The following is a 55,932-nucleotide window of genomic DNA, read 5'->3' on the forward strand; positions in this document are numbered from 1 at the left end:
TCGCGACATCCATGTCGCATGACCTCCTGAGCGCCGGTTTCGCTCGGCCTTCTGAAGGGGCGTTCCGGTGCGCTCGGATATTTCTCTGGAAGTCCAAAATCAAGAGCGGCACGGCTCTTCGTAGGAGCGAGCTTGCTCGCGAACCTGGCTTCCCACGTTCGCGATGGTTCGTAGGGCGCATAACGCCTACGGCGTTATCCGCCAAATCGCGGACAAGTCCGCTCCTACGGTGGGATATGTGCTGCACGGTAACCTGTAGGAGCGGGCCCTGCCCGCGATTTCGCGCGCAGGGCGCGCTCCTACAGGGGAATGGCATGACTCGGGCTGCGTAGGAGCGGACTCCGTCCGCGATCGAATTCACCGACCATGCCGGACGCCCCGGTGGCACGGATGGCGGCGGATAACCGCGAACGGTTATTCGCCCTACGATGGTCGCGAATCGCAAACGAAGGTGCCAGGGAAGCACTGTCGTAGGAGCGGACTCCATCCGCGAACCACCAAACAGGCATCACGCCGCCAGCGGGAACAGCCGCTTGAAATTGGCGGTGGTCTGCTCGGCCAGGGTCTCGAAGCTCACCCCGCGCAGCACCGCCAGGTACTCGGCGACCTCGCGCACGTACTCCGGCAGGTTCGGCTTGCCGCGGTGCGGCACCGGCGCGAGGTACGGCGAGTCGGTTTCCACCAGCAGGCGGTCGGCCGGCACCTGGCGGGCCACTTCGCGCAGTGCCTCGGCGTTGCGGAAGGTGACTATGCCCGACAGCGAGATGTAGAAGCCGATGTCCAGGGCCGCCCTGGCCATTTCCCAGTTTTCGGTGAAGCAGTGCAGCACGCCGGCCTGGGGCAGCGCCGCCTCGCGCAGCAGCGCCAGGGTGTCGGCGCGGGCCTCGCGGGTGTGGACGATGACCGGCTTGCCGGTGAGCTTCGCCGCCTCCAGGTGCAGGCGGAAGGCTTCCTGCTGCAGTTCGGCGGCCTCGGGTTCGTAGTGGTAGTCCAGGCCGGTCTCGCCGATGGCCACCACCCGCGGGTGGTTCAGTTCGGCCAGCAGCCAGTCCAGGGCCGGGGCGGCGCCGGGTTCCAGGTCCAGCGGGTGGACGCCCACCGAGCAGTGCACGTCGGCGTAGCGCTCGGCCAGGTCCTTGACCGCCCGGGCGTTGTCGGCGCTGACGCCGATGCACAGGAACTGCCCGACGCCCCGGGCGCGCGCGGCGTCCAGGGCGGCGTCGAGCGAGCCGCCGTGGGCGGCCAGGTCGAGGCGGTCGAGGTGGCAATGGGAATCGACGAGCATGGAAAGGCTACTCCGGAAATGACGAAGCGCCCCTTCGGGCGCCTCCTGCGTTCGACGGTACGTCTGCCGCGGATTACATGGTGTGGGTCGGCCTGTCGGACTTCAGCGCCCCGGCCAGGTAGGTCTCGATCTTGTTGCGCGCGGTGTTGTCGCCGTCGTTGAACTGCACGCCGATGCCCGCGGCGCGGTTGCCCTGGGCGCCCTTGGGAGTGATCCAGACCACCTTGCCGGCCACCGGGATCTTCTCCGGCTCGTCCATCAGGTTGAGCAGCATGAAGACCTCGTCGCCCAGCTTGTAGGTCTTGTTGGTCGGGATGAACAGCCCGCCGTTGCGAATGAACGGCATGTAGGCGGCATAGAGTACGGACTTGTCCTTGATGGTCAGGGACAGGATACCGTTACGCGGTCCCAGGTTCGGTGGCAAGCTCATGCGGCTGTCCTAACGATGATCCGATTGGCCCGATTCTAGCCCGCTCCCGGCAGGCTTGCCCACTGCGCCAGCAAGGCTTCGAGAAGCAGGGCACGGTTGAGGTTGGCCTTGTTCAGGACTTTCTGCCGGTGCTCCAGCAGCCAGTCCTGGATCGCCATGACCTTGGGCTGGGTGGATTTCTCCGCCAGGTACTGCAGCACCTTGCGCATGTCCGCCAGGCCCAGGCCCGCCTCGTCGCGGGTCAGCTGGTAGCGCAGGATGCCCAGCGCCCAGTCGCAGAACCAGTCGAACAGCAGCGGCAGCGGCACGGCGTTCCAGCTCTCGGCCAACTGGCCGGGGGCGATCTGCTGCTTGAGCAGCTTCTTCACCCCCTCCACCACCAGCGCGCGCTGCTCGCGCACGCCCTGGCCGTGCAGGCGCAGCGCGGTCAGCGGCGAACCGCCGGCCAGCACCAGCAGCTCGTCGATGGCCTCCGGCGTCTCGTCCGGCAGTGCGGCGGCGAGGAAGGCGCGGCTCTGCCCGGCGCTCGGCAGCGGGCAGGCCTGCTGCACGCAGCGGCTCTTGATGGTCGGCAGCAGGCGGCTGGGCTGGTGGCTGATGAGGATCAGCACGGTGTCGCCGGAGGGCTCCTCCAGGCTCTTGAGCAGGGCATTGGCGGAGTTGAGGTTCATCGCCTCGGCCGGCTCCAGCAGCACCACCTTGCGCCCGCCGAGTTGCGCGGTCTGCACCACGAAGGCCACCAGCTCGCGGACCTGGTCGACGCGGATCGGCTTCTCCGGCTCCTCGGGCTCGAGCAGGAAGAAGTCCGGATGGGTGCCGGCGGCGAGCAATTGGCAGCCCTTGCACTGGCCGCAGGCGCGGTCGTTGGCCGGGTGCTGGCAGAGCAGCAGGGCCACCAGGTTGTCGGCCAGGGCGCGCTTGCCGATGCCGGCCGGGCCGTGCAGCAGGTAGGCGTGGGCATGCCGCGGGCGGCCGCTGAGCTGCTGCCAGAGCGTGGCCTGCCAGGGGTAGATTTCAGCCATGCAGGCGCTCCAGCAGGTTCGGCAGCAGGCTCGCGATGTCGGCCTGCACGCGCTCCAGCGGCTGCGCGGCGTCGAGCACCTGGTAGCGCTGCGGCTCGGCGGCGGCGCGGCGCAGGTAGGTCTGGCGCACCGCCTCGAAGAACCCGCGGCCTTCCTGCTCGAAGCGGTCCAGGCGGCCGCGGGCGGCGGCGCGGGCCAGGCCGATTTCCACCGGCAGGTCGAAGACCAGGGTCAGGTCCGGGCGCAGGTCGCCCTGGACGAAGCGTTCCAGTTCGGCGATGCGCGCCTCCGGCAAGCCGCGGCCGCCGCCCTGGTAGGCGTAGGTCGCGTCGGTGAAGCGGTCGCAGAGCACCACCGCGCCGCGGGCCAGGGCCGGGCGGATGACCTGGGCGATGTGCTGGGCGCGGGCGGCGAACATCAGCAGCAGCTCGGTATCCACCGCCATCGGCTCGTCACTGGGGGCCAGCAGCAGGTCGCGGATGCGCTCGGCCAGCGGCGTGCCGCCGGGCTCGCGGGTCAGCTGCACTTCCACGCCGCGTTCGCGCAGGCGTTCGGCCAGGTACTCGCGGTTGGTGGTCTTGCCCGCGCCTTCGGGGCCTTCCAGGGTGACGAACAGGCCGCTCACTCGGCTCTCCTTCTGTCTGTGCTACTGCTGCGCCGGCGGCGCCTCGGGGCTCGCTTCCGGCGCCGGCGCGGGAGCCGGGGCGGGGCTGGACCGGTAGTCCGCGCGCCGCTTCAGCTGGTACTCCTGCACCGCCTTGTTGTGGTCGTCGAGGTTGTCGGAAAACACGTGGCTGCCATCGCCACGGGCGACGAAATACAGGCTCTGGCCATCGGCCGGGTTGAGCGCGGCGTGGATCGCCTCGCGCCCGGGCATGGCGATCGGCGTCGGCGGCAGGCCGGCGATCAGGTAGGTGTTGTAGGGGGTGGGCTCGCGCAGGTCGGCGCGGCTGATCTTGCCGTTGTAGCGCTCGCCCATGCCGTAGATCACGGTCGGGTCGGTCTGCAGCAGCATGTTCTTCTGCAGGCGGCGCACGAAGACCCCGGCGATCTGCTGGCGCTCCTGGGGCACGCCGGTTTCCTTCTCGATCAGCGAGGCCATGATCAGCGCCTGGTACGGGTCCTTGTAGGGCAGGTCGCCGCTGCGGGCCTGCCATTCCTGGTCGAGGATGCGCTCCATGCGCTGGTAGGCCAGCTTGAGCAGGTCGATGTCGCGCATGCCGCGGACGTAGCGGTAGGTGTCCGGGAAGAAGTGCCCCTCGGGCACGACGCCGGCCTTGCCCAGGCGCTTCATCACCTCTTCGTCGCCGAGGCCGGCCAGGGTGGCCTCCAGCTTGGGCTGGCGCGCCAGCAGTTCGCGGAACTGGTGGAAGGTCCAGCCCTCGACCAGGGTCAGGCTGTACTGCACCACGTCGCCTTCGCGCCACAGTTCCAGCAGGTCGTCGCCGCGCATCCCCGGCTTGAGCCGGTATTCGCCGCTGTGCAGGGCCTGCCCGGCCAGGTTGAAGCGCCAGTACAGGCGCAGCCAGAACGCGCCGTGCAGCACTTCCTCGTCCTGCAGGCGGCTCAGCAGCGCCCCCGGCGTGGCGCCGGACGGGACGTCCAGCAGGCGTTCTTCGGTGAGCTGCAGCGGCTGCTGCAGGGCCCGGCGCTGCTCCCAGCCGGCCAGGCCGAGCAACAGCCCGGCCAGCAGCAGGCCGCTTTCCAGCAGCACCAGCAATTTGCGCATCACAGGTCAGGAATCCAGGCGTTCGCGGAAGTGGGCTTGCAGTTTACGGGTGATCGCCCCGACCGGCCAGGCATGGGCTTCGAGTCGACGCACCGGCCAGATACCGTAGAGGCTGTTGCAAAGGAAGACCTCTTCGGCGTGCAACAGTTCGTCGTAGGCAACATCCCGAATCACGGTCGGAATGCCCTGCCCCGCCGCCCACTCCAGCAGCTCGGCGCGCATCACCCCGGCGACTCCGCAACGGCTCAGCGCCGGGGTGAGCAGTTCACCGCCGCGGACCAGGAACAGGTTGCTGAAGACGCCCTCGACCACCCTTCCGCCCTGGTCGCGCATCAGCCCCTCGGCAAAGGCCGGATCGCTCCATTCGCTGCGGGCCAGGACCTGCTCCAGGCGGTTGAGGTGCTTGAGGCCGGCCAGCAGCGGCTGCTCGGCCAGGCGAGTGGCGCAGGGGAAAAGGGCGATGCCCTCGTCGAAATTGGCCGCCGGATAGGCCGGCGCCGGCGAGCCGATCAGGATGCGCCGCACCTGGGCGTCGGCCGGCGCGGCATAACCGCGCAGGCCTTCGCCGCGGGTCAGCATCAGCTTGGCCACGCCTTCGCCCAGTTGCGCGGCGAAGGCCAGCAGCTCCTGCTCCACCTGGTCCAGCGGCGCCGGCAGGCGCAGGCGTCGCGTGCCCTCCTCCAGGCGCGCCAGGTGCCGCACCAGCAGGCGCGGCCGGCCGGCGCGCACGGCGATGGTCTCGAACAGGCCATCGCCGTAGGCCAGCCCGCGATCGCGCACGGACAGGGCCTCGGCGGGCCGGCCGTCGACCCAGGCGGGCATCAGCCGTTGAACCGGCGGAACACCAGGGAACCGTTGGTGCCGCCGAAGCCGAAGGAGTTGGACACCGCCACCTCGATGCTGCGCTCCTTGAGCTGGTTCGCCACCAGGTCGAGGTCGCAGCCTTCGTCCGGGTTCTCCAGGTTGATGGTCGGCGGCGCCACCTGGTCGCGCAGCGCCAGGACGCAGAAGATGGCTTCCACGGCGCCGGCGGCACCGAGCAGGTGGCCGGTCATGGACTTGGTCGAGCTCATCGACAGCTTGTAGGCGTGCTCGCCGAAGATCGACTTCACCGCGGCGATCTCGGCGATGTCGCCGGCCGGGGTGGAGGTGCCGTGGGCGTTGATGTAGTCGACCTGCTCCGGGTTCAGGCCGGCGTCGCGCAGGGCGTTCTTCATGCAACGGGCGGCGCCCGCGCCATCTTCCGGCGGCGCGGTCATGTGGAAGGCGTCGCCGCTCATGCCGAAGCCGACCAGCTCGGCGTAGATCCGCGCGCCACGGGCCTTGGCGTGCTCCAGCTCTTCCAGCACCACGGCGCCGGCGCCGTCGGAGAGCACGAAGCCGTCGCGGTCCCTGTCCCACGGGCGGCTGGCGCGGGCCGGCTCGTCGTTGCGGGTGGACAGCGCGCGGGCCGCGCCGAAGCCGCCGATACCCAGGCCGCAGGTGGCCATTTCGGAACCGCCGGCGACCATCACGTCAGCCTCGCCGTAGGCGATGTTGCGCGCGGCCATGCCGATGTTGTGGGTGCCGGTGGTGCAGGCGGTGGTGATGGAGTAGTTGGGGCCCTGCAGACCGAGGTTGATCGACAGGAACCCGGAAACCATGTTGATGACCGAGCCGGGCACGAAGAACGGCGAAATGCGCCGCGGCCCCTGCTCGAACATGGAGCGGCAGGTATTCTCGATGTTGGTCAGGCCGCCGATGCCGGAGCCGATGGCGACGCCGATGCGCTCGCGGTTGGCGTCGGTGACTTCCAGACCGGAATCGCGCACCGCCTGGTAACTGGCGGCCAGGCCGTACTGGATGAACAGGTCGAGTTTGCGGGCTTCCTTGGCGGACATGTACTGCTCGACGTCGAACCCCCTCACCGAACCGCCGAAGCGGGTGGAGAAGGCGGAAAGGTCCATGTGCTCGATCGGGGCGATACCGCTGCGGCCGGCCAGGATACCCTGCCAGGAACTCGGCACGTCCACGCCCAGGGGCGAGAGCATACCCATGCCAGTGATGACGACGCGTCTGCGCGACACTACGACTTCCTCATTTTGCGAATACACGGCATAGGCGCCGGACCGCGACCAGGGCTGTCCAGCGCTACGCTAAAGAAAAGCCGCACGCCTTTGCAGGCCGTGCGGCTTCTTCCGTCGGAAACGGCTACTTATTGCTGGTGGGCAACGATGTAGTCGATGGCTTCCTGGACGGTGGTGATCTTTTCGGCTTGCTCGTCGGGGATTTCGGTCTCGAATTCCTCTTCCAGAGCCATCACCAGCTCAACGGTGTCAAGGGAGTCCGCGCCCAGGTCTTCGACGAAGGAAGCGCTGTTGGTGACTTCTTCTTCCTTAACGCCGAGTTGCTCAGCAACGATCTTCTTGACGCGTTCTTCGATGGTGCTCATACCTTGTTTTCACTCCTATGGACAATCCGTACAGCTGGGCTGCGGGTAAGTGTATAGAAAGGGTTTTCTGCTTTTCAAGCTGAACGCCGACGCCCCTTCGCGACCACCACGATGTTCTGTCTATAACCCAGTTGCATCTATATAACGGATTTTAGACAGCGCATATGACACATCCGCGAAGAGTAAGGTCACATTCAGCTCATGTACATTCCGCCATTCACCGGTACCGTGGCGCCGGTCACATAGGCGGCACCATCGGAGGCGAGGAATCCTACCACCTTGGCGATCTCTTCGGCTTGGCCGAGACGCCCCAGCGGAATCTGGCCGAGCAGCGCTTCGCGCTGGGCTTCGGGCAGTTCACGGGTCATGTCGGTGTCGATGAAGCCCGGGGCCACCGCGTTGACGGTGATGGCACGGGAGCCCACTTCGCGCGCCAGGGCGCGGGTGAAGCCCTCTAGACCGGCCTTCGCCGCGGCGTAGTTGGTCTGCCCGGCATTGCCCATGGCGCCGACCACCGAACCGATGTTGATGATGCGACCCCAGCGCGCCTTGGTCATGCCGCGCAGCACGGCTTTCGACAGACGGTAGAGGCTGTTGAGGTTGGTGTTGACCACGTCGAACCACTCGTCGTCCTTCATCCGCATCAGCAGGTTGTCGCGGGTGATGCCGGCGTTGTTGACCACGACCAGCGGCTGGCCGAGGTGCTGCTGGATGTGCTCGAGGGTGGAGGCGACGGATTCGTCGCTGGAAACGTCCAGGACCAGGCCGGCGCCTTCGATGCCATTGGCCTTGAGGTACTCGGCGATCTTCTCGGCGCCAGAAGCGCTGGTGGCGGTGCCGATGACGATGGCGCCCAGGCGACCCAGCTCCAGGGCGATGGCCTGGCCGATGCCACGGCTCGCGCCGGTGACCAGGGCAACCTTACCTTGCAGACTCATGCTCTTATCTCCTGTTCAAGCCAGAGCCGCACGAGCCGCCGCGAAGGCGTCCGCCGAATCCAGATTGTGGGTGTTCACGCCCTTGGCGCAACGCTTGTTCAGGCCGGCCAGGACCTTGCCAGGGCCGCACTCTACCAGATCGGTGACGCCCTTGGCGGCGAGCAGTTGCACGGTCTCGACCCAGCGCACCGGGCTGTACAGCTGCGCCAGCAGGTCGCGCTTGAGGGTGGCGAGGTCCGCCGGCACCTGGGCGCTGACGTTCTGCACCAGGGCGATGCCCGGGGCCTGCCAGGCGATGGCTTCCACCGCCTCGGCGAAGCGCTCGGCGGCCGGGCGCATCAGCGCGCAGTGCGACGGCACGCTGACCGGCAGCGCCACGGCGCGCTTGGCGCCGCGGGCCTTGCAGGCCTCGATGGCGCGCTCGACCGCGGCGGCGGCACCGGCGACCACCACCTGGCCGGGGGCGTTGAAGTTCACCGCGCTGACCACGTCACCCTGGGCGGCTTCGGCGCAGGCGGCCAGCACGTCGGCATCTTCCAGGCCGAGGATCGCGGCCATGCCGCCGGTCCCGGCGGGCACCGCTTCCTGCATCAATTGGCCGCGGCGCTCGACCAGCTTCACCGCGTCGGCGAAGCCCAGGCTGCCGGCGGCGACCAGGGCCGAGTACTCACCGAGGCTGTGGCCGGCGACGTAGGCCGGCGCGGCGCCACCCTCGGCCTGCCACAGGCGCCACAGGGCGATGGAGGCGGCGAGGATGGCCGGCTGGGTCTTGTCGGTCTGGTTCAGGCGCTCTTCCGGGCCTTCCTGCACCAGCGCCCAGAGGTCGTAGCCCAGGGCCGAGGAGGCTTCGGCGAAGGTGTCACGCACCAGTGCGTGCTGCGCGCCCAGCTCGGCCAGCATGCCGAGGGATTGCGAGCCCTGGCCGGGGAAAACGAATGCGAGGGATGCGGACATTGCAACGGGTCCCTTGTGTCTGTTTCGTCGAAGGGTAACGCCAGCAGCAGCCTGGCGCATGGAACTGACAGTTGGATGACGGCCTCGACCGCGCGGTCACATCGCCAGGGCGGGGATTACATCTCGCCGGGCGACCTTGCGAGCGCGGTGCGCAAGCATACTTCCATTACCGCCAGAAATCTCTATTTCCTTTCTATTCAGCCACTTAGAGAAGGCTTTCAAGCCGTCCGTGGAGCCGCTGCGGCAGGTTCTCGCGGATTTCCGCCAGGGCCCGGCGCAGCGCGCTCTGGATGCCCTCCTCGGCCGCGCTGCCGTGGCTCTTCACCACGATGCCCTGCAGCCCCAGGAAACTCGCGCCATTGTGCCGGGCCGGCGTCAGGTCGCTGCGCAGGCGGCGCAGCAGCGGCATGGCCACAAGGCCAATGGCCTTCGCCGACAGGCTGGACGCGAACAGTTGCTCCAGGCGGCTGACCACCATGGCCGCCAGCCCCTCGCTGGCCTTGAGCAGGATGTTGCCGACGAAGCCGTCGCACACCACCACGTCGGCCAGGCCGCGGTACAGGCCGTCGCCCTCTATGTAGCCGATGTAGTTGATGCCGCGGGCCTGCTCCAGCAGGGTCGAGGCCAGCTTGACCTGCTGGTTGCCCTTGATTTCCTCGGTGCCGACGTTGAGCAGCGCCACCTTCGGGTTGGCCTTGCCCAGCGCCTCGGCCGCCACCGCGCCCATCACGGCGAACTGGTAGAGGTGCTCGGCGCTGCAATCGACGTTCGCCCCCAGGTCCAGCAGGTGGCAATGCCCGGCCTGGGTCGGCACGGCGGTGACCATGGCCGGCCGGTCGATGCCCGGCAAGGTCTTGAGCAGGTAGCGCGACAGGGCCATCAGCGCCCCGGTGTTGCCGGCGCTGACGCAGGCGTGGGCCGCACCGTCGCGGACCAGTTCCAGGGCGACGCGCATGGAGGAGTCGGGCTTGCTGCGCAGGGCCTGGGACGGGCGTTCGTCCATGCCGATGACTTCGCTGGCGTGCTGGATGTGCAGGCGCGGGCGGTCGACCGCGGAAACGCGGGCGCAGAGTTCTTCGAGGAGGGGGGCCTGGCCGACGAGGACCAGTTGCAGGGCGGGGTTTTCGGCCAGGAAGGAAATGCTGGCCGGAACAATGCAGTGGGGACCGAAGTCCCCACCCATTGCATCAATCGCGATGATTGGTGCGGACAAGGATTACTCGTCAGAGCCCTTGTCTACGACCTTGCGGCCGCGATAGAAGCCGTCCGGGGAGACGTGGTGACGCAGGTGAACTTCACCGGTGCTCTTTTCCACGGACAGAGCGTTCGCATCGAGCGCATCGTGGGAACGACGCATGTCACGAGCGGAACGGGATTTTTTGTTCTGCTGAACAGCCATGATTGATTAACTCCTAAACGTTTGGGTCACGCTTCAACTGCGCCAGTACGCTGAACGGGTTGGGACGCTCTTCCACGTTCTCGCTCGGCTCGGGCGCTGCTGCAAATCCCGCCGGATGCTGGCATTCCTCAGGGTCATGGGCCGGAACGATGGGCAAGGCGAGCAACAGCTCGTCCTCGACCAGAGGCGGCAGGTCGAGGGGTTCCTCCCCCACTTCCAGCGCATCGTACCCCTTCGGCAGCCCTTCGGCAGACTGGCCTTCCCAGAGGATGGCGAAGTCGGACTCGCTGGTGACCTGGAAGGTCGCCGGCTCGAGGCAGCGTTGGCATACCATGCTCACCTGCGCGTCGACTTCGACATGCATGACCGCCAGCTTCTGCTCGTCACGGTGGAAGAAGAACTTCGCCCGGACGTTGCCGTCGCTGCTGGTCAGCTGTTCGCAAACCCGCGGCATGCTGGCGAGCGGCAGCACACCCTCGAGGGTGGCTTCGCGCTCTACCAGTTTGCGCGGATCGACGTGAGGTGGTATCGGCCCATTCAACATAAGCGCGCCATTATAGGGATGCCCCCGTCCCTGTCAAAGGAAATTAGGCATAAACCGCTGTATGGACAGCCTTTTCGCTAGAATCGCGAACTTCGCCCAGGAGACACCCGATGCGCCCACTGATTCTCGCCTCAAGCTCGCCCTACCGCCGCGAACTGCTGCAACGCCTGCGCCTGCCTTTCGAATGCGCAAGCCCGGATATAGATGAAAGCCCGCTGGCCGGCGAAAGCGCCGAACAGCTGGTGCGCCGCCTCGCCGAAGCCAAGGCGCGGGCACTGGCGACGCGCTTTCCCCAGCACCTGATCATCGGCTCGGACCAGGCCGCCGTCCAGGGCCAGGCGATCCTCGGCAAGCCGCACACCCTGGAACGGGCCGTGGAACAATTGAAGGCTTCCAGTGGCAACAGCGTCAGCTTCCTCACCGGCCTCGCCCTGCTGGACAGCGCCAGCGGCCGCTGCCAGGTGGACTGCATCCCCTTCCGCGTGCACTTCCGCGAACTGGACGAGGCGCGCATCCGCCGCTACCTGGAGGCCGAGCGCCCCTTCGACTGCGCCGGCAGCTTCAAGGCCGAGGGCCTGGGCGTCAGCCTGTTCCGCGCGACCGAGGGCGAGGACGGCACCAGCCTGGTCGGCCTGCCGCTGATCCGCCTGGTGGACATGCTGCTGGCCGAAGGGGTGCAGGTTCCCTGAACCCGCGCGCAAGGCACAACCCGTAGGGCGCATAACGCCTACGGCGTTATCCGCCGCCAACCCGCGCGCCAGAGGCATCGGCGGATAACCGCGAACGGTTATTCGCCCTACGGTCGGGCATCGCGCAAGCGGACCTTGTCCGCGATTCGTGCGCAGGGCACAACCCGTAGGGCGGATAACGCCTACGGCGTTATCCGCCGCCAACCCGCGCGCCAACGGCATCGGCGGATAACCGCGAACGGTTATTCGCCCTACGGTCGGGCATCGCGCAAGCGGACCTTGTCCGCGATTCGTGCGCAGGGCCCAGGAACGAAAAAGCCGCTGCCTTCCTATATAAAGGCAGCGGCCCGTTTCGAGCAGCGGGACCTCAGCGCAGCGCCGGCCCCTGCCAGCCCATCCACAGCGCCAGGCGCTCGGCGACGCTGGTGCCGAGCTTCTTGGCGAAGCGGTCGAACGGCGTTTCCTGCACGGTGTAGTCGACGATCTCCTTTTCCTTGATGACGTCGCGCGCCACGTAGCTGGTGCTGCCCAGGCCATCGATCAGGCCGAGTTGCAGCGCCTGCTCGCCGGACCAGATCAGCCCGGAGAACAGCTCGGGATGGTCCTTGTCCTTCAGGCGGTCGCCACGCCCTTTCTTCACGCTGTCGATGAACTGCTTGTGGGTGGTGTCCAGCACCCCCTGCCAGAACTGCGTCTCTTCGGCCTTGGGCGGCTGGAAGGGATCGAGGAAGGCCTTGTGCTCGCCGGAGGTGTAGACGCGGCGATCGACGCCGAGCTTCTCCATGGTGCCGACGAAGCCGAAGGTGGCGGCGGTGACGCCGATGGAGCCGACCAGGCTGGCCTTGTCGGCGTAGATTTCGTCGGCGGCGCTGGCGATGTAGTAGGCGCCGGACGCCCCCAGGTCGCTGATCACCGCGTAGACCTTCACGTCCGGATGCAGGCCGCGCTGGCGCTTGATCTCGTCATAGATGTAGCCGGACTGTACCGGGCTGCCGCCCGGGCTGTTGATGCGCAGGACGATGCCCTTGGTGCCGGCATCCTCGAAGGCCGCCTTCAATGCCCCCACGACGTTGTCGGCGCTGGCCGGCTCGTCGTCGGCGATCATGCCCTTCACCTCGATCAGGGCGGTATGGCTGCCGCTGCGCGAGGCCGACTTGGACAGGCCACTGAAGGGGGTGAACAGCGCCAGGGCGAGGAACAGGTAGGCGAAGGTCAGCAGCTTGAAGAAAATGCCCCAGCGACGGGCCCGGCGCTGCTCCTGCACGCCGGCCAGCACCGCCTTCTCCAGCAGCTTCCAGCTCTTCGCATCCGACGGGCCGGACTCCTCGGCCTTCCACTCATCCGACATGCTCACTCACCTCGATCCGTGGGTCCTGCGCCCGGCCATCCAGCCAGGCGCGCAATTCGTTGAAATGCCCGATCTCCAGGCGCGGGCCGTATTCGCGCAACACCGACAGCGGCTGCGCCCCGTAGGACACCGCCACCGAGTCCATGCCCGCGCGGCGCGCCATCTCCAGGTCGAAGGGCGCATCCCCGACCATCACCGCACGCCGCGGCTCGACCCGGCAATGCGCGAGGATCTCATGCAGCATGCGCGGATCGGGCTTGCTCGCCGACTCGTCGGCGGCGCGGGTGATATCGAAGAAACCTTCCCAGCCCTGCCCCTTCAGCACCCGGTCCAGGCCACGGCGGCTCTTGCCGGTGGCGACCGCCAGACGGTAGCCGGACTGGCGGAAATGCTCCAGCGCATCGGCCACGCCCGGGAACAAAGGAGAAGGCTCGACCTCCAGCATCAGATAATGCTCGGCGTAGTCGCCACGAAAGACTGTCAGCGCAGCCTCGTCGTCGACCTCCGGGTACAGCGTCTGGACCGCCTCAGGCAAGCCCAGGCCGATGATGCCTTTTATGGCCTCGTCGCTGCGCTGCGGCAGCCCGGAGCGCTCGGCCGCCACCCGCATCGACTCGACGATGCGGCCGACGGAGTCGACCAAAGTGCCGTCCCAATCGAAGACCAGCAGCGCGTAATCAGGCATCCAGGCGTTCCAGCGTGCTGCGCCACATGTCGTCCACCTCGGCGTCCAGCTCCAGGGTGGAGCCGTCGGGCATGGGCACGCGCAGCTGCGCGGAATGCAGGAACAGGCGCTTGCCGCCCAGCTCGCGGATCTCGCGGGAGAACTCGTCGTCGCCGTACTTGGCGTCGCCGGCGATGGAATGCCCGGCGTGCTTGGCGTGCACGCGGATCTGGTGGGTGCGCCCGGTGATCGGCCGCGCCTCCACCAGGGTGGCGAAGTCGCCGAAGCGGCGCAGCACCTTGAACTCGGTGAGCGCATCCTTGCCTTCGACGTTGACCTCCACCATGCGCTCGCCGGAGCGCAGGTTGTTCTTCATCAGCGGCGCGCGGATCTGCTTCTTCGCCGCCGGCCAGTTGCCGCGCACCAGGGCGTGGTAGCGCTTGTCCACCACGTGCTCGTTGCGCAGGGCGTCGTGCAGGTGGCGCAGCATGCTGCGCTTCTTGGCGATCATCAGCAGGCCGGAGGTGTCACGGTCCAGGCGGTGCACCAGCTCCAGGTCCTTGGACTCCGGGCGCAGCTGGCGGAAGGCCTCGATCACGCCATAGCTGAGGCCGCTGCCGCCATGCACGGCGATGCCGGCGGGCTTGTTGATCACGATCAGCGCCTTGTCTTCATAGACGATAGCGGCCTCCAGGCGCTCGAGCAGCCCCTGGGCCAGCGGCGCCGGCTCGTCGCGCTCGGCCAGGCGCAGCGGCGGCACGCGCACCAGGTCCCCGGCCTGCAGCTTGTACTCGGGCTTGATCCGCCCCTTGTTCACCCGCACCTCGCCCTTGCGCAGGATGCGGTAGATCAAGGTCTTGGGTACGCCTTTGAGCTGGGTTCTGAGGAAATTGTCGATGCGCTGGCCGGCATATTCCGGCGAGACTTCAAGCAGCTGGACGCCGGAAGTCGGAGGGGTGGGAGTCGTCATCCGCTCATCATAGCAATTTTTCATTCAATTGAAGCACTTAATCATTGCTGCTATATTCGGGAGGCCGCCAAAAGTGGCCGGGCCCGCGGATGTCAGCGAAATCGCCATCCCCGCTGCCTGCAAGCACATTGAACGGACGTGAGGCAGTCCTGCGAAGCGTTGCCGTGGCGGATTAGCGAATCCCTCGACGCAACGACTCGGAACCCGAGCCTTGAGACATGACGCACGGCTGCCTCGGTAGCCGTGAAAAGCCAACCCGCTCCCGGATTCTGCGAGCGGCACCCGCTTCTTCAATAGGAAACGTGCAGGGTGGAGATGCACAACTGTCGGACCGCGTAGCTTGCATAGCCTTGTTTCAGACGCACTCTTTCGTCCGCCTCCGATAGTTGATTCCTCCTCCTGTTGATTGCTTGTTCGCAGGACAAGCAGGAGACGTAGTCGCGACCCGGCCCGTTGCTAGCCGGACGTCGCTGGACACGGGAATGGTCCGCCATTCCTGAGTACGCGCCTGAGCACCGACCGTGAGAGTCGTGGGTGCCGATTGCCGTTTCCGGTGGCCCCGGAAACCATTGGTACTACATGAAAAGAATGCTGATCAACGCAACTCAACCCGAAGAGTTGCGTGTAGCGCTGGTAGATGGCCAGCGTCTGTTCGACCTGGACATCGAGTCCGGCGCGCGCGAACAGAAGAAGGCCAACATCTACAAGGGCCGCATCACCCGCGTCGAGCCCAGCCTGGAAGCCGCCTTCGTCGACTTCGGCGCCGAGCGCCACGGTTTCCTCCCCCTCAAGGAAATTTCCCGCGAGTACTTCAAGAAGAACCCCGAAGGGCGCATCAACATCAAGGATGTGCTCAGCGAAGGCCAGGAAGTCATCGTCCAGGTCGAGAAGGAAGAACGCGGCAACAAGGGCGCAGCCCTGACCACCTTCATCAGCCTGGCCGGTCGCTACCTGGTGCTGATGCCGAACAATCCCCGCGCCGGCGGCATCTCCCGCCGCATCGAGGGCGAGGAGCGCAACGAACTGCGCGAAGCCCTGAACGGCCTCAACGCCCCCGCCGACATGGGCCTGATCGTCCGCACCGCGGGCCTTGGCCGCAGCTCCGAAGAGCTGCAGTGGGACCTGGACTACCTGCTGCAACTGTGGGGCGCCATCAAGGAAGCCTCCGGCGAGCGCGGCGCGCCCTTCCTGATCTACCAGGAAAGCAACGTCATCATCCGCGCCATCCGCGACTACCTGCGCCAGGACATCGGCGAAGTGCTGATCGACAGCATCGACGCCCAGGAAGAAGCGCTGAACTTCATCCGCCAGGTGATGCCGCAGTACGCCAGCAAGGTCAAGCTGTACCAGGACAGCGTTCCGCTGTTCAACCGCTTCCAGATCGAAAGCCAGATCGAGACCGCCTTCCAGCGCGAAGTGAAGCTGCCCTCCGGCGGCTCCATCGTCATCGACCCGACCGAGGCCCTGGTCTCCATCGACATCAACTCGGCGCGCGCCACCAAAGGCGGCGACATCGAGGAAACCGCCCTGCAGACCAACCTGGAAGCGGCCGAGGAAATCGCCCGCCAGTTGCGCCTGCGTGACATCGGCGGCCTGATCGTCATCGACTTCATCGACATGACCCCGGCGAAGAACCAGCGCGCCGTGGAAGAGCGCGTGCGCGAGGCCCTCGAGGCCGACCGTGCACGCGTCCAGGTCGGCCGCATCTCGCGCTTCGGCCTGCTGGAGATGTCCCGCCAGCGCCTGCGCCCGTCCCTCGGCGAGACCAGCGGCATCGTCTGCCCGCGTTGCAACGGCCAGGGCATCATCCGCGACGTGGAATCCCTGTCGCTGGCCATCCTGCGCCTGATCGAGGAAGAAGCGCTGAAGGACCGCACCGCGGAAGTCCGCGCCCGCGTACCCTTCCAGGTCGCCGCCTTCCTGCTCAACGAGAAGCGCAACGCCATCACCAAGATCGAGCTGCGCACCCGCGCGCGCATCTTCATCCTGCCCGACGAGCACCTGGAAACCCCGCACTTCGAAGTGCAGCGCCTGCGTGACGACAACCCGGACCTGCTGGTCGGCCACACCAGCTACGAGATGGCCCTGGTCGAACACGAGGAAGTCCAGCCGGTCAGCGCCACCCGCACCCTGGTCCGCCAGGAAGCCGCGGTGAAGACCGTTTCCCCGCAGACCCCCGCCCCGCAGCAGGCCGAGCAGGCCGCCGCGCCGCAGCCGGTGGAAGCCACCAAGCCGATGCCGCAGCCGAGCCTGTTCCAGGGCCTGGTCAAGTCGCTGGTGAGCCTGTTCGCCGGCAAGGAAGAAGAGGCCAAGCCGGCCGTCAGCGCCGAGAAGCCCGCCAGCGAGCGCAGTTCGACCCCGGACGAGCGCCGCAACGGCCGCCAGCAGAACCGTCGCCGTGACGGCGGCCGTCGCGACGACGAGCGCAAGCCCCGCGAAGAGCGTGGCGAACGCAACGAGCGCCGCCGCGAAGAACGTGCCGAGCGTCCGGCCCGCGAAGAGCGCCAGCCGCGTGAAGAACGCGCCGAACGCCAGCCCCGCGAGGAGCGTCAGCCGCGCGAAGAACGCGCCGAGCGCCAGCCCCGCGAGGAACGCCAGCCGCGTGAAGAGCGCGCCGAGCGTCAACCCCGCGAGGAGCGCCAGCCGCGCGAAGAGCGTGCCGAGCGTCAACCCCGCGAGGAGCGTCAGCCGCGCGAAGAGCGCGCCGAGCGTCAACCGCGCGAGGAACGCCAGCCGCGTGAAGAACGTGCCGAGCGCCAGCCCCGCGAGGAGCGTCAGCCGCGCGAAGAACGCGCCGAGCGCCAGCCGGGTGAAGAGCGTCAGCCCCGCGAGGAACGCCAGCCGCGCGAAGAGCGTGGTGAGCGTCGCGAACGTGGCGAACGCCAGCCCCGCGAGGAACGCCAGGCCCGCGAAGCCGCACTGGAAGCCGAAGAGCTGCCGAACAGCGAGGAGCTGCTGGAGCAGGACGACCAGGAAGGTGGCGATGACGAGCGTCCGCGCCGCCGTTCCCGTGGCCAGCGCCGCCGCAGCAACCGCCGCGAGCGTCAGCGCGAAGTCGGCGTGGACGGCCTGGAGGCCGGCGAGCAGCCGGAAGGCACCGAGTCGCCGTCCGCCCCGGCCCTGGTCGCAACCGGCGCCGCCGCGGTAGCCGTGGTCGCCGAGCAGGTCGTCGAGGCCGCCAGCGAGCAGGCCGTCGAGCCGGTCGCTGCCGTCGAGGCCAGCGCCGAGTCCGTGGTGGTCACCGAGACCCACGAGGAAAGCGCCGGCGAGCAGATCGTCGAGTTCAGCCTGCAGCCGAGCGAATCCGCCCCGGCCGCCGTCGAACCGGCCGAGCAGCCTGCCGCGGAAGCCGTGGTCGAGGCCGCTCCGGTCGTCGAAAGCGCCCCCGTCGAACCCCAAGTGGCCGAAGCCCCGGCCGCCCAGGCCGAGCCCGCTGTCGCCGCAGCGAGCCAGGACGACGCACAACTGGCAGCCAACGCCACCGGCCGCGCCCTGAACGACCCGCGCGAGCGCCGTCGCCTGCAGCGCGAAGCCGAGCGCCTGGCCCGTGAAGCCGCGGAAGCTGCCGCTGCCGCTCCGGCCGTCGTGGAAACCGCTGTCGTCGAACAGGCCGCCGAGGTGGAAGTCGTCGCCGAGGCGCCGGTCGCTGCTGCGGAAGAAAGCGTCGTGGAAGCAGCCCAGGAAGCCGTTGAGGCACCTGCTGCCGAAGCTGCCGAAGCTGCCGAAGCTGCCGAAGCTGCCGAAGCTGCCGAAGCTGCCGAAGGCGAGCAGGCCATCCAGGCCGTCGAGGAGCAAGTCGAAGCCGACAAGGCCGAGCAGCACCGCGAAGAAGTGGAAAAGCACCACGGCTGATCGCCCGCGTGCTGAAAAAAGGGGATGCCTAGGCATCCCCTTTTTTTATGATTCCAGGATTGCGTAGGACGGATAGAGCCTCCTACCGGGAAACGCCATGCCTCACGACACCTGTAGGAGCGGGCCCTGCCCGCGATTTCGCGCGCAGAGCGCGCTCCTGCAGGGGAATGGTGCGGTAGGGCGGCGTAGGAGCGGATCTCATCCGCGAATCGCGCCGGAACGTCCGGTGATCGCGGACAAGGTCCGCTCCTACACCCATACTGGTGGGCATGGCTCGCTCCTACGAAGAGCACCACGGACAAAAAAGGCGCTTGCCGGCAACGGCAAGCGCCTTTTTCCAACCCGCACACCTCAGTAGAGGTTGGGCTCCATCTCCAGTTCTACGCCGAAGCGCTGGCGGATGTCCTCGCGGATACGCTCGGCCAGCGCCTGGATCTGCGCCCCGCTGGCGCCGCCGTAGTTGACCAGCACCAGCGCCTGCTGGGCATGCACGCCGGCGGCGCCGTCGCGGAAGCCCTTCCAGCCGGCCTTGTCGATCAGCCAGCCGGCGGCCAGCTTGACCTGGCCATCGGCCTGGGGATAGGCCACCAGGTCCGGGAATTCGCCACGCAGGCGCTCGGCCAGCGCGGCGGAGACCAGGGGGTTCTTGAAGAAGCTGCCGGCATTGCCCAGCACCGCCGGGTCGGGCAACTTCTCGCGGCGGATGGCGCAGATCACCCGTGCCACGTCGGCCGGGCCGGGCGCGTCCATACCCTGCTCCGCCAGGCGCTGGCGCACCGGGCCGTAGTCCAGGTGCAGGCTGGCCTTGCGCGCGAGCCTCAGGCGCACGCGCAGGATCACCCAGCGCCCCGGCTCGCGCTTGAACAGGCTCTCGCGGTAGGCGAAGGCGCAATCGTCCAGGTGGAACTCGCGCAGGCCGCCGCTGTGGCGGTCCAGCGCCACCAGGCTGTCGAACACGTCCTTCAGCTCCACGCCGTAGGCGCCGATGTTCTGCATGGGCGCGGCGCCCACGGTGCCGGGGATCAGGCTGAGGTTCTCCAGGCCGGCGAAACCCTGCTCCAGGCTCCAGCGCACCAGATCGTCCCAGACCTCGCCGGCCTCGGCCTCGATGCGCACCCGGTCGCCGTCGTCCTCGAGGATGCGCACGCCGCGGCTGGCCATGCGCAGCACCAGGGCCTCGACATCGCGGGTCAGCAGCAGGTTGCTGCCGCCGCCGAGCACCAGCAGCGGCAGGTCGTGCTCCACCGCCAGGGCGAGGCCCTGCATCACTTCCTGGTCGTCGCGGGCCTCGGCGAACAGCCGCGCCCGCGCCTCGATGCCGAAGGTATTGAAGGCCTTCAGGGATACGTCTTTGTGCAGGACCAGGCTCACAGGCGCCCCTTCACTTCCAGCAGCAGGGCGTCGCAGGCCAGTTCGATCAGGTCCAGCACCTGTTCGAAACCGGCCTCGCCGCCGTAATAGGGATCGGGCACCTCGTCCAGCGCGCCGGCGTAGCGGCGCAGGAACAGGTCCAGTTCGGCGGGGCCGTTGCCCCGCAGGCGCTCGAGGTGGGCCAGGTTGCTCAGGTCCATGGCCAGGATCAGGTCGAAGTCGGTGAAATCACCGGCGCCGACCTGCCGCGCACGCAGTGCCGAGAGGTCGTAGCCACGGCGCATGGCGGCGACGCGGGTACGGGCGTCCGGCGCCTTGCCCACATGCCAGTCGCCAGTGCCGGCGGAGTCGACGGTCACCCGCGACTCCAGCCCGGCCTCGCGCAGCTTGTGGCGGAACACGCCCTCGGCGGTGGGCGAACGGCAGATATTGCCCAGGCAGACGAAGAGAACCCGCATCAGCCCCCCAGGATGCGCCTGACGCGCTCCAGGTCCTCGGCGGTGTCCACCCCGGCCTGCGGCGCCTCCAGGGCGTCGGCCACGTGGATGCGCACACCGTGCCAGAGCGCCCGCAGCTGCTCCAGGCACTCGCTGTCCTCCAGCCAGCACGGGCCCCAGGCGACGAAGTCGCGGAGGAAGCGCGCGCGGTAGGCGTAGATGCCGATGTGGCGGCGGAACGGAACTCCCGCCGGCAGGCTGTCCGGCGCCTTGGCGAAGGCATCGCGGGCCCAGGGCAGCGGCGCGCGGCTGAAGGTCAGGGCCAGGCCGTCCAGGTCGGTCACCACCTTCACCACGTTGGGGTTGAACAGCGCGGCCAGTTCGTGGATCGGCTCGGCCAGGGTGGCGATGCCGGCTTCCGGATGGGCCGCCAGGTTGGCCGCCACCTGGTCGATGATGGCCGGCGGGATCAGCGGCTCGTCGCCCTGCACGTTGACCACGATGGCGTCGTCGGCCAGGCCCAGGGCGTCGGCCACCTCGGCCAGGCGGTCGGTGCCGGAGTTGTGGTCGACGCGGGTCAGCAGCGCCTCGGCACCGAAGACGTTGGCCGCCTCGAGGATGCGCGCATCGTCGGTGGCGATCACCACGCGGTTGGCGCCGCTCTTGCGCGCCTGCTCCCAGACGTGCTGGACCATGGGCTTGCCGCAGATGTCCTGCAGCGGCTTGCCGGGCAGGCGCGTGGAGGCGAAACGGGCCGGGATGACGACGGTGAAGGCCTGGCTCATCTCAGTCACTTGTCCAGGCGTTCGTCGACGTTCAGGGTGCGGGCCTCGCCCTCGAGCATCACCGGGATGCCGTCGCGCACCGGGTAGGCCAGGCCGTCAGCCTTGCAGATCAGTTCGGACTTGTCGTCGGTGAGCTTCAGCGGCCCCTTGCACAGCGGGCAGGCGAGGATGTCGAGGAGTTTCGGGTCCATGGCGGAATCCTTGGAAAGCAAGGGGTGGCGGGGCCACCCGTCAGCGCGCGATCAGACGCTCGAGCCGGGCGTCGAACCAGGCGACGAAGGCCGGGGATGGCTGCGCGTCGACGGCGAGATACCACCAGTCGGCGGCGGCGAAGGCCCGGCATTTCACCGCGTCCTTCTCGGTCATCAGCAGCGGCAGCGGCGGGCTGAATTGCAGCTGCCCGGCGCTGTAGGCCGCGTGGTCCGGGAAGGCGTGCGGAACAGGCCGCCAGTGTAGCGCCTCGAGCGTCGCGAAGAAACGCCGGGGGTTGCCGATGCCGGCCAGGGCGTGGACCTGCTGGCCCGGCGGGAAGTGCGTCAGGTCGACGCGCTCGCCGCTGCGCAGGTTGACCAGAGCGCTCGGCCGCAGGACGAAGGAAAAGGCGCCGGCCGGCTCGCTGCTGGCGCCGTTGTAGAGCACCGCGTCCACCGAGTCCAGGCGCTCGGCCGGCTCGCGCAGGGGGCCGGCCGGCAGGCAGCGGCGGTTGCCCAGGCCGCGGGCGGCGTCGATCAGCACCAGCTCCAGGTCGCGGGCCAGGCGGTAGTGCTGCAGGCCGTCGTCGCAGAGGATCAGGTCCACCGGTTCCTCGGCCAGCAGCGCGCGCACCGCGGCCGGGCGGTCCGGGTCGATGACCAGGGGCACGCCGCTGCGCTGGACGATCATCAGTGGCTCGTCGCCAGCCTGCTCGGCGCTCTGTTCGGCGCGCACCCGCCAGGGCAGGCTCGGCGGCTTGGCGCCATAGCCGCGGCTGACCACGCCGACCGCAAGGCCGCGGGCGCGGCAGCGCTCGATCAGCCAGAGGATCATCGGCGTCTTGCCGGTGCCGCCGACGGTGATGTTGCCGACCACGATGACCGGCACCGGGGCGCGGTAGGCCTGGCGGCGGCCTTCCAGGTAGTCGGCGCGCTTGCGCAGGGCGATGCGCCGGTACAGCGCCTCCAGCGGGCGCAGCAGGCCGAGGGCCGGGTGGCCCTGGTACCAGGCCTGCAGCAGGCGCTCGGAAAACGCCATCAGGGCTTGGCCGCCGGCTGCGCCTCGACGGTGGTGATGCGCAGGTGGCTGAAGCCGAGCTTGCCGGCGGCGTCCATGGCGGTGACCACCGACTGGTGGGTGGCCTTGCCGTCGGCGGTGATCACCACCGGCAGGCTGCTGTCGCCGGCGGATTCCTTCTGCATCGCCGCCATCAGGGTGGCGATGTCGCCGTTGACCAGGTTCTGGCCGTTCAGCGCGTAGTGGCCGGCGGCGTCGATGTCCAGTTCCAGCGGCTTGATGTCGGTGGCTTCCGGCGGGGTGCCGCTGACCGCCTCGGGCAGCTCGACCTTCAGCTGCGTCGGCCGGCTGAAGGTGGTGGTGACCACGAAGAACAGCAGCAGGACGAAGATCACGTCGATCAGCGACGCCAGGTTGATGAACACGTCATCGCGGGCGGCGCTGCCGGTTCTGCGGCGGAATTTCACGCTTTGCCATCCTCGGAGAGGTCGACCTCGCGGTCGCCCTGGACCATTTCCACCAGCTTGATCGCTTCCTGCTCCATGGCCACCACCAGTTCATCGACGCGGCGCAGCAGGTAGCGATGGAAGAACACGGCCGGGATGGCCACGATCAGGCCGGAAGCGGTGGTCACCAGGGCCTTGGAGATGCCGCCGGCGAGCTGCGGGGCATTGGCCATGCCGTCGCCCATGAAGGCGCTGAAGATCTGGATCATGCCGAACACGGTGCCCAGCAGGCCGAGCAGCGGGGCCATGGCGGCGATGGTGCCGAGGGCGTTGAGGTAGCGCTCCATCTCGTGGATCACCCGGCCGGCGGCTTCCTCGATGCATTCCTTCATGATCTCGCGGCCATGCTTGGAGTTGACCAGGCCGGCGGCGAGCACCTCACCCAGCGGGGAAGACGCCTTGAGTTCCTTGAGCGCCTGGCTGTTCAGCTTCTTGTCCTTGATCTGCTTCCACACCTGGCCCAGCAACTGCGGCGGGGCGATGCGGCTGCGGCGCAGGGTCCAGAGTCGTTCGGCGACGATGGCGGTGGCGGCGATGGAGCTCAGAATGATCGGCAGCATCATCCAGCCGCCGGCTTTGACCAGTTCCCACACAGTGGCGAATCCCCTGAAAAAAAGTGGCGACACTCTAGCACAGGGCCCCTGCCCCGCCGACCGTCGCCGTTCTCATTTTTCCCTCCAGAATCCGGCGTTTTCGCGCGCGCCCCGCACCTCTCCATGCTGGCCCAGGAGCAGGCGCAGGGCGCCCGCGACAGCCACATCGTGAACCCTGACACTCCGTTCGGCGAAGCGCTGCAGCACCTCCTCGGACGGATGGCCATGGGCGTTGTGGCGGGAGCGGGAAACCAGCGCGGCGCGGGGCGCCAGTTGCCTCACGAAGGCCGCCGAGGAAGCGCTGCGGCTGCCGTGGTGGCCGGCCAGCAGCCAGTCGGCCCGGGCCCCGGGATGGCTGGCCAGCCAGGCCGCCTCGCCGGCGGCCGGCAGGTCGCCGGTGAGCAGCAGGCTTTCACCCCGCGCCTCGATGTACAGCACGCAGGAGCGGCCGTTGCTGTCGGCAGCCTGGTCCCAGTACCAGGTCGAGAAACGCACGCCGTCCAGCCACCAGGTTTCGGTGCGGCAGGGTTCGGCGGCCAGGGGCGCAGGCAGGCGCCGCGGCTCGCCGCTTATCAGCCGCGCCGCCGGCAAGGCTGCCAGCACGGCGCGGGCGCCGCCGGCGTGGTCGTTGTCGGCGTGGCTGAGCAACAGCACGTCCAGGCGCCGGACACCCAGGCCGCGCAGGGTCGGCAGCACCGCCACCTCGCCGAGGTCGAACTCGCCCCGGCGCGGCCCGGCGTCGTACAGCCAGGCATGGTTGCGGGTGCGGACCAGCACCGAGAGCCCCTGCCCCACGTCGAGTACGCGCACCTCGGCGTAGCCGTGGGCCGGCGCGCTGGAGTGCGGCCAGAACATCGGCAGCAGCAGCGCCAGGCCCAGCGGCCGCAGCGGCAGCCCGGCCGGCGCCAGGCACAACAGCGTCCCGGCCAGGGCCAGCAGGATGCTCCAGGCCGGCGGCGCCATGGGATGCCAGGCCGGGGAGTACCACGACAGGCGCGCGAGCACGCCGAGCAGGCCGTCGAGCACGGCGCCAGCCAGCCACAGCAGCCCCTCTCCGGCCACCGGCAGCCACAGCAGCAGGCTGCCGGCCAGCGCCAGCGGCACCACCAGCAGCTCGATGCAGGGCACCGCCAGCAGGTTCGCCAAGGCGCCGGACGGGCTCAGCGGCAGGCCCAGGGCCAGCAGCAGCGGGGCCAGCCCCAGGGCCATGAGCCCTTGCGCACGCCCCCAGGCCAGCCACATCGGCCAACGCCCCAGGCGCCCGGCGAAGCCGTAGACGAGCAGCGCCACCGCTGCGAAGGACAGCCAGAAGCCGGGGCTCAGGCTGACCAGCGGATCGACCAGCAGGACCACCACCAGGGCGCCGAGCAACGGCCACCAGACGCCCTGGCGGCGGAACCGCAGGCGCCACAGCAGCACCATGCTGAGCATCAGGCAGGCCCGCAGCGCCGGCACCTCCAGCCCGGCGACCCAGCCATAGCCCCAGGCGCCGGCGACCGCGGCGGCACAGGCGCAGGGCAGCCAGGGCAGGCGCGCCGGCCAGGCCCCCAGGCGCGCCAGGCCGGCCACCAGGGCATAGAGCAGGCCGCCCAGCAGGGAGATGTGCGAGCCGGAGATCACCATCAGGTGCAGGGTGCCGGTGTCCTGCAGCATGTCCCAGTCCGCCCGGCCCAGGCCGCTGCCATCGCCCAGGACCAGGGCCACCAGGTAGGCGTTGCGCCCCCGGGCGTCCACGGCCAGCAGCCGTTCCTTCCAGGCCTCGCGCCAGGCCATGGGGCCCGCGGCCCCGGCAAGGCGCTGGCCATCCTTGACGCTGCCGGTGGCGCCTATGCCGTCGGCCGCCAGCCAGGCCTCGTAGTCGAAGCCGAAGTCATTGGCCAGGCCGTGGGGGCGGCGCAGGGTCACGGCCAGGCGCCAGCGCTCCCCCGCGCGCAACTGCGGGCCGCCGTACCAGGACAGGCGCAGGCGCTGGGGCAAGGCCAGGCGGGCCTGGACGTCCTCCAGCTCGAAGCGGACGATGCCCTCCGCGGCAGCCGGCAGGCCGGTGACCTGCCCTTCCAGCCACAGCGTCCGCCCATCCAGCTCAGGAGCCAGGCGCCCTTCCCAGGCGTGGTGGGCGTACAGGCAGGCCCAGGCGAAGCCGAGCAGGAAGAGCGCCACCGCGAGGTGGCGCCGATACAGGCACAGCAGCGCCATTCCGACCAACGGCAGCAAGGCCGCCAGGGGCGGCAACTGGGGCAGGAAACGTAGCAGCAACAGGCCGCAGGCCAGCGCCATCATCCCTGTACGCACGGGTTGCCTCCCTGGCAGCGGGTCCGGTGCACCACGGCCGGTTACACATGGACATAGTTGATGAACGGAAGCCGTCATCCAGCTAGGCATAATGGCCGGTGTTCGTCTGCCAGAGATTTCCCCATGCCGCGCCGACTTTTCCAGCGCTACATGCCGGACCCCGAGCTGATCAGGAACCACAAGTCCCTGCGCTGCTTCGGGCCCCTGTTGCACTCGCCCAACCTCTGGCACCTGAATCGAAGGTCGGTATCCCGCGCCATGGGCATGGGCCTGTTCGCCGCCTTCGTGCCCATTCCGCTGCAGATGCTGCTGGCCGCCACCCTGGCGGTCTGGGTGCGCGCCAACCTGCCGATCTCGGTGGGCCTGGTCTGGCTGACCAACCCCATCACCATGCCGCCGGTGTTCTACTGCACCTACAAGATGGGCGCCTGGGTCATGGGCGTGCCGGCCCGCACCCTGCCGGAGAACCTCACCTGGGAATGGATCAGCGGCGAACTGTCGCTGCTCTGGCAGCCCTTCCTGCTGGGTTCGATCATCTGCGGCCTGCTAGTGGGCCTGCTCGGCTACCTGGCCACCCAGGCCTACTGGCGCTGGTGGATCGGCCGCAGCTGGCGGCGGCGCCAGGCATTGCGCAACCTGCAGCGGGGGTTGTGAGCCCCTTGCAGGAGCGGACCTTGTCCGCGATAGCCGGAGGTATCGGCGCGATTCGCGGATGAGATCCGCTCCTACGCCGCCCCGCCCACGCCATCCCCCTGTAGGAGCGCGCCCTGCGCGCGAATCGCGGGCAGGGCCCGCTCCTACACCCCACCATGCGGCATGGGGCGCCTGTAGGAGCGGACCTTGTCCGCGATAGCCGGAGGTATCGGCGCGGTTCGCGGATGAGAGCCGCTCCTACGCCGCCCCGTCCACGCCATCCCCCTGTAGGAGCGCGCCCTGCGCGCGAATCGCGGGCAGGGCCCGCTCCTACACCCCACCATGCGGCATGGGGCGCCTGTAGGAGCGGACCTTGTCCGCGATAGCCGGAGGTATCGGCGCGGTTCGCGGATGAGAGCCGCTCCTACGCCGCCCCGTCCACGCCATTCCCATGTAGGAGCGCGCCCTGCGCGCGATTCGCGGGCAGGGCCCGCTCCTACAGTCTGCCGGGAGGTACGGCATTTCCCTGTAGGAGCAACTTTGTCCGCGATAGGCCGAGCCCGGGTACGGATCGAGATAGGCTCGCTGCGAAACCCACCCCATCACGAAGAAGCCGCCCCAAGGGCGGCTTCTTTCATTCGTAGCGCAGCGCTTCGGCCGGCTGGGTCTTGGCGGCACGCCAGGCCGGGTATAGCGTGGCGAGGAAGCTCATCAGCAGGGCCGCGCAGCACACCAGCAGCACGTCCGTCACCTGCACGTCGGAGGGCAGGTAGTTGATGAAGTAGACGTCGGAGCTGAACACGTGGGTGCCCAGGGCCTTCTCCATCGCCGAGACGATGGTGGTGACGTTGAACGCCGCCAGCACGCCCAGGGTACCGCCGACCAGGGTGCCGATCACCCCGATCACCGTGCCCTGGACCATGAAGACGGTCATGATCTGCCCCGGCGTCGCGCCCAGGGTGCGGAGGATGGCGATGTCGGTGCGCTTGTCGGCCACCACCATGATCAGCGTGGCGATGATGTTGAAGGCCGCCACCGCCACGATCAGCAGCAGCAGCAGGCCGATCATGGTCTTCTCCATCTTCATGGCGCCGAACAGGCTGCCCTGGGTGTGCGTCCAGTCCACCGAACGGATGCCCTGGCCCAGCTCCGCGGCGATGCCCTGCCCCACTTCCGGCGCCTGGAACAGGTCCTTCAGGGCGATGCGCACGCTCTGCACCTGCCCCGGCTCCCAGCGCAGCAGGTGCGCGGCGTCGTCGACGTGGACCAGCGCCAGGGTACCGTCCAGCTCGGCGCCGACCTTGAACACCCCGGCCACGTTCAGCCGCTGCATGCGCGGCGTCACGCCGCCGGCCGCGGAGGTGGACTCGGGGACGATCAGCAGCAGGCTGTCGCCGACGTTGACGCGGAAGCGCCGCGCGGTGATCTCGCCGATCACCACCCCGGACTCGCCGGACTTCAGCGCGGCCAGGCTGCCCTGGACCATGTGCGAGCCGATGATCGAGACCTTCGGTTCCAGGGCCGGGTCGATGCCATCCACCTCGATCGGCTGCATCATGCCCTTGAACGAGAGCATGCCGTCCAGCTCGGTGTAGGGCACCGCGCCGACCACCTCGCGGTGCTTCGAGGCCGCGGCGGCCACCGCCTGCCAGTCGGCCAGCGGCTTGCCGTCGGCGTTCTGCAGCACGGCATGGGGCACCATGCCGAGGATGCGCGAGCGCATCTCCTTCTGGAACCCGTTCATCACCGAGAGCACCACGATCATCGCCAGCACCCCGAGGGTCAGGCCGATCATCGAGGTCAGGGAGATGAAGGAGATGTAGTGGTTGCGCTTCTTGGCCCGGGTGTAGCGGGTGCCGACGAAGATCGATAGGGGTCTGAACATGGCGTCTGCGGCTCGATCAGGCAGCGATCAGGCGGCCGTCCTCCAGGCGCAGCACGCGGTCCATCTGCTGCGCCAGGTGCGGGTCGTGGGTCACCACCAGGAAGGCCGTCTGCAGCGACTGCGACAGTTCGAGCATCAGCTCCTGGATGGAATGCGCGGTGTGCTGGTCGAGGTTGCCGGTGGGCTCGTCGAGCAGCACCAGCTGCGGGCGGTTGACCAGGGCGCGGGCGATGGCCACACGCTGGCGCTCGCCGCCGGACAGCTCCGAGGGCTTGTGCTGCAGGCGCGGCTTCAGGCCCACCCGCTCCAGCAGCGCGCTGGCGCGCTCGCGGGCCTCGGGGATCGGCGTGCGGCCGATCAGCAGCGGCATGCAGACGTTCTCCAGGGCGGTGAACTCCGGCAGCAGGTGGTGGAACTGGTAGACGAAGCCCAGCGCGCGGTTGCGCAGCAGGCCGCGCTGCTTCTCGTTGAGCGCCGACAGCTCCTCGCCGGCCAGCCAGACGCTGCCGCTGCTGGGGATGTCGAGGCCGCCGAGCATGTTCAGCAGGGTGCTCTTGCCGGAGCCGGAGCTGCCGACGATGGCCACGCGCTCGCCGGGGAACAGCTCCAGCTGCACGTCGACCAGCACCTCGACCGACTGCGGGCCCTCCTCGTAGCTCTTGCGCAGGTTGCGGCAGCTCAGGACGGTCTTGTCACTCATAACGCAGGGCCTCCGCGGGCTGGGTGCGGGCGGCACGCCAGGCCGGATACAGGGTGGCGAAGAAACTCAGGATCAGCGCGGCGGCGCACACCAGGATCACGTCCTCGCGCATCAGTTGCGAGGGCAGGTAATCGATGAAGTAGACGTCCGAGCTGAGGAACTTGTGGCCGATCAGCCTTTCCAGCAGGGCGATGGCGTCGCTCACCCTGAGCGCCGCGAGCACGCCGAGCAGGCCGCCGATGAAGGTGCCGATCACGCCGATCACGCTGCCCTGGACCATGAAGATGGCCATGATCTGCCCCGGCGTGGCGCCCAGGGTGCGGAGGATGGCGATGTCCGACTTCTTGTCGGTGACCACCATGACCAGGGTGGAGATGATGTTGAAGGCGGCCACCGCGACTATCAGCAGCAGCAGCAGGCCGATCATGGATTTCTCCATCTGGATGGCCTGGTAGAGGTTGCCGTGGGTGCGCGTCCAGTCGCGGGCGTAGAAGTCGTTGCCCTTGAGGTCATGGGCGATTTCCCAGGCGGTGCGCGGCGCCTGGAACAGGTCGTCGAGCTTCAGGCGCAGGCCCTGCACCTCGCCGTCCTTGTAGCGCTGCATGCGCGCGGCGTCCTCGACGTGGGCCATGGCCACGTAGCCGTCCAGCTCGCCGGCGCCGACGTGGAAGATGCCGGCCACGGTGAAGCGCTTCATGCGCGGGAAGATGCCGGCGGGGGTCACCGAGACCTCGGGGGCGACGAAGGTGACCTTGTCGCCGACCTTCACCCCCAGGTTGGCCGCGGCCTTGTCGCCGATGATGATGCCGAACTCGCCGGGCCTGAGGCTGGCCAGGCTGCCCTGCTTGAAGAAGTCGCCGATGATCGAGACCTTGCCTTCCTCGGCCGGGTCCACGGCGTTGATCAGCACCTTCTGCACCACGCCGTTGTTGCTCAGCAGGCCCTGCATCTGGATGAAGGGCGCCACTTCCAGCACGTTGCGGTGCTGCGCCTTGATCTGCCCGGCCAGGCCGCGCCAGTCGTCGATCGGCTGGTAGGCCTCGACGGTGGCGTGGGGCACCATGCCCAGCACCCGGGTGCGCATCTCGTGGTCGAAGCCGTTCATCACCGAGAGCACCACGATCATCACCATGACGCCGAGGGCCAGGCCGATCATGGAGGTCAGGGAGATGAAGGAAACGAAGTGGCTGCGGCGCTTGGCGCGGGTATAGCGCGTCCCGATATAGACGGAAAGAGGTCTGAACATGTGGGGCCGTTGTCAGGGGATTGGGGCGTCGGTCCGGCCGGCATCCGCTGCCGCGGAGGGATTGCGGAGGCCATTGTGGCGAGCTGCGGCGGGCGGCTTTACACTCAGACCATTACTGCCGCCGTGGGTTCGCCATGTCCACTCCAGACGCGGATGACCGCCGCGAATACTACCGTATCGAGGACCGCCTCGCACTGGAATTTCGCCCGATTCCGGAGGACGCGGAGCAGGCGGCGCAAGCGTTGCAGGATGATTCGCCGCTGTTCAACCTGCTCGGCGACCTGCACCTGCTGGAGGTGGAGGCGCAGCACCTGCTGCGGCAGATCGCCGAGCGCGACCGCCCCCTGGCCAGCTACCTGAAGCTGCTCGACAAGCGCCTGGACCTGGTCGCCGGCGCCCTCGCCCGCGGGCTGCTGGAGCAGGTCGGCCCGGCGCAGCCGGTGGTCCTTTCCGAGGGCGGCATCGCCTTCCTCGCCCCCGAGCCCCTGCTCGCCGGCCAGCTGCTGGCACTGAAGCTGGTGCTGCTGCCCCAGGCCCTGGGCCTGAGCCTGCGCGCGCGGGTCACCCACTGCGAGTCGCGCGGGCTGGGCGAGTACGAGATCGGCACGCTGTTCGAGAACCTCGAGGAGCCGCAGCGCCAGCTGCTGGCCCGGCACATCCTGCAGAAACAGGCGGCCGAACGGCGCCAGGCGAAGGACCGCGACGACTCATGAAGGCACGCCACATCCCCCTGCTGCTGTGCCTGGGCATGGCCCTGCCGGCCGCGGCCGACACCCTGGAAATCCCCATCGGCGCCCAGGGCGACGCCCGTATCGCCCTGCCCGCCCGCGGAGAGAGCCGGCGCGCCGTGCTGGAGCGCTTCGGCCTGCCCGACGAGGAGCACCCCGCCGTGGGCAGCCCGCCGATCACCCGCTGGGACTACCGCGAATTCAGTGTCTATTTCGAATACGATCACGTGGTCGACGCGGTTCGCGCGCATCGTCCGCAGAACCCGATCCTTCCCTCTCCCAAGGAGCCCCAGTGACTCTCATCTATGGCCATCGCGGCGCCAAAGGCGAAGCGCCGGAAAACACCCTGACCAGCTTCCAGCGCTGCCTGGAGCATGGCGTGACGCGTTGCGAGCTGGACCTGCACCTGTCCCGCGACGGCGAGCTGATGGTGATCCACGACCCCACCCTCAAGCGCACCACCGGGCGCCGCGGCAAGGTGTCCGAGCAACTGGCCGAGGACCTGGTCACCTACGACGCGCGCCAGGGCGGGCCGGGCTGGGTGCGCCCCTGCCCCATCCCGCGGCTGGCCGAGCTGTTCGAGCGCTGCGAGTTCGAGCACTGGCAGCTGGAGGTCAAGAGCGCCTCGCGCGAGCGCGCGGCGCGCACCGTGCAGGCCATCCACCAGTTGGTGGGGCGCTTCGGCCTGCGCGAGCGCATCACCGTGACCTCCAGCTCGCGCACCGTGCTGCGCGCGCTGCAGCAGTTGACGCCGGACCTGGCGCGCGGGCTGGTGGCCGAATACGCCTGGCTCGACCCGCTGAAGGTGGCGGCGAACTATGGTTGCGAGCTGCTGGCGCTGAACTGGACGCTGTGCACCCCCGAGCGGCTGCTCAAGGCGCAGAAGCAGGGGCTGCACGTGTCGGTGTGGACGGTCAACGAACCGGCGCTGATGCGCCGGCTCGCCGACTTCGGCGTGGACAGCCTGATTACAGACTTTCCCGGTTTGGCCACTGCCACGCTCGGGAATCGCTGAGCGGGTCGCCCCCGGCCGGCTCAGGCCGCCGGTCGGGGTATTTCAGAAAAGCCGGTTGAGGCCGTCGAACGCCGCTACGCGGTAGGCTTCGGCCATGGTCGGGTAGTTGAAGGTGGTGTTGACGAAGTACTTCAGGGTGTTCAGCTCGCCCGGCTGGTTCATGATCGCCTGGCCGATGTGAACGATCTCCGAGGCCTGGTCGCCGAAGCAATGCACGCCGAGGATCTCCAGTGTCTCGCGGTGGAACAGGATCTTCAGCATGCCCACCGGCTCGTTGGAGATCTGCGCGCGGGCCATGCCCTTGAAGAATGCCTTGCCCACTTCGTAGGGAATCTTCGCCGCGGTCAGCTCGTGCTCGTTCTTGCCGATGGAGCTGATCTCCGGGATGGTGTAGATACCGGTGGGCACGTCGTTGACGAAGCGCCAGCTGTCCTGCTCGACGATGTTGCCGGCGGCCGAGCGGCCCTGGTCGTAGGCGGCGCTGGCCAGGCTCGGCCAGCCGATCACGTCGCCCGCGGCGTAGATGTTCGACACCGAGGTGCGGTAGTTCTCGTCCACCTCGATCTGGCCGCGGCTGTTGACCTTGATGCCGATGTTCTCCAGGCCCAGGCGGTCGGTGTTGCCGGTACGGCCGTTGCACCACAGCAGGGCGTCGGCCTTGATCTTCTTGCCCGACTTCAGGTGCAGGATCACGCCGTTGTCCAGGCCCTCGACGCGCTCGTACTCCTCGTTGTGGCGCACCAGCACGTTGTTGTTGCGCAGGTGGTAGCTCAGGGCGTCGGAGATTTCGTCGTCGAGGAAGCTCAGCAACTGGTCGCGGGTGTCGATCAGGTCGACCAGCACGCCCAGGCCGCTGAAGATCGAGGCGTATTCGCAGCCGATCACCCCGGCTCCGTAGATGATCAGCCGGCGCGGGGTGTGGCTCAGCGAGAGGATGGTGTCGCTGTCGTAGACCCGCGGGTGGTTGAAGTTGATGTCCGCCGGGCGGTACGGGCGCGAGCCGGTGGCGATGACGAACTGGTCGGCGACCAGGCGCTCCACCGCGCCGCTGGGGGTCACCACCTCGACGGTGCGCTCGTCGACGAAGCTGGCGGTGCCGTTGAACATGTCGATGCGGTTGCGCGCGTAGTAGCCGGTGCGCGAGGCCACCTGCTTGTTGATCACCTTTTCGGCGCTCTTGAGCACGTCGGGGAAGGAGAACCAGCGCGGCTCGCCGATCTGGCGGAACATCGGGTTGGTGTTGAACTCGATGATCTGCTTCACCGAGTGACGCAGCGCCTTGGACGGGATGGTGCCCAGGTGCGTGCAGTTGCCGCCGACCACGCGACGGCTGTCCACCACCGCCAGCTTGCGCCCGTACTTGGAGGCGTTCATCGCCGCCCCCTCGCCCGCCGGGCCCGTGCCGAGAATCACCACGTCGTAGTTGTAGACAGCCATGCGTACTCCTTCAGAACAGGCCGGGGCGCCCCTGCGGCGCGTCCGGCGAAGTCCCGGCGCGCTCGCCGGGGACGATCGATCGTTGCTGGCAGCTTAGCCTCGCCGCAAAGCGCTGCACATTAGCGCTTGGTCGGTCGGTAGGCGAGTTTTGCCATCACTACATTTCCTGCGGCCTTCACCGCCACACCGGCTCCGGGAAGAGTTCGGCGAAGCGCGTGCTGGCACGCGTGGCGAAACCCTGCCCCTGGTGCACGACGAACCAGGCGGCCAGCCCGTGCTGCTCGGCGTAGCGGTAGCCCTCGTCCGGGCCCAGCACCATCAGCAGCGTCGACAGGCCGTCGGCGTGCAGCGTGGAGCGGTCGACCACGGTCACCGCCGCCAGTGTGTGCCGCACCGGCGTGCCGGTGCGCGCATCGAAGGTGTGCGAGTAACGCTGCCCACCTTCCTCGAAATAGTTGCGGTAGTCGCCCGAGGTCGAGACCCCGTAGCCGTCCACCGCCAGCGAGCGCGCCACGGTGCGCTCGCGTTCGCCGCTGGGCACCTCCAGCGCCACCCGCCAGGGCGAGCCGTCGGGCTTGTGGCCCATGGCCTTGAGCTCGCCGGTGATCTCCACCAGGTAGTCCTTCACGCCCAGCTCGGCCAGGCGCTGGCCGACGCGGTCCACCGCGTAGCCGGCGACGATGCTGTCGAAATCCAGCTGCGCCGCCACGTCCTTGCACACCAGGCTGCCGTCCACCCGCACGTGGCGGTAGCCGACGCGCGCCCGCTCACGCTCCAGCGCCGCGGCCGCCGGCACCTGCTCGCCGCGGGACTGCGGGCCGAAGCCCCAGAGGTTCATCAGCGGCTCGACGGTGAGGTCGAAGGCGCCGGTGCTGGTCTCGGACAGCTCGTTGCCGTAGCGCAGCAGCTCCACCAGCTCGGTCGGCATGGCCTGGCAGGCGCCGGCCGGCAAGGCATTGAAGCGGGAGACCTCGGAGTCGTCGCGGTAGGTGGAGAACTGCCGGTCGAGTTCGCCGAGAATGCCCTCGACCTCCGCCTGCAGGCGCTGCGGCGCGGGGCTCTGCGCCGTGGGCAGGTACTGCACGGAATAGCTGCTGCCCATGGTCGGGCCGCCGAAGCGCTCGACGCGCTCGCCGCAACCGGCCAACGCCAATAGCCCCAAGCACAACCAGATGCCACGCAACACGCCACCTCCATTCCCCTGCCCCGGCACGGGCGGCGCACATTCTACCGGAAACGGCAGGCGTTACTGTTGCCCAGGCGGTAAAGGTTCGTTGTCCGAACCGCCATCCCCCAGCGGCGCGCCGCCGCCCAGGGCCTTGTACAGCGCCACCAGGTCCAGGCGCAGCTGGCCGTCGCTGTCGACCAGGTCGCGGCGCGCCTGCAGGTAGTTGCGCTGGGCGTCCAGTTCCACCAGGAAGTCGGTGAGGCCGCCGGCATAGCGCGCCCTGGCCATGTCGTAGGCCTGCCCGGCGCTGCCCAGCCGCGCCTGCAGCTGGGCGTTGCGCCGGCGCTCGGCGCCGTAGCCGCTCAAGGCGTCGTCCACTTCCTGCCAGGCCTTGAGCACGGTCTGCTGGTAGTTCACCGCCGCTTCCTGCTGCTCCAGCTTGCGCAGGGTCACCTGGGAGCGGCGCCGGCCGTTGTCGAAGATCGGCACGCTCAGGCTCGGCCCCACCGCCCACTGGCGGCTGCCCCAGTCGGAGACGTCGCCGCTTTCGAAGGAGGAATAGCCGAAGCTGGCGCCCAGGCGGATGCTCGGGTACAGCTCGGCCACCGCCACCCCGATGTTGGCCGTGGCCGCGTGCAGCTGGGCCTCGGCGGCGCGGATGTCCGGGCGCCGGCGCGCCACTTCCGAGGGCAGGCCGGGGCTGAGGTCGGGCAGGGCCGCGGGCCGCGCCGGCGGCGCCTTCAGCTGGGCCTGCAGCTCGCCCGGCTGCGCGCCGACCAGCACGCCGAGCTGGTTGATCGCCTGGCCCTCCGCCGCCTGCAGTTGCGGCAGGCGCGAACGCAGTTCTTCCAGTTGGCTGCGCTGGCGCACCAGGTCGAAGTCGTCCACCAGGCCGCCGTCGGCGCGGGCCTGCACCAGCGCCAGGGACTCCTCGGTGGCGCGCAGGTCCTCCTGGGTCACGGCGATCTGCTGCTGCACCCGGCGCAGCTCGAAGTAGCCGCGCGCCACTTCGCTGGCGACCACCAGGCGCGCCTGCTCCAGCAGTGCGCGCTGCTGCTCGACGCGGGCGTCGGCGGCCTCGATGGAGCGGCGCACGCGGCCCCAGAAGTCGATTTCCCAGGAGGCGTCGAAGCCGGCTTCGTAGAGGGTGAAGGGCTCGGCCAGGGTCTTCACCAGCTCGTCGCTGTTGCCCGGCGCCAGGCTGGAGATCATCCGTGCGCTGGCGCCGCGCTCGCTCTGGCGCTGGCGCTGCACGTCGGCGTTGCCGTCGACGTTCACCCCGCGCTGGGCAGCGACCATCTGCCGCTGCATGCGCGCCTGGGCGAAGCGCAGCGCGGCGCTGCGCAGGTCCGGGCTGGCCGCGGTGGCGCGGCGTTGCAGGTAGTCCAGCGCCGGGTCGGCGAACTGCGTCCACCACTGCGCCAGGATGGCCTGGCCACCCTGCCCCGCGGGCAGCAGCGCGGCCTCGCCGGCATGGGCGGCGCGCCAGTCGGCCGGGGCCTTCGGCTGCGGCGCCTGGTAGTCCGGCCCCACCGCGCAGGCGCCCAGCGCCAGCAGCAGCGGCAAGAGGAGGTAGGGAACGGGCGACGACGGCATGGCGGCCTCCGGTCAGGCGAGTCGATGGCGGAACAGCCAGGCGGACAGCGGCAGGGTCACGCTCGCCACCGCCAGCATCGGCAACAGGTCATGGGCCACTGCGAACAGGCTGGCGCCTTCCAGGTAGATGCGCTGGATCAGGTCGATGGCGAAGCGCAGCGGGTTGATGTACGTGGCCATCTGCAGCGCCTCGGGCATGTTGCGCACCGGCGTGGCCAGGCCCGAGAGCAGCATGATCGGCATGATCAGCACGAAGGTGTAGAGCATCGCCTGCTGCATGTTCAGCGACACCGCCGAGATCGACAGGCCCAGGCCGACGCAGGAGACCATGAACACCAGCAGCCCGCCGTAGAAGTCCAGCAGCGAGCCGGCCATGGGGATGCGGAACCAGTACAGCGCCATCAGCAGCACCAGCGACGCCTGCACCAGGCCGATGAGGATCGGCGGCAGGGCCTTGCCGAGCATGATCTCCAGGGGCGAATAGGGCGTGACCAGCAACTGGTCGAAGGTGCCCTGCTCACGCTCGCGGGCCACCGAGAGCGCGCTGAGCATCAGCGTCTGCAGCATGCTCAGCGAGGCGATCAGCGCCGGGATCAGCGGCCAGCGCGTCTCCAGGTTGGGGTTGTACCAGGCGCGGGTGACCACGCTGACCGGCGCCTGGGCCAGGCCGCGCTCGCGGTTGAAGTCGTTGACCACGCTGGCCAGCCCGGCCGCCGCGGCGCCGGCGGTGGTGGAGTTGCGCCCGTCGAGGATCACCTGCAGCGGCGCCGGTTCGCCGCGGGTCAGGCGCGTCTCGAAGTCGGCGGGGACCTGGATCACCAGCAGGGCCTTCTCGGCGTCGATCACGCTGGCGATGTCGCGCGGCGCGCGCAGGGTCGCCACGCGGTGGAAGATGCCGCTGCCGTCCAGGCGGTTGGCCAGGCGCTGGGACGACTCGCTGTGGCTCTGGTCCAGCAGCGCGTAGGGCGCGTCGTTGAGGTCGAAGGTCACCGCGTAGCCGAACAGCAGGCTCTGCATCAGCACCGGCGCCAGCAGCACGATGCGGTTGGCCGGGTCCTTGAGGATCACCAGCAGTTCCTTGCGCCAGAGGTTGGCCAGGCGGCGCAGCAGTTCGACGAAGGCGCCCATCTCAGTCCAGCCTCTTGCGCGTGGCCAGCCGCGCCAGGCCCAGCAGGACCACGGCGTAGCCGGCGAGGATCAGGCAGTTGCGCAGGATCAGCGGCCAGAAGTCGCCGGCCAGGAACAGCGACTTCACCAGTTCCATGAAGTAGGTGGCCGGCAGCAGGTTGCCGATCACCCGCACGGCGGTGGGCACGTTGCGCAGGTCGAAGATGAAGCCCGAGAGCATCATCGCCGGGAGGAAGCTGGCGAGCAGGGAAATCTGGCTGGCGAGGAACTGGTTCTTGGTCACCGCCGAGATCAGCAGGCCGATGCCCAGGGCGACGAACAGGTAGAGCATGGAGCTGACCAGCAGCGCCAGCAGCGAGCCGTACATGGGCACGTGGAACAGGAAGCGCGCCGCCAGCAGGCACAGCGCCAGGCCCAGCAGGCCGACCAGGAAGCAGGGGATGATCTTCGCCAGGAGGATCTCCACCGAGCGCACCGGGGTGACGAACAGCGCCTCCAGGGTGCCGCGCTCCCACTCGCGGGCCATCACCAGGGCGGTGAGGAAAGCGCCCACCAGCGTCATGATCAGCACGATCAGCCCCGGCACCAGGTACCAGGTGCTGGTGTTGGCGGCGTTGAACCACATGCGCTGCTCGATGCGCACGCCGCCGGCCTGCAGCCCGGCGTTGCGCGCCGCCTGCTTCTCGCCCCACAGCGCCAGGGCCTGGTTCAGGTAGTTGCTCACCCCCGAGGCGCGGGTGGCGTCGGAGCCCTGCACCAGCACCAGCACCTGGGCGTTGCCGTCCTGCAGGCGGCGGCTGAAGTCGCCAGGCAGGTAGACCAGGGCGTCGGCCTGGCGCGATTCCAGCATCCGCCGGCCTTCCTCGAAGGACTTCAGCGGCAGCGGCTGCAGGTACTCCGAGCGGCTGATGCTGGCCAGCAGGTCGCGAGCCTGGGGCGCCGGGTCGTCCTGCACCACCGCCACCAGGCTGTGGCGCACGTCCAGCGACAGGCCGTAGCCGAAGATCAGGATCAGCGCGATGGGCAGGCCGATGCCGATCATCAGGTTGCTGCGGTCGCGCAGCAGCTGGCGCACCTCCTTGCGCGTCAGCGAGAGGAGCCGGCGCCAGAACGAACCATTCGCCGCGTCGCTCATGCGCGGGCCTCCCGGGCGTGCTGGCGGGCCTGCTCGACGATCTCGATGAAGGCCTGCTCCATGTTCGCCTGGCCGCCGGCCTGCTCGCGCACCTGCTGTGGGGTGCCCATGGCGAGGATGCGCCCGGCGTCCTGGATGACGATGCGGTCGCAGTACTCGGCCTCTTCCATGAAGTGGGTGGTGATGATGATGGTGGTGCCGCCGGCCGCCAGCGCCGTGATGCGCTGCCAGAAGCCGCGCCGGGCCAGGGGGTCGGCGCCGCTGGTGGGTTCGTCGAGGAAGAGGATTTCCGGCTCGTGGAGCAGGCCCACGGCCATGGCCAGGCGCTGCTTGTAGCCGCCGGGCAGCTGGCCGCTGGGCTCGCCCTCGTGGCCGGAGAGGTCGAACTGCCGCGACACCTCGTCCATGCGCCGGCCCAGCTGCTTGCCGGACAGGCCGTAGGCGCCGCCGAAGAACTGCAGGTTCTCGCGCACCGAGAGGTTGCCGTACAGCGAGAACTTCTGCGACACGTAGCCGATGCGCCGGCGCGCCTGGGCGCGGGCGTGGCGCAGGTTGACGCCGGCCACCTGCAGGCTGCCGGAGGACGCCGGCAGCAGCCCGCAGAGCATGCGGAAGGTGGTGGTCTTGCCGGCGCCGTTGGGCCCCAGCAGGCCGAATATCTCGCCGCGGGCCACGCTGAAGCTGGTGCGGTCCACGGCGGTGAAGTCGCCGAACCTGCGCACCAGGTCCTTCACCTCGATCACCGCCTCGCCGTTGTCGGACGTGCTGCCCGGCGCGGCGGCCTTGAGCGCTTCGGTATCCACCTGCTCGGCGCCGCTCTTGGCCCGCAGCAGGACCATGAAGCCGTCCTCCAGGCGTGCTTCCACCTCGCGCACCGGAGCACCGTCGAGCAGTTGGTCCAGGCGCTTTTCATCGGCATCGCGCTGGCGGATGAAACGCACCTCGCCGCCCTGGGGCACCGCGTCGATGATCACCTGCGGGTCATCCAGCAACCGCGCCTGCAGCTTGCGCGCCGGCTGGCCGGCCGGCGGCACGACGATGCGGCAGAGGCCGTCGGCATGCCGGCGGATGTCCTCGGGCAGGCCCTGGGCCAGCAATTGGCCCTGGTGCAGCAGGTACACCTCGGAACAGCGCTCGGCTTCGTCCATGTAGGAGGTGGTCAGCAGCACGCTCAGGCTCTCCTCCTCCACCAGTTGCCGGACGATCTCCCACAGCTCGCGGCGCGACAGCGGGTCGACGCCCACGGTCGGCTCGTCCAGCAGCAACAGTTGCGGCGAGCGCACCAGGGTGCAGGCCAGCCCGAGCTTCTGCTTCATGCCGCCGGACAGCTTGCCTGCCGGGCGGTCGGTGAAGTGCGCCAGGTCGGTCATCGCCAGCAGGCGCTCGAAGCGCTGGCGGCGCTGCTGCGCGCCGACGCCGTGGAGGTCGGCGTAGAGGTCGAGGTTCTCCTGCACGCTCAGGTCCTCGTAGAGGCCGAAGCGCTGCGGCATGTAGCTGATCAGGTCCTGCACCCGCTGCGGATGCGCCCTGACATCGACGCCGAGCACCTCAAGCTCGCCGCCGTCGGCCCGCAGCAGCCCGGCCACCAGGCGCAGGAAGGTGGTCTTGCCGGCGCCGTCCGGGCCCACCAGGGCGGTCAGCGCGCCCTTGCGCACCTGCAGGTCGAGACCGTGCAGGGCCTGCACGGTCTGCCCCGACTCCTTGACCAGGAAGCGCTTGGCGACGCCGCGGGCGTCTATCACCCGCTCCATCAATCGGCCTTCCCGTCGCGCACCTGGTCACCCTCGGCGATACGCACCGTGGCCGGCATGCCCAGGCGCAGGCGGTTGTCCCTGTCCTCGACCACCACCCGCACTTCGTAGACCAGCGCGGTGCGCAATTCCTCGGTCTGCACGGCCTTGGGGGTGAACTCGGCGACGTCGGAGATGAAGCCGACGTGCCCCTGCACCGGCTGGTCCGGATGGCTGTCGGTGGTCACGCTGGCGCGCATGCCGGGCTTGATGTGGCCGAGCTGGGTCTCGTTGACGTACACCCGCACCCATTTCGGGTCGGTGATGGCCAGGGCATAGACCGCGCGCTGCGGCGAGGCCATGTCGCCCGGCTCCAGCAGGCGCGAGCGCACCGTGGCGTCCTGCGGGGCGCGCAGCTGGGTCTCGTCGAGGTTGTGCTGCAGCAGCGCGAGCTGGGCGCGGGCGCCCTGCAGTTGGGCCTCGGCCTGGGCGATGTCCTCGGCGCGCGGGCCGATCCTCGCCAGGCGCAGGGCCTTCTGCGCATCCTCCAGCTGGGCCTGGTTGACCTTCAGTTGGGCGGCGGCGTTGTCCAGGTCCTGCTGGCTGACCGCCCGCCCGCCGGGGCTGTTGGCGCGGATGCCCTGCAGGCGGCGCAGCTGGATGCCGGCCAGCTCGACCTGGGCCTTGGCCGCGTCGACCTGGGCCTTGGCGCGGTCGATGTCCTCGGGGCGCGAGCCGTTGTGCAGGCGCAGCACGTTGGCTTCCTGGGCGGCGATCTGCGCCCTGGCCTGGTCGATCTGCAGCTTCAGGGTGCGGCTGTCGAGGCTGGCCAGGACCTGCCCGGCCCTGACCGCGTCGCCCTCCTCCACGCGCATCTCGGCGATGCGCTCGCTGCCGGTGAAGGCCAGGGACACCTGGCGGATGTCGACATTGCCGTAGAGCACCAGGTCGCCGCCCTGCTCGGCCTTCGAGTGGAAGTAGTACCAGGCCCCCAGGCCTGCTACGGCGAGCAATGCCAGGACAACGATGAGCTTCTTGCGCATGATGACGACCCGCTAGCCAGTGGCGACGAGAAACAAGCATACAAGCATAGACCAGTAATTCAAATTTGAATTTGATCTATACAGGCTTTAGTCTGCTACACCTGATCCAGCAGGGTGCAGTCATGCCTAGCTCTCCCTCCAAGCCCCGCCAAGCGCCGCAACGCGCCCCCCGCCAGGACGGCGAAGCCACCCGCCGGCGCATTCTCCTGGCGGCCGGCGAACTGTTCGCCGAGCGTGGCTACGCCGACACCACCAGCAAGGCCATCTGCCAGCGCGCGCAGTGCAACATGGCCGCGGTGAACTACCACTTCGGCAGCCGCGACGGGCTCTATCGCGCGGTGCTGCAGGACATGCACAAGCACCTGATCGGCTACGACCAGCTCGAACAGCTGACCCGCAACGAGCGCCCGCCCCGCGACAAGCTCGCCGGCCTGATCGGGGCGCTGACCCTCAACGTCGCCAACGGCCAGCGCTGGCAGGCGCGCCTGTGGGCCCGCGAGCTGCTGACGCCGTCGCCCTTCCTCTCCGAACTCATCGACCAGGAGGCCATGCCCAAGGTGCGCCTGGTGATGGCCCTGCTGGGCGAACTCACCGGCATCCCCGCCCAGGAACCGGCGCTGCTGCGCTGCCTGTTCAGCGTGATAGCGCCCTACCTGACGCTGCAGGTCATCAGCCGGGAAATCCCCACGCCGCTGACCGGCCTGTTCGAGCAACCGGCGGAAGACCTCGCCCGCCACCTGCAACTGTTCGCCCTGGCCGGGCTGGAGGCGGTGGCGCGGGATTACCACGACGGGCGGCTGTAGTGCGGCACAGGCCGTGCTACAGCGCAGCCGGTGGCGCCGATCGCGGACGGAGTCCTACGACCGTGCTCGACCGTAGGGCGAATAACCGTTCGCGGTTATCCGCCGTTGGCCGTGCTACCGGAGCGTCCGGCGTGGCCGGTGAATCCAATCGCGGACGGAGTCCGCTCCTACGTCCGTGCTGCCTGGAACCGTAGGAGCAACTGTCTCGCGGCCTGCGCCTAGTTGCTCTTCGTAGGAGCGAGCTTGCTCGCGAACCGCATGGCACCGCGTTTGTTCGCGAGCAAGCTCGCTCCTACGAGAAGCCACGCTCGCCTGGAACCGTAGGAGCGGACTCTGTCCGCGATTTGACGGATAACGCCGTAGGCGTTATGCGCCCTACGAACTATCGCGAACGCGGAAACCCAGGGTTCGCGAGCAAGCTCGCTCCTACAAGAACGTTTTCCAGCGAAACATCGGTGCGTAGGGCGCATAACCGTTCGCGGTTATCCGCCGTTGCAAACAAAAAGGCCGCACCCCGGTAGGAGTGCGGCCCTTTCTCGTCCAGCGCCGGCGGGATCAGGCGGTAGCCCGGGCCTCGCCCTTGCGCTTGACCAGGTAGCACAGGCCCATCAGCACCACCCACACCGGGATGGCGTAGACCGACACGTCGATGCCCGGGATCTGCAGCATGATGCCGAGGATGAACACCACGAAGGCCAGGCACAGCCAGTTGCTGAACGGATAGAACAGCGAACGGAACGAGGTCTTCACGCCCTCACGGTCCTTGGCGCGGCGGAACATCAGGTGGGCCAGGCTGATCATCGCCCAGTTGATCACCAGCGCCGCCACCACCAGGGACATCAGCAGCTCCAGCGCCTGGTGCGGGATCACGTAGTTGACCACCACGCAGGCCAGGGTGATGAAGGCCGAGACGCCGATGGCCAGCAGCGGCACGCCGCGGTCGTCGACCTTGGCGAAGGCGCGCGGGGCGTCGCCCTGCTCGGCCAGGCCGAAGAGCATGCGGCTGTTGCAGTACACGCAGCTGTTGTAGACCGACAGCGCCGCGGTCAGCACCACGAAGTTCAGCACGTTGGCCGCCACGTCGCTGCCCAGCAGCGAGAACACCTTCACGAAGGGGCTGCCGCTGTAGGGGTCGCCGGAGCTGTTGATACTCTGCAGCAGCGCGTCCCACGGGTACAGCGAGAGCAGCACGGCCAGGGCGCCGATGTAGAAGATCAGGATGCGGTAGATCACCTGGTTGATCGCCTTGGGGATCACCTTCTTCGGTTCCGCGGCCTCGGCCGCGGTGATGCCCACCAGCTCCAGGCCGCCGAAGGAGAACATGATGATCGCCAGGACCATCACCAGGCCGGAAATGCCGTTGGGGAAGAAGCCGCCGTGGCTCCACAGGTTGCTCACCGAGGCCTGCGGGCCGCCGTGGCCGCTGGCCAGCAGCCAGACGCCGAGCAGGATCATGCCGATGATGGCGGCGACCTTGATGATGGCGAACCAGAACTCGGTCTCGCCGAAGGCCTTCACGTTGAACAGGTTGATGGCGTTGATCAGCACGAAGAAGATCGCCGCGGTGGCCCAGGTGGGGAAGTCCGGCCACCAGAACTGGATGTACTTGCCGACCGCCGTCAGTTCCGACATGCCGACCAGGATGTACAGCACCCAGTAGTTCCAGCCGGACATGAAGCCGGCGAAGCCGCCCCAGTACTTGTGGGCGAAGTGGCTGAAGGAGCCGGCGACCGGCTCCTCGACGATCATCTCGCCGAGCTGGCGCATGATCAGGAAGGCGATGAAACCGCCGATGGCGTAGCCGAGAATCATCGACGGGCCGGCGGATTGCAGGACACCGGCCGAGCCCAGGAACAGGCCGGTACCGATGGCGCCACCCAGGGCGATCAGCTGGATGTGGCGGTTCTTCAGGCCGCGCTTGAGCGAGCCTTCGTGCAGATGGGGGTGTCCATCCATTGCGGGGTTCCTCGGTAGAGGGGTTGGCTTTCTTTTTATGCTTATGGGTCGCGGGGTACGCGGAAGACTAACGAAAAACGGGAGCCCGAGAGCTCCCGTTTTCCATTTTCAGACCTGGCTTAGCGCGGGAAGGCCGGCGGGTTGACCCCTGCCATCTCTTCCATCACGCGGATCACCTGGCAGCTGTAGCCGAACTCGTTGTCGTACCACACGTACAGCACGACGCGGTTGTCGTTGCAGATGGTGGCTTCGGCATCGACCACGCCGGCGTGGCGGGAACCGACGAAGTCGGTGGAGACCACTTCCTGGGAGCTGACGAAGTCGATCTGCTTCTGCAGGTCCGAGTGCATGGCCATCTGGCGCAGGTACTCGTTGATCTCCTCGCGGGAGGTCGACTTGTTCAGGTTCAGGTTGAGGATGGCCATGGACACGTTCGGGGTGGGAACGCGGATGGCGTTGCCGGTCAGCTTGCCCTTCAGTACCGGCAGGGCCTTGGCGGCGGCGGTGGCGGCACCGGTCTCGGTGATCACCATGTTCAGCGGAGCGCTGCGGCCGCGGCGGCTGCCCTTGTGGAAGTTGTCGATCAGGTTCTGGTCGTTGGTGTACGAGTGAACGGTCTCGACGTGGCCGTTGACGATGCCGTACTGGTCATCGACAGCCTTCAGCACCGGCACGATGGCGTTGGTGGTGCAGGAAGCGGCGGAGACGATCTTGTCGTCGGCGGTGATGTCGCCATGGTTGATGCCATGGACGATGTTCTTCAGCGCGCCCTTGCCCGGGGCGGTGAGGATCACGCGGTCGACGCCCGGGCACTTCAGGTGCTGGCCCAGGCCCTCGGCGTCGCGCCACTTGCCGGTGTTGTCCACCAGCAGGGCGTTCTTGATGCCGTACTGGGTGTAGTCCACCGAGGACGGATCGTTGGAGTAGATCACCTGGATCAGGTTGCCGTTGGCGGTGATGGTGTTGCTGGCCTCATCGATGGTGATGGTGCCGTTGAACTTGCCATGCACGGAATCGCGGCGCAGCAGGCTGGCGCGCTTGACCAGGTCGTTCTCGGCGCCCTTGCGCACGACGATGGCGCGCAGGCGCAGGCCGTCGCCGCCACCGGTCTTCTCGATCAGGATGCGCGCCAGCAGGCGGCCGATGCGGCCGAAGCCGTACAGCACGACGTCGGTGCCTTCGCGGGCGGCGCCGTTCTGCTTGCCGACCACGTCGGCCAGCTCGTCCTTGGTGAACTGCTCGATGCTGCGGCCGTTACCCTCGGACTTGAACTTGGCGACCATCTTGCCCAGGTCGACGGAAGCTGCGCCGAGCTTCAGGTCGCTCATGGCCTTGAGGATGGGGAAGGTGTCGTGGACCGACAGCTCGGCTTCGCCGGCCAGGCGGTGGCGGGCGAAACGGTGAGCCTTGAGGATGTCGATCACCGAACGGTTGATCAGGCCACGGCCGTAGATCGAGGTCACCACGTTGTTGTTGCGGTAGAGCTGGCCGATCAGCGGAATCATGGCTTCCGCGAGGGCTTCACGATCGATCCACTCACCGAGACACTGGTCGGGCTTCTGATTCACGGGCATTACCTTCCACATGTAGGAGAAGAAAAAAGGGGCTACATTATGACGGTGCAGGCCATCGTCGGCAATCTGCACCGCTGCAAAGACTGACAGCCGTCAATCGGGATAGTTACAATCCACCCGGTCAAATTTCCGACCGGAGCCCGCTACGCCCGTGTCCGTATTGCGTATTCCCGCCCTGCCGGCCGCGGCCGGCAAGCAAGCCTGGGGCAACCTGCCCGGCGCCGCCCTGAGCCTGGCGATCGCCGAAGCCGCCGCCCCGGCGAAACGATTCACCCTGTTGCTCACCGCCGACAGCCAGAGCGCCGAACGGCTGGAGCAGGAGCTGCATTTCTTCGCCCCGGATTTGCCGGTGCTGCAGCTGCCGGACTGGGAAACCCTGCCCTACGACGTGTTTTCACCGCACCAGGACATCATTTCCCAGCGCGTCGCCGCCCTCTACCAACTGCCCGGCCTCAAGCATGGCGTGCTGGTGGTGCCGATCAGCACCGCCCTGCACCGCCTGGCGCCGGCCAGGTTCCTGCTCGGCAGCAGCCTGGTGCTGGACGTCGGCCAGAAGCTCGACGTCGAGCAGATGCGCCTGCGCCTGGAAGCCGCCGGCTACCGCTGCGTGGACACCGTCTACGAACACGGCGAGTTCGCCGTGCGCGGCGCGCTCATCGACCTGTTCCCGATGGGCAGCGAGCTGCCCTACCGCATCGACCTGTTCGACGACGAGATCGAGACGCTGCGCACCTTCGACCCGGAGAACCAGCGCTCCATCGACAAGGTGCAGAGCATCCGCCTGCTGCCGGCGCGCGAGTTCCCGCTGCGCAAGGAAGCGGTCACCGGCTTCCGCAACCGCTTCCGCGAGCGCTTCGACGTCGACTACCGGCGCTGCCCGATCTACCAGGACCTGGCCAGCGGCCTGACCCCGGCCGGCATCGAGTACTACCTGCCGCTGTTCTTCGAGGACGGCGAGACCTCGACCCTGTTCGACTACCTGCCGCAAGACACCCAGGTGTTCTCCCTGCCGGGCATCGAGCAGGCCGCCGAGCAGTTCTGGAACGACGTGCGCAGCCGCTACGAGGACCGCCGCTACGACCCCGAGCGGCCGCTGCTGCCACCGGCCGAGGTGTTCCTGCCGGTGGAAGACTGCTTCGCCCGGCTGAAGCACTGGCCGCGCGTGGTGGTCAGCGCCGAGGCCATCGAACCGGGCGTCGGCCGCGAGAGCTTCCCCGCCGAACCGCTGCCGGACCTGGCCATCGAGGCCAAGGCCAGCGAACCGCTGGCGCGCCTGCGCCGCTTCATCGAGGAATTCCCCGGGCGCATCCTGTTCAGCGCCGAATCCGCCGGGCGCCGCGAGGTGCTGCTGGAACTGCTGGCGCGGCTGAAGCTGCGGCCCAGCGAGGTCGACGGCTGGCCGGCCTTCCTCGAACACCCGGAACGCCTGGCCATCACCATCGCCCCGCTGGACGACGGCCTGCTGCTGCAGGACGGCGCCCAGGGCGTGGCGCTGATCGCCGAGAGCCCGCTGTTCGGCCAGCGCGTGATGCAGCGCCGGCGCCGCGAGAAGACCCGCGACGGCGGCGAGAACGTCATCAAGAACCTCACCGAGCTGCGCGAAGGCGCGCCGGTGGTGCACATCGACCACGGCGTCGGCCGCTACATGGGCCTGATCACCCTGGAGATCGACGGGCAGAGCGCCGAGTTCCTGGCCCTGGAGTACGCCGACGAGGCCAAGCTCTACGTGCCGGTGGCCAACCTGCACCTGATCGCCCGCTACACCGGCAGCGACGACGCCCTGGCGCCGCTGCACAAGCTCGGCTCCGAGGCCTGGCAGAAGGCCAAGCGCAAGGCCGCCGAGCAGGTCCGCGACGTCGCCGCCGAGCTGCTCGACATCTACGCCCGCCGCGCCGCGCGCAAGGGCTACGCGTTCAAGGACCCGCAGGCCGACTACACGACCTTCTCCGCCGGCTTCCCCTTCGAGGAAACCCCGGACCAGCAATCGGCCATCGACGCGGTGGTCGCCGACATGCTCGCCGACAAGCCGATGGACCGCCTGGTCTGCGGCGACGTCGGCTTCGGCAAGACCGAGGTGGCCATGCGCGCCGCCTTCGTCGCGGTGCACAGCGGCAAGCAGGTGGCGGTGCTGGTGCCCACCACCCTGCTCGCCCAGCAGCACTACAACAGCTTCCGCGACCGCTTCGCCGACTGGCCGGTGAACGTCGAGGTGATGAGCCGCTTCAAGACCGCCAAGGAAGTCGAAGGCGCGGTCGGGCAACTGGCCGAGGGCAAGCTGGACATCGTCATCGGCACCCACAAGCTGCTGCAGGGCGATGTCAGGTTCAAGAACCTCGGCCTGGTCATCATCGACGAGGAGCACCGCTTCGGCGTGCGCCAGAAGGAACAGCTCAAGGCCCTGCGCAGCGAGGTGGACATCCTCACCCTCACCGCCACGCCCATCCCGCGCACGCTGAACATGGCGGTGGCCGGCATGCGCGACCTGTCGATCATCGCCACGCCGCCGGCGCGCCGCCTGTCGGTGCGCACCTTCGTCATGGAAGAGCAGAACGCGGTGATCAAGGAAGCGCTGCTGCGCGAGCTGCTGCGCGGCGGCCAGGTCTACTACCTGCACAACGAGGTGAAGACCATCGAGAAGTGCGCCCGCGACCTGGCCGAGCTGGTCCCCGAGGCGCGCATCGGCATCGGCCACGGGCAGATGCACGAGCGCGACCTGGAACGGGTGATGAGCGACTTCTACCACAAGCGCTTCAACGTGCTGGTGGCCTCGACCATCATCGAGACCGGCATCGACGTGCCCAGCGCCAACACCATCCTCATCGAGCGCGCCGACAAGTTCGGCCTGGCCCAGTTGCACCAGCTGCGCGGGCGCGTCGGCCGCAGCCACCACCAGGCCTACGCCTACCTGCTCACCCCGCCGCGCAAGCAGATGACGCCCGACGCCGAGAAGCGCCTGGAAGCCATCGCCAACGCCCAGGACCTGGGCGCCGGCTTCGTCCTGGCCACCCACGACCTGGAGATCCGCGGCGCCGGCGAGCTGCTCGGCGAAGGCCAGAGCGGGCAGATCCAGGCGGTGGGCTTCACCCTCTACATGGAAATGCTCGAACGCGCGGTCAAGGCCATCCGCAAGGGCGAGCAGCCGAACCTGGAGCAGCCCCTGGGCGGCGGCCCGGACATCAACCTGCGGGTGCCGGCCTTGATTCCCGAGGACTACCTGCCCGACGTGCACGCCCGGCTGATCCTCTACAAGCGCATCGCCAACCAGGTGGACGAGGACGGCCTGCGCGAGCTGCAAGTGGAAATGATCGACCGCTTCGGCCTGCTGCCCGACCCGGTGAAGAACCTGGTGCGTCTGACACTCCTGAAACTGCAGGCCCAGAAGCTCGGCATCGTCAAGGTGGATGCCGGACCGCAGGGCGGCCGGGTAGAATTCGCCGCCGATACCTGCGTCGACCCGCTGGTGCTGATCAAGCTGATCCAGAGCCAGCCGAACCGCTACAGGCTCGAAGGCGCGACCCTGTTCAAGTTCCAGGTGCCCATGGAGCGCCCGGAAGAACGCTTCAACACCCTCGAGGCGCTGTTCGAGCGCCTCGCGCCCAACGCATCCTAAAGGACCAGTATGTTCCGCTACCTGCCGCTGCTGCTTGCCCTTATCGCCCCGGCGAGCTTCGCCGACGACCTCTACCAGGTCGAACTGATCCTGTTCCAGCAGGAAGGCGACGTCGTCTATTCCAGCCAGCCGGCCCCCGATGACTGGGCCAAGGGCGCCCAGCCGCTGGGCGAGGACGCCCGCCGCCCGACGGCGATGGACGCCCAGGCCAACAAGCTGGCCCAGGCCCAGGGCTACCACGTGCTGATGCACAAGGCCTGGAAGCAGGCCATCGGCGAGGCGCCGGTGAAGATCGCCCTCGACGAGGGCCGCCAGCAGGACGGCCACTTCCCGGTGGAAGGCACCCTGACCCTGCGCCAGCAGCGCTTCGTCGACACCCAGGTGGACTTCTGGATCAACCAGTTCGGCGGCGACGGCCTGCTCGCCGGCAGCCAGCACATGGTCCAGGACGTCAGCCTGAAGAACGACGTGCTGGCCTACCTCGACCACCCCAGCCTGGGCATGCTGATCCGCGTCAGCCCGCTCAACGCCAAGCCCACCACCCCGCCGCCGGCGGAGATGCAGGAAGAGGCGCCGGCCGGCCAGCCGCAGCAGGGCGCGCCGGAAGCCCCGGCCAACGGCGGCTTCGACGCCCCGCCGGCGAGCGAGCCCGACCAGCAGTAACCCCGCCACGAAGGCCGCGCCATGGTCCCCTTTGCCGAGCACCTGCGACGCACCCCCTGGCGCCGCCTGTTCCCCGCCATCACCCTGGTCCGCGGCGAGGCTTACGCCCGCGAGGGCCGCGTGCAGCTCACCCGCGTCACCGAGCATACGCTGGACAGCCTGTGCCAGGGCTCGGGCAGCAACCGCTACCGCCAGCGCATCAGTTTCTCCCGCAGCGGCGACACCCTCGACTGCCAGTGCGATTGCCCGGTCGGCTTCGACTGCAAGCACTGCGCGGCGGCGCTGCTGCACCTGCTGGAGGAACAGCCGGCCTCCACCGCCACGCCTTCGTCACCGCCACCCGCGCCGGCGGTGCAGCCGGCCCCGACACCCGCCAGCCAGCTGTCGCCCCTGCTGCAGGCCTGGCTGAAGAAACTGCCCGCGGCCCTCAAGGCGCAGCCGCAAGCCCGGAAACCGTACAGCGCGCCCCTGCACTACCGGCTGACGAAGAACGGCCGGGTAATCATCCACGCCGCGGCGTATGGCGAGGACGGTCGCCCCCTGGGCTACCCGCGCATCCAGTCGATCGCCCAGGCCCTGGGCCGCGGCGTCGCCGAGCAGGACCGGCCGATCCTGATGCGGGCGCTAGGCGCCGCGGGCGTGCAGCCCCACGACAACGAGGTGCTCCTGCAAGGCCGGGATGGCGCCGAACTGCTGGCGATGCTCCTGGGCAGCGGGCAGCTGTTCCTCGACCTCGACGACCTCTCCAGCCGGCTGCAGCCGGGCCCGGAACTGCCCGCCCGGCTCGCCTGGCACAGCCGCGAGGACGGCTGCCACGTCATCGCCTGGGAAACCGACGCCGAGCCGCGCCCGCAACTGCTGACGCAACTGACGCCACCCTGGTACGTCGACCGCCAGGGCCGGCGCGCCGGCCCCTTGCGTCACCGCCTGCCCGACACCCTGGCCAACTACCTGCTGAATGCCCCGCCGGTGCCGGCGGAACAGGCCACGCTGTTCGGCCTGCAACTGAAGGAACTGGCGCCCGCGGCGCCGCTGCCGGTGAGCTACGCGGAACGGCGCCTGGAAGACGTCCGCCCCATTCCCCACCTGTACCTGACCAGCCGTACACAGCGCTCCTACAGCAGGGAACGCTATGGATTCGTCGACGAGCTGCGCCACCTGGCCGCGCTGAACTTCGCCTACCAGGGGCAGCAAGTGCACGGCCCGGTGCGCAAGGGCGAGCCGATCCGCTATCTCGTCGATGGCACCTTCGTCACCATCGAGCGCCAGCCCAAGGTCGAGCAGGCCTTGCGCAAGGCCCTGCAGAAGCTGGGCCTGGAGAAACTCGGCAAATACGACGCCCCCGGCACACTGAACCACAAGCACGAAGTCTTCTCGGCGGATGCCGATCTCTGGCCCACCATCCTGCGCGGCCTGCCCAAGCTGCGCGAACAGGGCTGGGTGGTCGACATGGCCGACGACTTCCTCCTCGACTTCAGCGAGGTCGAGGACTGGTACGTCCACATAGAGGAAGAGCCCGGCAACGCCTGGTTCGACCTGGAGCTGGGCATCCGCGTCGACGGCCAGGAGGTCAGCCTGCTGCAACCGCTGCTGGAACTGCTCCGCCAGCGCCCCGAGGCGCTGCGTAACGGCACCGCCACCGAGTTGCCCCTACAGCTCGACGCGCACCGCCAGGCCGACGGCAAGCCGCTGAAGGTCAGCCTGCCGCTGGAGCGGGTCAAGGCGATACTGCAGGTCCTGGAAGGGTTGTTCCTCGCCAGCCCGGAAAACAACGGCAACAGCCTGCGCCTGTCGAGCGCCGATGCCGGCCTGCTCGCCCAGCTCGACGAACATCCCCTGCACTGGCAGGGCGGCGAACGCCTGCTGCGCTTCGCCCGCCGCCTGCGCGAACACCCGCAGCAGCCATGCCGGGCCCCCGAGGGCCTGCGCGCCGAGCTGCGCCCCTACCAGCTGCAGGGCCTGGCCTGGATGCAGGCGCTGCGCGAACTGGAAGTGGGCGGCATCCTCGGCGACGACATGGGCCTGGGCAAGACGCTGCAGGTACTGGCGCACATCCTCGCGGAAAAGCGCGCCGGGCGCCTGGACCGCCCGGCCCTGGTGCTGATGCCCACCAGCCTGGTGGCCAACTGGCAGGACGAGGCCGCGCGCTTCGCCCCGGAGCTGCGCGTGCTCACCCTGCACGGCAGCGACCGCCACAAGGGCTTCGACGAACTCGGCCGCTACGACCTGCTGCTCAGCACCTACGCCCTGCTGCCGCGGGACATCGGGGCCCTGGGCCGGCAGCCGCTGCACCTGGCGGTGTTCGACGAGGCGCAGTACCTGAAGAACGCCAGCAGCAAGTCGGCCCAGGCCGCGGCGAAGCTCGACGCCCGGCAGCGCCTGTGCCTGACCGGCACGCCCCTGGAGAACCACCTGGGCGAGCTCTGGGCGCTGTTCGACCTGGTGATGCCCGGCTGGCTGGGCGATGCGCGCAGCTTCGCCCGCCTGTACCGCAACCCCATCGAAAAGGCCGGCGACAGCCAGCGCCTGGCCCACCTCAATGCCCGCATCCGGCCCTTCCTGCTGCGCCGCCGGAAGGACCAGGTGGCCGGCGAACTGCCGCCCAAGAGCGAGATCACCCACTGGGTGGAACTCAGCGACGCCCAGCGCGACCTCTACGAGACCGTGCGCCTGGCCATGGACAGCAAGGTCCGCGCGGAAATCCGGCGCAAGGGCCTGGCGCGCAGCCATATCGTCGTGCTGGAGGCCCTGCTCAAGCTGCGCCAGGTCTGCTGCGACCCGCGCCTGCTGGGCGAGGCCGTGCCGACGGCGGCCTCGGGCAAGCTCGGCGGCCTGCTGGAGATGCTCGACGAACTGCTCGACGAAGGCCGCCGGGTGCTGCTGTTCTCGCAGTTCACCTCGATGCTCGAACTGATCCAGGCGGAACTGGACGCGCGCGGCATCCGCTACGCCCTGCTCACCGGCGACACCCGCGACCGCCGCGGGCCGGTGGAGGACTTCCAGCAGGGCCGCGTGCCGCTGTTCCTGATCAGCCTGAAAGCCGGCGGCACGGGCCTCAACCTCACCGCCGCCGACACCGTGATCCACTACGACCCCTGGTGGAACCCGGCGGTGGAACAGCAGGCCACCGACCGCGCCTACCGCATCGGCCAGGACAAGCCGGTGTTCGTCTACAAGCTGATCGCCCGCGGCACCCTGGAAGAGAAGATCCAGCAGTTGCAGGCGAAGAAGGCGGCCCTGGCGGCCGGCGTGCTGGAGGAAGGCAAGGACAGCGGCCTGCAGCTGCAGGACAGCGACATAGACGCGCTCTTCGCGCCACTGCCGTAGGAGCGCGCCCTGCGCGCGAAATCGCGGACGGAATCCTACGGTCGCACCCAACCGTAGGGCGAATAACCGTTCGCGGTTATCCGCCGCCATTCGTGCCGCCGGGGTGTCCGGTGTGGCCGGTGAGTCCAATCGCGGACGGAGTCCGCTCCTACGCGGGCCGAGCCATGCCATTCCCCTGTAGGAGCGCGCCCTGCGCGCGAATCGCGGGCAGGGCCCGCTCCTACAATGGGGCGACATGGGAGACGCGAATTTTGATCCAGTCACCCCTGCGAACGAGGGAGCCCAGAAGACAGTTGCTCCTACGACCGTGCTTCCTGGAACCGTAGGAGCGGACTCTGTCCGCGATAACCGAACGCCCCGGCGCGATTCGCGGCGGCAGGCCCGTCAGCCCGCCAGCACCCGCGCCAGCGCCTCGCGCACCTTGCCGATGCCTTCATGCAGGGCCTGCTCGATCTCGGCCATGGTGATGATGCCGCTGGACTTGCCGGCCGCCGGGTTGACCACCAGCGACAGGCAGGCATAGGGCAGGTCCAGCTCGCGGGCCAGGGCGGCTTCCGGCATGCCGGTCATGCCGACGATGTCGCAGCCGTCGCGCTCCAGCCTGGCGATTTCCGCCACGGTTTCCAGGCGCGGGCCCTGGGTCGCGGCGTAGACGCCGTGGCTGCTGTGCGGGTGGCCCAGCGCCTGCAGCGCCGCCACCAGCTTCTGCCGCAGGCCCTCGTCGTAGGGATGGCTGAAGTCGATGTGGGTGACGTGGTCGATGTCGCCGGCGAAGTAGGTGTGCTCGCGGCCGTAGGTGTAGTCGATGATCTGGTGCGGCACGCAGAGGTGGCCGCTGCCCATGGCGGCGTGGATGCCGCCCACGGCGTTGACCGCCAGCACCGCCTGGGCGCCGGCCTGCTGCAGCGCCCAGAGGTTGGCGCGGTAGTTCACCTGGTGCGGCGGGACGCGGTGCGGGTGGCCGTGGCGGGCCAGGAACAGCACCTCGCGGCCAGCGTACTCGCCGCGCTGGATGGGCGCCGAGGGCGCGCCGTAGGGCGTGTCCAGGTTCAGCGAGTCCTTCAGGGTCAGGCCTTCCAGCTGGGTCAGGCCGGTGCCGCCGATGATGGCGTAGACGGTCATGGCGAATCCTCAGTCGATCAGTTGTGCCGCGCGCAGTTCGCCCACGGCCTGCTGCCAGCGCGGCAGCTGCTTGTACTCGATGCCCGGCCAGGCCTTGGCGCGCATCCGCGCCAGGCGCTCGGGCGCTTTCGCCTTCAGGCGCTGCAACGCGCCCAGGGCCAGCTCGGCGGCGCCACGGTCGTTGCACACCAGGCCCATGTCGCAGCCGGCCTTGAGCGCGGCCTGGATGCGGCTGGCGGCGTCGCCCACCACGTGGGCGCCGGCCATGGACAGGTCGTCGCTGAAGATCACCCCGTCGAAGCCCAGCTCGCCGCGCAGGATGTCCTGCAGCCAGCGCCGCGAGAAACCGGCGGGGCCGGCATCCACCTGCGGGTAGATGACGTGGGCGGGCATCACCGCGTCCAGCTCGCCGGCCAGGCGCTGGAAGGGCACCAGGTCGCTGCGGCGGATCTCGTCGAGGCTGCGCTCGTCTTCGGGAATGCCCACGTGGGAATCCACCTCGGCCCAGCCGTGGCCGGGGAAGTGCTTGCCGGTGGCGGCCATGCCGGCGGCGTGCATGCCGCGGATGAAGGCGCCGGCCAGGCGCGTGGCCCGCTCGGGGTCGCCCTCGAAGGCGCGGCTGCCGACCACGGCGCTGCGCTGGTGGTCCAGGTCCAGCACCGGGGCGAAGCTCAGGTCCAGGCCCACCGCCAGCACCTCGGTGGCCATCAGCCAGCCGCACTGCTCGGCCAGGCGCTCGGCATTGGCGTTGTCGGCGATGGCGCGCATCGCCGGCAGGCGCAGGAAGCCCTGGCGCAGGCGCTGCACGCGGCCGCCCTCCTGGTCCACCGCCAGCAGCAGGTCCGGGCGCAGGGCGCGGATGGCCGCGCAGAGTTCGCGCACCTGGCGCGGGCATTCGATGTTGCGGGCGAAGATGATCAGCCCGCCCACTTCGGGGTGGCGCAGGATCCGGCGGTCCTCGGCGGTGAGCCAGGTGCCGCCGATGTCGAGCATCAGGGAGCCTTGCATGGGGAAATCCTTAACAGGGTTCGGCCGTGCGCCACTGCGGCTGCGGCGCTTCGTCGAGAAGCACGCGGCAGTGCAGCGGCACGCGCGGGAAAAGTTGCAGCAGGTCGGCGTTGCGCAGCCGCACGCAGCCATGGGACAGCGGCACGCCCATGGGTTCGCAGTCCGGCGTGCCGTGCAGGTAGATGTAGCGACGGAAGGTATCCACTTCGCCCAGGCGGTTGACGCCGGGCTCGCAGCCGCTCAGCCAGAGGATGCGGGTGAGGATCCAGTCGCGCCCGGGAAACTGCTCGTGCAGCGCCTGGCTCCAGACCTCGCCGGTCCAGCGCCGGCCGCGCAGCACCGCGCCGCACGGCAGGCCCTCGCCGATCTTCGCCCGCACCTGGTGCAGGCCGCGGGGCGTGCAGCCGGAGCCCTGGCGCTCGCCGGCGCCGTTGCGCGCGGTGGAGACCGGCAGGCGCAGCACCAGGCGCTGCTCGGCGAAGCCGTAGAGCGTCTGGTCGGCAAGGGAAATGTGCAGCAGGTCGAGATCGGGCATCGTCCGCCAGCGACAGCAGGAATGGCCCGCTACTTTAGCCGATCGGCCGGGGCAGGCCCAGCGCGGTCAGACCTTGGCCGGTGCCGGGGCCTTGCTGCGCGGCTTGAGCTGGGCGCCGGCCAGGGACGGGTCGCTCACCCCGCTGTCGGCGCGCATGCCGGCAGCGAGGAAGGGCACCATCAGGCGCATCACCTGCTCGATGGAGGTGTTCACCCCGAAGTCGGTCTCGGCCATGGCGCGCAGCGCCTTGATCCCCGACATGCTGAAGGCGGCGGCGCCGAGCATGAAGTGCACGCGCCAGAACAGCTCGATGGGCGGCAGCCGCGGCGCGGCCTCGTTCACCAGCTGCATGTAGCGGCGGAACACCTTGCCGTAGACTTCCTCGAGGTACTTGCGCAGGTGCCCCTGGCTCTGGCTGAAGGCCAGGCCCAGCAGGCGCATG

50 protein-coding genes (1 of these 50 only partly in view) are annotated in these 55,932 nt (G+C 68.8%); 10 read left to right on the top strand and 40 right to left on the bottom strand.

Annotation, left to right across the window (positions count from 1 at the left end; genetic code table 11):
• Window positions 1-508 precede the first annotated feature (508 nt).
• The 13 genes from VV867_RS10725 to VV867_RS10785 form a co-directional block, all read right to left on the bottom strand.
• A complete protein-coding gene (locus tag VV867_RS10725; protein ID WP_328566356.1) occupies window positions 509-1,285 on the bottom strand; it encodes a TatD family hydrolase in 777 nt (258 codons plus the stop codon).
• Between the two features lie 73 nt (window positions 1,286-1,358).
• Entirely contained in the window at window positions 1,359-1,715 is a 357-nt protein-coding gene (locus VV867_RS10730) for a PilZ domain-containing protein (RefSeq protein WP_009621447.1), read from the bottom strand.
• 35 nt (window positions 1,716-1,750) lie between these two features.
• Complete coding sequence (locus VV867_RS10735; protein ID WP_328566357.1) at window positions 1,751-2,737, bottom strand: DNA polymerase III subunit delta'; 987 nt, start codon at window positions 2,735-2,737, stop codon at window positions 1,751-1,753.
• Window positions 2,730-3,362, bottom strand: a complete 633-nt coding sequence (tmk, locus tag VV867_RS10740; RefSeq protein ID WP_328566358.1) for a dTMP kinase — start codon at window positions 3,360-3,362, stop codon at window positions 2,730-2,732. Before tmk ends, VV867_RS10735 begins: the two co-directional genes overlap by 8 nt.
• 21 nt (window positions 3,363-3,383) lie before the next feature.
• Window positions 3,384-4,466 (bottom strand): endolytic transglycosylase MltG, encoded by a 1,083-nt coding sequence (gene mltG, locus VV867_RS10745; RefSeq protein ID WP_109934046.1) that lies wholly within the window; start codon window positions 4,464-4,466, stop codon window positions 3,384-3,386.
• Between the two features lie 6 nt (window positions 4,467-4,472).
• A complete protein-coding gene (pabC, locus tag VV867_RS10750) occupies window positions 4,473-5,288 on the bottom strand; it encodes an aminodeoxychorismate lyase (RefSeq protein ID WP_328566359.1) in 816 nt (271 codons plus the stop codon).
• The gene (fabF, locus tag VV867_RS10755) at window positions 5,288-6,532 is read right to left on the bottom strand and encodes a beta-ketoacyl-ACP synthase II (RefSeq protein ID WP_328566360.1); all 1,245 of its coding nucleotides are present in this window, start codon (window positions 6,530-6,532) and stop codon (window positions 5,288-5,290) included. Before fabF ends, pabC begins: the two co-directional genes overlap by 1 nt.
• Window positions 6,533-6,660: 128 nt before the next feature.
• The gene (acpP, locus tag VV867_RS10760) at window positions 6,661-6,897 is read right to left on the bottom strand and encodes an acyl carrier protein (RefSeq protein WP_007160597.1); all 237 of its coding nucleotides are present in this window, start codon (window positions 6,895-6,897) and stop codon (window positions 6,661-6,663) included.
• A gap of 194 nt (window positions 6,898-7,091) precedes the next feature.
• Window positions 7,092-7,835: a 3-oxoacyl-ACP reductase FabG gene (fabG, locus tag VV867_RS10765; protein ID WP_109934043.1), complete on the bottom strand. Its 744-nt coding sequence runs from the start codon at window positions 7,833-7,835 to the stop codon at window positions 7,092-7,094.
• Between the two features lie 15 nt (window positions 7,836-7,850).
• Window positions 7,851-8,789 carry an ACP S-malonyltransferase gene (fabD, locus tag VV867_RS10770; RefSeq protein ID WP_275627176.1) on the bottom strand — a complete coding sequence of 313 codons (939 nt, stop codon included), beginning with the start codon at window positions 8,787-8,789 and terminating at the stop codon, window positions 7,851-7,853.
• A 205-nt stretch (window positions 8,790-8,994) separates the two neighbouring features.
• Window positions 8,995-10,002, bottom strand: a complete 1,008-nt coding sequence (gene plsX / locus VV867_RS10775) for a phosphate acyltransferase PlsX (protein ID WP_109934041.1) — start codon at window positions 10,000-10,002, stop codon at window positions 8,995-8,997.
• Window positions 10,003-10,005: 3 nt separating this feature from the next.
• Window positions 10,006-10,188 carry a 50S ribosomal protein L32 gene (gene rpmF / locus VV867_RS10780; protein ID WP_009621425.1) on the bottom strand — a complete coding sequence of 61 codons (183 nt, stop codon included), beginning with the start codon at window positions 10,186-10,188 and terminating at the stop codon, window positions 10,006-10,008.
• Between the two features lie 13 nt (window positions 10,189-10,201).
• A complete protein-coding gene (locus VV867_RS10785; protein ID WP_009621422.1) occupies window positions 10,202-10,732 on the bottom strand; it encodes a YceD family protein in 531 nt (176 codons plus the stop codon).
• Window positions 10,733-10,842: 110 nt separating this feature from the next.
• Between VV867_RS10785 and VV867_RS10790 the strand changes: the two genes are divergently transcribed.
• The gene (locus VV867_RS10790) at window positions 10,843-11,421 is read left to right on the top strand and encodes a Maf family protein (protein WP_328566361.1); all 579 of its coding nucleotides are present in this window, start codon (window positions 10,843-10,845) and stop codon (window positions 11,419-11,421) included.
• A 367-nt stretch (window positions 11,422-11,788) separates the two neighbouring features.
• Here VV867_RS10790 and sppA read toward each other — a convergent pair whose 3' ends face one another.
• The 3 genes from sppA to rluC are packed head-to-tail and all read right to left on the bottom strand — an operon-like array spanning window position 11,789 to window position 14,403.
• Entirely contained in the window at window positions 11,789-12,769 is a 981-nt protein-coding gene (gene sppA, locus VV867_RS10795) for a signal peptide peptidase SppA (protein ID WP_109934039.1), read from the bottom strand.
• Complete coding sequence (locus VV867_RS10800) at window positions 12,759-13,454, bottom strand: HAD-IIIA family hydrolase (RefSeq protein ID WP_328566362.1); 696 nt, start codon at window positions 13,452-13,454, stop codon at window positions 12,759-12,761. The genes sppA and VV867_RS10800 overlap by 11 nt, the downstream gene beginning before the upstream one ends.
• The gene (gene rluC, locus VV867_RS10805) at window positions 13,447-14,403 is read right to left on the bottom strand and encodes a 23S rRNA pseudouridine(955/2504/2580) synthase RluC (RefSeq protein ID WP_328566363.1); all 957 of its coding nucleotides are present in this window, start codon (window positions 14,401-14,403) and stop codon (window positions 13,447-13,449) included. The genes VV867_RS10800 and rluC overlap by 8 nt, the downstream gene beginning before the upstream one ends.
• A gap of 579 nt (window positions 14,404-14,982) precedes the next feature.
• On the opposite strand from rluC, the gene rne reads away from it, so the two are divergent.
• Window positions 14,983-18,255 carry a ribonuclease E gene (rne, locus tag VV867_RS10810; protein WP_328566364.1) on the top strand — a complete coding sequence of 1,091 codons (3,273 nt, stop codon included), beginning with the start codon at window positions 14,983-14,985 and terminating at the stop codon, window positions 18,253-18,255.
• A gap of 351 nt (window positions 18,256-18,606) precedes the next feature.
• On the opposite strand, the gene murB is transcribed toward rne, so the two are convergent.
• From murB to VV867_RS10850, 8 genes are all read right to left on the bottom strand, one after another.
• A complete protein-coding gene (murB, locus tag VV867_RS10815; RefSeq protein WP_328566365.1) occupies window positions 18,607-19,626 on the bottom strand; it encodes a UDP-N-acetylmuramate dehydrogenase in 1,020 nt (339 codons plus the stop codon).
• Window positions 19,623-20,084: a low molecular weight protein-tyrosine-phosphatase gene (locus VV867_RS10820; protein WP_109934034.1), complete on the bottom strand. Its 462-nt coding sequence runs from the start codon at window positions 20,082-20,084 to the stop codon at window positions 19,623-19,625. The genes murB and VV867_RS10820 overlap by 4 nt, the downstream gene beginning before the upstream one ends.
• Window positions 20,084-20,848 carry a 3-deoxy-manno-octulosonate cytidylyltransferase gene (gene kdsB, locus VV867_RS10825; RefSeq protein ID WP_109934033.1) on the bottom strand — a complete coding sequence of 255 codons (765 nt, stop codon included), beginning with the start codon at window positions 20,846-20,848 and terminating at the stop codon, window positions 20,084-20,086. Before kdsB ends, VV867_RS10820 begins: the two co-directional genes overlap by 1 nt.
• Window positions 20,849-20,853: 5 nt before the next feature.
• On the bottom strand, window positions 20,854-21,039 hold the full coding sequence (locus tag VV867_RS10830) for a Trm112 family protein (protein ID WP_009621404.1): 186 nt from the start codon (window positions 21,037-21,039) through the stop codon (window positions 20,854-20,856).
• A 40-nt stretch (window positions 21,040-21,079) separates the two neighbouring features.
• Window positions 21,080-22,078 carry a tetraacyldisaccharide 4'-kinase gene (lpxK, locus tag VV867_RS10835; RefSeq protein ID WP_109934032.1) on the bottom strand — a complete coding sequence of 333 codons (999 nt, stop codon included), beginning with the start codon at window positions 22,076-22,078 and terminating at the stop codon, window positions 21,080-21,082.
• Window positions 22,078-22,524, bottom strand: coding sequence for an ExbD/TolR family protein (locus tag VV867_RS10840; RefSeq protein ID WP_089392604.1), 447 nt, complete (start codon window positions 22,522-22,524; stop codon window positions 22,078-22,080). Before VV867_RS10840 ends, lpxK begins: the two co-directional genes overlap by 1 nt.
• Window positions 22,521-23,156: a MotA/TolQ/ExbB proton channel family protein gene (locus VV867_RS10845; RefSeq protein ID WP_009621398.1), complete on the bottom strand. Its 636-nt coding sequence runs from the start codon at window positions 23,154-23,156 to the stop codon at window positions 22,521-22,523. Before VV867_RS10845 ends, VV867_RS10840 begins: the two co-directional genes overlap by 4 nt.
• Before the next feature lie 72 nt (window positions 23,157-23,228).
• Complete coding sequence (locus VV867_RS10850) at window positions 23,229-25,436, bottom strand: DNA internalization-related competence protein ComEC/Rec2 (protein ID WP_328566405.1); 2,208 nt, start codon at window positions 25,434-25,436, stop codon at window positions 23,229-23,231.
• Between the two features lie 135 nt (window positions 25,437-25,571).
• On the opposite strand from VV867_RS10850, the gene VV867_RS10855 reads away from it, so the two are divergent.
• A complete protein-coding gene (locus VV867_RS10855; RefSeq protein ID WP_089392606.1) occupies window positions 25,572-26,102 on the top strand; it encodes a DUF2062 domain-containing protein in 531 nt (176 codons plus the stop codon).
• 613 nt (window positions 26,103-26,715) lie between these two features.
• Here the strand turns inward: VV867_RS10855 and VV867_RS10860 are convergent.
• Genes VV867_RS10860 through VV867_RS10870 form a run of 3 tightly spaced genes read right to left on the bottom strand, consistent with a single transcriptional unit; the run spans window position 26,716 to window position 29,912 of the window.
• Window positions 26,716-27,966, bottom strand: coding sequence for a lipoprotein-releasing ABC transporter permease subunit (locus VV867_RS10860; protein ID WP_328566366.1), 1,251 nt, complete (start codon window positions 27,964-27,966; stop codon window positions 26,716-26,718).
• Between the two features lie 16 nt (window positions 27,967-27,982).
• Window positions 27,983-28,666, bottom strand: coding sequence for a lipoprotein-releasing ABC transporter ATP-binding protein LolD (gene lolD / locus VV867_RS10865; RefSeq protein WP_109936815.1), 684 nt, complete (start codon window positions 28,664-28,666; stop codon window positions 27,983-27,985).
• Window positions 28,659-29,912, bottom strand: coding sequence for a lipoprotein-releasing ABC transporter permease subunit (locus VV867_RS10870; protein ID WP_109936814.1), 1,254 nt, complete (start codon window positions 29,910-29,912; stop codon window positions 28,659-28,661). Before VV867_RS10870 ends, lolD begins: the two co-directional genes overlap by 8 nt.
• 134 nt (window positions 29,913-30,046) lie before the next feature.
• Here VV867_RS10870 and VV867_RS10875 point away from each other — a divergent pair, with 134 nt between their 5' ends.
• From VV867_RS10875 to VV867_RS10885, 3 genes are read left to right on the top strand one after another with little or no spacing between them, the layout of a single operon-like run.
• Window positions 30,047-30,625 carry a PilZ domain-containing protein gene (locus VV867_RS10875; protein WP_109936813.1) on the top strand — a complete coding sequence of 193 codons (579 nt, stop codon included), beginning with the start codon at window positions 30,047-30,049 and terminating at the stop codon, window positions 30,623-30,625.
• Window positions 30,622-30,936: a phosphodiesterase gene (locus tag VV867_RS10880; RefSeq protein WP_109936812.1), complete on the top strand. Its 315-nt coding sequence runs from the start codon at window positions 30,622-30,624 to the stop codon at window positions 30,934-30,936. The genes VV867_RS10875 and VV867_RS10880 overlap by 4 nt, the downstream gene beginning before the upstream one ends.
• A complete protein-coding gene (locus tag VV867_RS10885) occupies window positions 30,933-31,655 on the top strand; it encodes a glycerophosphodiester phosphodiesterase (protein WP_089392612.1) in 723 nt (240 codons plus the stop codon). Before VV867_RS10880 ends, VV867_RS10885 begins: the two co-directional genes overlap by 4 nt.
• Before the next feature lie 42 nt (window positions 31,656-31,697).
• Here VV867_RS10885 and sthA read toward each other — a convergent pair whose 3' ends face one another.
• The 7 genes from sthA to VV867_RS10920 all read right to left on the bottom strand — a co-directional run bounded on the left by sthA (window position 31,698) and on the right by VV867_RS10920 (window position 40,892).
• Complete coding sequence (gene sthA, locus VV867_RS10890; protein ID WP_109936811.1) at window positions 31,698-33,092, bottom strand: Si-specific NAD(P)(+) transhydrogenase; 1,395 nt, start codon at window positions 33,090-33,092, stop codon at window positions 31,698-31,700.
• A gap of 175 nt (window positions 33,093-33,267) precedes the next feature.
• Complete coding sequence (locus tag VV867_RS10895) at window positions 33,268-34,278, bottom strand: FAD:protein FMN transferase (protein WP_425343474.1); 1,011 nt, start codon at window positions 34,276-34,278, stop codon at window positions 33,268-33,270.
• Between the two features lie 60 nt (window positions 34,279-34,338).
• Window positions 34,339-35,856, bottom strand: coding sequence for an efflux transporter outer membrane subunit (locus tag VV867_RS10900; RefSeq protein ID WP_109936809.1), 1,518 nt, complete (start codon window positions 35,854-35,856; stop codon window positions 34,339-34,341).
• A 12-nt stretch (window positions 35,857-35,868) separates the two neighbouring features.
• Entirely contained in the window at window positions 35,869-36,984 is a 1,116-nt protein-coding gene (locus tag VV867_RS10905; RefSeq protein WP_109936808.1) for an ABC transporter permease, read from the bottom strand.
• 1 nt (window position 36,985) lies between these two features.
• Window positions 36,986-38,119 carry an ABC transporter permease gene (locus VV867_RS10910; RefSeq protein WP_109936807.1) on the bottom strand — a complete coding sequence of 378 codons (1,134 nt, stop codon included), beginning with the start codon at window positions 38,117-38,119 and terminating at the stop codon, window positions 36,986-36,988.
• Entirely contained in the window at window positions 38,116-39,870 is a 1,755-nt protein-coding gene (locus tag VV867_RS10915; RefSeq protein WP_109936806.1) for an ATP-binding cassette domain-containing protein, read from the bottom strand. The genes VV867_RS10910 and VV867_RS10915 overlap by 4 nt, the downstream gene beginning before the upstream one ends.
• Window positions 39,870-40,892 carry an efflux RND transporter periplasmic adaptor subunit gene (locus VV867_RS10920; protein WP_109936805.1) on the bottom strand — a complete coding sequence of 341 codons (1,023 nt, stop codon included), beginning with the start codon at window positions 40,890-40,892 and terminating at the stop codon, window positions 39,870-39,872. Before VV867_RS10920 ends, VV867_RS10915 begins: the two co-directional genes overlap by 1 nt.
• A 122-nt stretch (window positions 40,893-41,014) precedes the next feature.
• Here VV867_RS10920 and VV867_RS10925 point away from each other — a divergent pair, with 122 nt between their 5' ends.
• A complete protein-coding gene (locus tag VV867_RS10925) occupies window positions 41,015-41,695 on the top strand; it encodes a TetR/AcrR family transcriptional regulator (protein ID WP_109936804.1) in 681 nt (226 codons plus the stop codon).
• 555 nt (window positions 41,696-42,250) lie between these two features.
• On the opposite strand, the gene VV867_RS10930 is transcribed toward VV867_RS10925, so the two are convergent.
• A complete protein-coding gene (locus VV867_RS10930) occupies window positions 42,251-43,651 on the bottom strand; it encodes an amino acid permease (RefSeq protein WP_328566367.1) in 1,401 nt (466 codons plus the stop codon).
• Window positions 43,652-43,770: 119 nt separating this feature from the next.
• Window positions 43,771-45,237 (bottom strand): glyceraldehyde-3-phosphate dehydrogenase, encoded by a 1,467-nt coding sequence (locus tag VV867_RS10935; protein WP_328566368.1) that lies wholly within the window; start codon window positions 45,235-45,237, stop codon window positions 43,771-43,773.
• Window positions 45,238-45,376: 139 nt separating this feature from the next.
• Between VV867_RS10935 and mfd the strand changes: the two genes are divergently transcribed.
• The 3 genes from mfd to VV867_RS10950 are packed head-to-tail and all read left to right on the top strand — an operon-like array spanning window position 45,377 to window position 52,825.
• Window positions 45,377-48,835, top strand: coding sequence for a transcription-repair coupling factor (mfd, locus tag VV867_RS10940; protein WP_328566369.1), 3,459 nt, complete (start codon window positions 45,377-45,379; stop codon window positions 48,833-48,835).
• Between the two features lie 9 nt (window positions 48,836-48,844).
• Complete coding sequence (locus VV867_RS10945) at window positions 48,845-49,498, top strand: CsiV family protein (protein ID WP_328566370.1); 654 nt, start codon at window positions 48,845-48,847, stop codon at window positions 49,496-49,498.
• A gap of 21 nt (window positions 49,499-49,519) precedes the next feature.
• Complete coding sequence (locus VV867_RS10950; RefSeq protein WP_328566371.1) at window positions 49,520-52,825, top strand: DEAD/DEAH box helicase; 3,306 nt, start codon at window positions 49,520-49,522, stop codon at window positions 52,823-52,825.
• Window positions 52,826-53,209: 384 nt separating this feature from the next.
• Here the strand turns inward: VV867_RS10950 and VV867_RS10955 are convergent, their stop codons facing one another.
• From VV867_RS10955 to VV867_RS10970, 4 genes are all read right to left on the bottom strand, one after another.
• Window positions 53,210-53,947, bottom strand: coding sequence for an S-methyl-5'-thioinosine phosphorylase (locus VV867_RS10955; RefSeq protein ID WP_275627190.1), 738 nt, complete (start codon window positions 53,945-53,947; stop codon window positions 53,210-53,212).
• A gap of 9 nt (window positions 53,948-53,956) precedes the next feature.
• Window positions 53,957-54,955: a beta-N-acetylhexosaminidase gene (gene nagZ, locus VV867_RS10960; protein ID WP_109936834.1), complete on the bottom strand. Its 999-nt coding sequence runs from the start codon at window positions 54,953-54,955 to the stop codon at window positions 53,957-53,959.
• Window positions 54,956-54,965: 10 nt separating this feature from the next.
• Window positions 54,966-55,490, bottom strand: coding sequence for a L,D-transpeptidase (locus VV867_RS10965; protein WP_109936835.1), 525 nt, complete (start codon window positions 55,488-55,490; stop codon window positions 54,966-54,968).
• Window positions 55,491-55,556: 66 nt separating this feature from the next.
• Window positions 55,557-55,932 carry the 3' portion of a TetR/AcrR family transcriptional regulator gene (locus tag VV867_RS10970; RefSeq protein ID WP_109936836.1) on the bottom strand. The gene runs 332 nt beyond the window's last position, so 376 of the gene's 708 nt are visible here — the last part of the coding sequence; its start codon lies beyond the right edge, outside the window; it ends in the stop codon at window positions 55,557-55,559.

The sequence above is a fragment of the Pseudomonas sp. JH-2 genome (genome assembly GCF_036231725.1).
In the GTDB taxonomy this organism is placed as follows: domain Bacteria; phylum Pseudomonadota; class Gammaproteobacteria; order Pseudomonadales; family Pseudomonadaceae; genus Pseudomonas; species Pseudomonas delhiensis.

What these genes read in the sequence shown, in the direction of transcription:
- VV867_RS10725 (WP_328566356.1), bottom strand. Translation starts at nt 1,285, where the DNA reads ATGCTCGTCGATTCCCATTGCCACCTCGACCGCCTCGACCTGGCCGCC.
- VV867_RS10730 (WP_009621447.1), bottom strand. Translation starts at nt 1,715, where the DNA reads ATGAGCTTGCCACCGAACCTGGGACCGCGTAACGGTATCCTGTCCCTG.
- VV867_RS10735 (WP_328566357.1), bottom strand. Translation starts at nt 2,737, where the DNA reads ATGGCTGAAATCTACCCCTGGCAGGCCACGCTCTGGCAGCAGCTCAGC.
- mltG (WP_109934046.1), bottom strand. Translation starts at nt 4,466, where the DNA reads ATGCGCAAATTGCTGGTGCTGCTGGAAAGCGGCCTGCTGCTGGCCGGG.
- pabC (WP_328566359.1), bottom strand. Translation starts at nt 5,288, where the DNA reads ATGCCCGCCTGGGTCGACGGCCGGCCCGCCGAGGCCCTGTCCGTGCGC.
- acpP (WP_007160597.1), bottom strand. Translation starts at nt 6,897, where the DNA reads ATGAGCACCATCGAAGAACGCGTCAAGAAGATCGTTGCTGAGCAACTC.
- fabG (WP_109934043.1), bottom strand. Translation starts at nt 7,835, where the DNA reads ATGAGTCTGCAAGGTAAGGTTGCCCTGGTCACCGGCGCGAGCCGTGGC.
- fabD (WP_275627176.1), bottom strand. Translation starts at nt 8,789, where the DNA reads ATGTCCGCATCCCTCGCATTCGTTTTCCCCGGCCAGGGCTCGCAATCC.
- rpmF (WP_009621425.1), bottom strand. Translation starts at nt 10,188, where the DNA reads ATGGCTGTTCAGCAGAACAAAAAATCCCGTTCCGCTCGTGACATGCGT.
- VV867_RS10785 (WP_009621422.1), bottom strand. Translation starts at nt 10,732, where the DNA reads ATGTTGAATGGGCCGATACCACCTCACGTCGATCCGCGCAAACTGGTA.
- VV867_RS10790 (WP_328566361.1), top strand. Translation starts at nt 10,843, where the DNA reads ATGCGCCCACTGATTCTCGCCTCAAGCTCGCCCTACCGCCGCGAACTG.
- sppA (WP_109934039.1), bottom strand. Translation starts at nt 12,769, where the DNA reads ATGTCGGATGAGTGGAAGGCCGAGGAGTCCGGCCCGTCGGATGCGAAG.
- VV867_RS10800 (WP_328566362.1), bottom strand. Translation starts at nt 13,454, where the DNA reads ATGCCTGATTACGCGCTGCTGGTCTTCGATTGGGACGGCACTTTGGTC.
- rluC (WP_328566363.1), bottom strand. Translation starts at nt 14,403, where the DNA reads ATGACGACTCCCACCCCTCCGACTTCCGGCGTCCAGCTGCTTGAAGTC.
- rne (WP_328566364.1), top strand. Translation starts at nt 14,983, where the DNA reads ATGAAAAGAATGCTGATCAACGCAACTCAACCCGAAGAGTTGCGTGTA.
- VV867_RS10820 (WP_109934034.1), bottom strand. Translation starts at nt 20,084, where the DNA reads ATGCGGGTTCTCTTCGTCTGCCTGGGCAATATCTGCCGTTCGCCCACC.
- kdsB (WP_109934033.1), bottom strand. Translation starts at nt 20,848, where the DNA reads ATGAGCCAGGCCTTCACCGTCGTCATCCCGGCCCGTTTCGCCTCCACG.
- VV867_RS10830 (WP_009621404.1), bottom strand. Translation starts at nt 21,039, where the DNA reads ATGGACCCGAAACTCCTCGACATCCTCGCCTGCCCGCTGTGCAAGGGG.
- lpxK (WP_109934032.1), bottom strand. Translation starts at nt 22,078, where the DNA reads ATGGCGTTTTCCGAGCGCCTGCTGCAGGCCTGGTACCAGGGCCACCCG.
- VV867_RS10850 (WP_328566405.1), bottom strand. Translation starts at nt 25,436, where the DNA reads ATGATGGCGCTGGCCTGCGGCCTGTTGCTGCTACGTTTCCTGCCCCAG.
- VV867_RS10855 (WP_089392606.1), top strand. Translation starts at nt 25,572, where the DNA reads ATGCCGCGCCGACTTTTCCAGCGCTACATGCCGGACCCCGAGCTGATC.
- VV867_RS10860 (WP_328566366.1), bottom strand. Translation starts at nt 27,966, where the DNA reads ATGTTCAGACCCCTATCGATCTTCGTCGGCACCCGCTACACCCGGGCC.
- lolD (WP_109936815.1), bottom strand. Translation starts at nt 28,666, where the DNA reads ATGAGTGACAAGACCGTCCTGAGCTGCCGCAACCTGCGCAAGAGCTAC.
- VV867_RS10870 (WP_109936814.1), bottom strand. Translation starts at nt 29,912, where the DNA reads ATGTTCAGACCTCTTTCCGTCTATATCGGGACGCGCTATACCCGCGCC.
- VV867_RS10875 (WP_109936813.1), top strand. Translation starts at nt 30,047, where the DNA reads ATGTCCACTCCAGACGCGGATGACCGCCGCGAATACTACCGTATCGAG.
- VV867_RS10880 (WP_109936812.1), top strand. Translation starts at nt 30,622, where the DNA reads ATGAAGGCACGCCACATCCCCCTGCTGCTGTGCCTGGGCATGGCCCTG.
- sthA (WP_109936811.1), bottom strand. Translation starts at nt 33,092, where the DNA reads ATGGCTGTCTACAACTACGACGTGGTGATTCTCGGCACGGGCCCGGCG.
- VV867_RS10900 (WP_109936809.1), bottom strand. Translation starts at nt 35,856, where the DNA reads ATGCCGTCGTCGCCCGTTCCCTACCTCCTCTTGCCGCTGCTGCTGGCG.
- VV867_RS10905 (WP_109936808.1), bottom strand. Translation starts at nt 36,984, where the DNA reads ATGGGCGCCTTCGTCGAACTGCTGCGCCGCCTGGCCAACCTCTGGCGC.
- VV867_RS10910 (WP_109936807.1), bottom strand. Translation starts at nt 38,119, where the DNA reads ATGAGCGACGCGGCGAATGGTTCGTTCTGGCGCCGGCTCCTCTCGCTG.
- VV867_RS10915 (WP_109936806.1), bottom strand. Translation starts at nt 39,870, where the DNA reads ATGGAGCGGGTGATAGACGCCCGCGGCGTCGCCAAGCGCTTCCTGGTC.
- VV867_RS10920 (WP_109936805.1), bottom strand. Translation starts at nt 40,892, where the DNA reads ATGCGCAAGAAGCTCATCGTTGTCCTGGCATTGCTCGCCGTAGCAGGC.
- VV867_RS10925 (WP_109936804.1), top strand. Translation starts at nt 41,015, where the DNA reads ATGCCTAGCTCTCCCTCCAAGCCCCGCCAAGCGCCGCAACGCGCCCCC.
- VV867_RS10930 (WP_328566367.1), bottom strand. Translation starts at nt 43,651, where the DNA reads ATGGATGGACACCCCCATCTGCACGAAGGCTCGCTCAAGCGCGGCCTG.
- VV867_RS10935 (WP_328566368.1), bottom strand. Translation starts at nt 45,237, where the DNA reads ATGTGGAAGGTAATGCCCGTGAATCAGAAGCCCGACCAGTGTCTCGGT.
- VV867_RS10945 (WP_328566370.1), top strand. Translation starts at nt 48,845, where the DNA reads ATGTTCCGCTACCTGCCGCTGCTGCTTGCCCTTATCGCCCCGGCGAGC.
- VV867_RS10950 (WP_328566371.1), top strand. Translation starts at nt 49,520, where the DNA reads ATGGTCCCCTTTGCCGAGCACCTGCGACGCACCCCCTGGCGCCGCCTG.
- VV867_RS10955 (WP_275627190.1), bottom strand. Translation starts at nt 53,947, where the DNA reads ATGACCGTCTACGCCATCATCGGCGGCACCGGCCTGACCCAGCTGGAA.
- nagZ (WP_109936834.1), bottom strand. Translation starts at nt 54,955, where the DNA reads ATGCAAGGCTCCCTGATGCTCGACATCGGCGGCACCTGGCTCACCGCC.
- VV867_RS10965 (WP_109936835.1), bottom strand. Translation starts at nt 55,490, where the DNA reads ATGCCCGATCTCGACCTGCTGCACATTTCCCTTGCCGACCAGACGCTC.